The organism is Enterobacter cloacae complex sp. IR5402 (assembly GCF_049238125.1).
GTDB classification, from domain to species: Bacteria; Pseudomonadota; Gammaproteobacteria; order Enterobacterales; family Enterobacteriaceae; genus Enterobacter; species Enterobacter hormaechei_C.
Genome location: NZ_JBMKHO010000001.1, coordinates 571,897 through 629,567, shown reverse-complemented (window position 1 = coordinate 629,567; position 57,671 = coordinate 571,897). Strand labels below are relative to the sequence as shown.

Below are 57,671 nucleotides of genomic sequence, written 5' to 3'. Positions count from 1 at the left end.
GTTACGCAGACCGATATCGAAGTCGATTACGACGGTTTTCTTTCCCTTCTGGGCCAAACCAGTAGCGATGGCCGCGCTGGAGGTGGTCTTGCCAACGCCTCCTTTACCCGAAGTCACAACAATAATGCGTGCCATAGAAATTCCTTGTTAAAAGGGATCAATTTAACGGTTGAACGGTCAAAGCGTTATCTGCCAGTTGCAGACGGGCCGCTTTGCCATAAAATTCGGCTGGGATTTTATCGCTCAGCCAATATTCACCTGCGATAGACACCAGTTCTGCCGTCAGGTGAGTACAAAAAATTTGTGCTTCTCGATCGCCGCTGGCGCCCGCAAGCGCACGTCCACGCATCATACCGTAAACGTGAATATTGCCATCTGCAATCAGTTCAGCGCCCGCACTGACGTGGCTTGTAACAATCAGATCACAGTTTGGCGCATAAATGCGCTGACCGGAACGAACCGGCAGATCAATCAATCGCGTTTTTGTGACTGGGGCTACATTTTGCGCCGGAGGCGGGGGAGCGGGAACGGTTGCAGGCGTTGCACGTGGGGCTTTTTCTTTGCCCTCGTTTAACAAGGGCAAACCCGCGCGTTCAATTTCGGCTTTTAACTCTGCGTCTTTGCAGCCGCTAATGCCCACGATGCGCAACCCCGTGGAGGCGACGGCCTGCTGGAGCCGCTTCCAGTTAACCGGCCCCTCAAGGTCGCTTACATTGACGACGACAGGAGCATGCTTAAGAAAAGCGGGAGCCTGCGCGATTTTGTCTTCTAACGCCTGACGAATAACCTCGGGTTTTGCATCATGCAAATGAACCACTGATAAGGTGAAGCTACTGCCTTTAAGCTCGATGGGCGTATTTGACATCCTGGCCTTACTCAATTTGCTATTAACCGCAACACATCGCCGCGATATTCCGAAGAGTATCAGGCATGTTATAGTCAGGAGTATATTGAGGCAAGCAACCACCCGTTAATTCAGAGTAAAAACATGTTTTGTGTGATCTACAGAAGTACCAGCCGCGACCAGACCTACCTTTATGTCGAAAAGAAAGACGATTTTTCCCGCGTGCCTGAAGAATTAATGAAAAGCTTTGGCCGACCGCAGCTGGCGATGCTGCTGCCGCTGGACGGCCGTAAGAAGCTGGTGAACGCCGATCTGGAGAAAGTCAAAAAGGCGTTAACCGAGCAGGGCTATTATTTACAGCTTCCGCCGCCACCGGAGAATTTATTAAAACAGCATCTTGAGGTGAGCGGAAAGAAATAAGCCCGGGTCCTTCCGGGAACAACTCATCAACCGATTAGGGGTCGACCATGTATCAACATCATAACTGGCAAGGTGCATTACTGGATTATCCCGTCAGCAAAGTGGTCTGCGTGGGCAGCAACTATGCAAAACATATTCAGGAGATGGGCAGCGCCGTGCCGGAAGAGCCGGTTCTGTTTATTAAGCCAGAAACCGCACTGTGCGATATTCGCCAGCCGCTGGTTCTGCCGCAGGGACTGGGCTCGGTGCATCATGAAGTGGAGCTGGCGGTGCTGATCGGCGCGACGCTGCGCCAGGCGACCGAAGAGCATGTAGAGAAAGCGATTGCGGGTTACGGTGTCGCGCTTGACCTGACGCTGCGTGATGTTCAGGGCAAAATGAAGAAAGCGGGGCAGCCGTGGGAAAAAGCGAAGGGTTTTGATAATTCATGCCCGATTTCCGGTTTCATTCCGGTGAGTGAATTTACCGACGATCCGCAGAACACGCCGCTCAGCCTGAAGGTCAACGGCGAGATCCGCCAGCAGGGAACGACCGCTGACATGATCCATAAGATCGTTCCGCTGATTGCCTACATGAGCCGCTTCTTCACCCTGAAACCTGGCGACGTGATCCTCACCGGCACTCCGGAAGGTGTGGGGCCGCTGCTTAGCGGCGACGAACTGGATGTCAGTTTTAACGGCCTGTCGCTGAAAACCCGCGTGCTGTAAAAGCACCTTGCCGCCTGAAAAGGGCGGCAAAACTTGCATCAACGTGCCAGACTCGTTATAAGGTGCGCTCTATTTTGACGTGTGGACATCCCGATGAACGACATTCCTTTCTGGCAAAGCAAAACTCTCGACGACATGACCGACGCGGAGTGGGAATCGTTGTGTGACGGCTGCGGGCAGTGCTGCCTGCATAAGCTGATGGATGAAGATTCGGACGAGATCTATTTCACCAACGTAGCCTGCAAGCAGTTAAACATCAAAACCTGCCAGTGCCGCAACTATGAGCGCCGTTTCGAATATGAGCCGGACTGCATCAAGTTAACCCGTGAAAATTTACCGACCTTTGAGTGGCTGCCGCATACCTGCGCGTATCGCCTGCTGGCGGAAGGGAAAGATCTGCCCACATGGCATCCGCTGTTGACGGGGTCGAAAGCGGCGATGCACGGTGAACGTATTTCCGTGCGCCACATAGCGGTGAAAGAGTCCGAGGTGCGGGACTGGGAAGACCACATTATGAATCACCCTAATCGGTGACAATAAAAAACCCGCCGAGGCGGGTTTTTTATTGTTCACAATTGTGTCGAGTGGCGCTGCGCTTACCCGACCTGCAAAACTGACGTTGCCGTTCTGCTTTTACCTTCCAAAAAGATCGCGTTTCTTTGGTTTGAACGGCTGGGCAATCAGCACCAGCAGCGCCACCACAAAGTAGGCGACAAAAATGCCCACCAGCCACTGCGGCATCTCCAGCGTCAGGAATTCCCACTGGCGTACAGAGCAGTCACCGGAGGCCACAAACACCTGCGGCAGCCATTTATCCAGCGGCAGCCAGCTCGGGAAGCGGGCGGCAAAATCGCAGGTCATAAACGGCGACGGGTGAAGCTGCATTTGGGTGTGCTCCCAGGCAAGCGCAATGCCTTTCCCGGCGCTGTACAGCCAGATGGCAATTGCCGCATAGCGTAACGGTGATTTGGGTGCAATCGCAGCTACCAGACCCGCGCCCATAATGCCGAACAGCGCACAACGCTCATAAATACACAGTACGCAAGGTTTCAGCCCCATCACATGCTGAAACCACAGCGCGACCATTTCCAGCGCAAAGGCGGTCAGGGCCATCAACAACCACGCTCCGCGACCGCGTGAGCACTGGTTCAAAAATCGCAACATAATCATTTCCCTGGAACATGCTTAGACAGCGCAGTGTAAACGAATTTTAATGCGCCGCAAGTATACCTGCTTGCAATAACCATTGCGTACAGGGAACGAGAGTAATTTTGATGCACAGTAAACCAACCAGGGTAAGCACCAGCGTATACGGCAGCGCCATCCAGACCATTCTTCCATAAGAAAGTCGTATGAGTGGCGCCAGCGCCGAGGTCAGCAGGAAGAGGAATGCCGCCTGACCGTTCGGGGTTGCCACGGAGGGGAGGTTGGTTCCGGTGTTGATCGCCACCGCCAGCAGCTCGAACTGTTCACTGCTGACAATCCCTTGCTCCATCGCGGCTTTGGCCTCATTGATGTATACCGTCCCGACAAAGACGTTATCGGATATAGAGGACAACAGACCGTTAAACAAATAGAACAGCGTTAGCTGCGAATCTGGCGTGGCCTGAAGCACAAACGCGATGATCGGCGCGAACAGATGTTGGTCAATAATCACCGCCACGACGGCAAAAAACACCGCCAGCAGGGCGGTAAACGGCAGCGCTTCGGTAAAGGCTTTTCCGATAGCATGTTCGTCCGTAACGCCGCCCAGGCTGGTTGCAAGGATAATTACCGACAGGCCAATCAGCCCCACCTCGGCAAGGTGGAAGGCCAGCGCAGCGATAAGCCACACGCCGATTAAGCCCTGTGCAATCAGGCGCAGCGTCTCCTGGCGCGTGCGTTGTTTGCGGCTCTGCTCGTCAAACTTATGCAGCTCCTGGCGGACCTGATCGGGCAACGTCGCGCCATACCCAAAGAGGTTGAATTTTTCGACCAGCACACAGGTGGCTAACCCGCAGACCAGCACGGGTACGCTGACCGGCGCCATGCGCAGGAAAAATTCGCCAAAATGCCACTCAGCTGCTTTGGCGATAATCAGGTTTTGCGGCTCCCCGACCATGGTCATCACGCCGCCCAGCGCCGTCCCCACGCCTGCATGCATCATCAGGCTGCGCAGAAATGCGCGGAACTGTTCCAGCACATCGCGGTTGTGCGCCTCAACGTGGCTGTCGTCCTGCAAGTTATCGCCAGGACGAGACGAGGCCACCCGGTGGTAAATCCCGTAAAAGCCGACGGCGACGCTGATCACTACCGCCACGACCGTCAGCGCATCCAGGAAGGCAGAGAGGAAGGCTGCGGCGAGGCAAAACGCCAGCGAGAGCAGCGTTTTCGACGGAATGCTCAGCAGCAAACGGGTGAAGATAAACAGCAGAAGCTGCTTCATAAAGTAGATCCCCGCCACCATGAAGATCAGCAGCAGCAGGACTTCAAGATTCGACGCTATCTCGTTTTTAACATGCTCCGCGCTGGTCATTCCAATGACCACGGCTTCCAGCGCCAGCAGCCCGCCGGGCAACAGCGGATAGCACTTCAGCGCCATCGCCAGGGTAAAGATAAACTCGGCGACCAACATCCACCCGGCAACGAAGGGATCCAGCAAAAAGATAACGGGATTAACGACCAGGAATACCAGTAAAGTGAGTTTGTACCAGTCAGGTGACTGACCTAAAAAGTTGCGCCACAGCGCGCGCCCAAATGAAATTTCCACGACAGACGTCCTTTCCCCGTCAAATAAGACAAGACATCAGTATACGCAAAAATGGCGGCAGAGCGGGGGATTAAGCCATTTGTAAATTTCATAAAAATGAAACGGCGATCCCTCTTTTCTGTCTCTGCTGCGCTATCTGCCTCTGCACGCCTCTGGTATGATGAGTGTAATTTGCTAAAGCTGTGTAATGGAAATCTCACTATGGTCATTAAGGCGCAGAGCCCGGCGGGTTTCGCGGAAGAGTACATCATTGAAAGCATCTGGAATAATCGTTTCCCTGCGGGATCAATTCTACCTGCTGAACGCGAACTCTCTGAACTGATTGGCGTCACCCGTACCACGCTGCGAGAAGTGCTCCAGCGTCTGGCGCGCGATGGCTGGTTGACGATACAGCATGGCAAACCCACTAAAGTGAATAACTTCTGGGAAACGTCCGGGCTGAACATTCTGGAAACGCTGGCGCGTCTCGATCACGAAAGCGTACCGCAGCTGATTGATAATCTGCTTTCCGTGCGCACCAACATCGCCACCATTTTCATCCGCACCGCGTTTCGCCAGCACCCTGAAGATGCGCTGAAGGTACTTGCTACCGCCAATGAGGTGGAAGACCACGCGGATGCCTTTGCGACCCTGGATTACAACGTGTTCCGTGGTCTGGCGTTTGCTTCCGGCAATCCGGTTTACGGTCTGATCCTGAATGGAATGAAAGGGTTATATACGCGCATTGGTCGTCACTACTTTGCTAACCCTGAAGCCCGCAGTCTGGCGCTCGGCTTCTATCATAAACTGAGCAAACTCTGCACCGAAGGGCTGCACGATCAGGTCTATGAAACCGTGCGTCGTTACGGCCACGACTCCGGTGAAATCTGGCACCGGATGCAGAAAACGCTGCCGGGTGATTTAGCGATTCAGGGCCGGTAAAAGAAAAAACCTCTCGATTGAGAGGTTTTTTTTCGCCGGGTGGCGGCTTCGCCTGACCGGGCCTACAGGTCCCGTAGGCCCGGTAAGCGTAGCGCAACCGGGCAAAAAATCCCACTACAGCGTATTCAACCGCGCCGGACACCGCTCCAGCAGCTCCACGCTGCCATCTTCGTTCTGCTGCTCCAGCAAGACGTCAAATCCCCACAGGCGATGCACATGCTTCAGCACTTCCTTACGCCCCTTATCCAGCGGTGCGCGGTTGTGCGGAATATAGCGCAACGTCAGAGAGCGATCGCCGCGCAGATCCACGTTCCACACCTGAATGTTCGGTTCAAGATTACTCAGGTTGTACTGGGACGACAGGCGCGAGCGGATCTCGCGATAGCCCTCTTCGTTGTGGATCGCGGAGATCTCCAGGAAGTTGTTGCGGTCATCATCCAGTACGGTGAAGAAGCGGAAATCACGCATGATCTTCGGCGACATGAACTGGCTGATAAAGCTCTCATCCTTAAAATCACGCATCGCGAAGTGCAGCGTTTCCAGCCAGTCGGAACCGGCAATATCCGGGAACCAGTATTTGTCCTCTTCGGTGGGCGACTGACAAATACGCTTGATATCCTGGAACATGGCAAAGCCGAGCGCGTACGGGTTAATGCCGCTGTACCACGGGCTGTTATATGCCGGCTGGAACACCACGTTGGTGTGGCTGTGCAGAAACTCCATCATAAACCGCTCGGTAACTTTCCCTTCGTCGTACAGGTGGTTCAGAATGGTGTAGTGCCAGAAGGTCGCCCAGCCTTCGTTCATCACCTGGGTTTGCTTCTGCGGATAGAAATACTGGCTCACCTTGCGCACGATGCGCAGGATCTCACGCTGCCAGGGCTCCAGCAGTGGGGCGTTTTTCTCCATAAAGTAGAGCAGGTTTTCCTGCGGCTCGGAAGGGTAGCGACGCGCCTCGGCGACGGTTTTCTCCTCTTCACGTTTTGGCAGGGTGCGCCACAGCATATTCACCTGGCTTTGCAGATACTCCTCGCGGCTTTTCTGCCGGGCTTTCTCCTCCTGCAAGGAGATCTTCTGCGGACGCTTATAGCGGTCAACGCCGTAGTTCATCAGCGCGTGGCAGGAGTCCAGCAGTTTCTCAACCTCGTCCACGCCGTAGCGCTCTTCGCAGTCGGTAATGTAGTTACGGGCGAAGATGAGGTAATCAACGATTGAGCTGGCGTCCGTCCAGCTGCGGAACAGATAGTTATTTTTGAAGAACGAGTTATGTCCATAGCAGGCGTGCGCCATCACCAGCGCCTGCATGGTAATGGTGTTCTCCTCCATCAGATAGGCAATACATGGGTTAGAGTTAATGACGATTTCATACGCCAATCCCTGCTGCCCGTGCTTATACAGCCGCTCTGTCTCAATGAATTTTTTACCAAACGACCAGTGCGGATAGTTAATCGGCATCCCGACGCTGGAGTAAGCGTCCATCATCTGTTCCGAGGTGATGACTTCAATCTGATGGGGGTAGGTATCCAGACGATAGAGTTTGGCCACCCGGTCGATCTCCGCCAGGTAGACATCCAGCAACTCGAAGGTCCAGTCGGGTCCATCGCTCAGACGGGTGCTGTCCCTGGACATGGAATCTAGTGTAGCCATTAGCGCGCCCTCGTTGTTGGTCGCTCTCTCTGACTGGAGAGCCTCCTTTCAAGCATAGATCACCCCATTCAAATACGCGGGGCGCAGAAATTTTTTCTTTGCGATTTCACGTTTTCGATACGGCAAAAAAAGCGGTGCTCACAGAATTTTCTACTGGTTAAAAATAACGCGCAGCAGGAGATCCCAAATAAGCGCTATCCCCTGATACAGCGGGATATGTGAGTTGAGTCACCATAAAAAAGTCATATGTTGAATAATATTTTCAACTAGGTTATCAATCTGTAATTAGATGATTGTTCTTTTGCTCATAATGGAGTGGCTATGCGTGTTGTCATACTGGGAAGTGGTGTCGTTGGCGTAACCAGCGCCTGGTATTTAAGTCAGGCGGGACATGAGGTTACCGTTATCGATCGCGAATCCGGTCCGGCGCTGGAAACCAGTGCGGCGAATGCGGGGCAAATCTCCCCGGGCTACGCTGCGCCGTGGGCGGCCCCGGGCGTTCCGCTGAAGGCGATCAAATGGATGTTTCAGCGACATGCGCCGCTGGCGATCAGCCTCGACGGCACGCAGTTCCAGCTTAAGTGGATGTGGCAGATGCTGCGCAACTGCGACACCCGCCACTATATGGAAAACAAAGGGCGCATGGTGCGTCTGGCGGAATACAGCCGCGACTGCCTGAAGGCGCTGCGTGCCTCAACGGGCATTGAATATGAAGGACGCCAGGGCGGCACGCTTCAGCTGTTCCGTACCGCGCAACAGTACGAAAACGCGACCCGCGATATCGCCGTGCTTGAAGATGCGGGCGTACCGTATCAGCTGCTGGAAGCCAGCCAGCTGGCGCAGGTGGAGCCAGCGCTTGCCGAGGTCGCGCACAAGCTGACGGGCGGTCTGCGTTTACCGAACGATGAAACCGGCGACTGCCAGCTTTTCACCCAGCGTCTGGCGCGCATGTGTGAGCAGGCCGGGGTGAAATTCCGCTTCAATACTTCTGTCGACAAACTGCTGTCGGAAGGGGAGAAGATTTACGGCGTGAAGTGTGGGGAAGAGGTAATCAAAGCCGATGCCTACGTGATGGCGTTTGGCTCCTACTCAACCGCGATGCTGAAAGGGATCCTGGATATCCCGGTCTATCCGCTGAAAGGCTACTCCCTGACCATTCCTGTGAAAGAGGACAGCGGTGCGCCGGTCTCGACCATTCTTGATGAAACCTACAAAATCGCCATCACCCGCTTCGATAACCGGATCCGCGTCGGCGGCATGGCGGAAATCGTGGGCTTTAATACTGAGCTGCTTAAACCGCGTCGTGAAACGCTGGAGATGGTCGTGGGCGATCTCTTCCCGCGCGGCGGCTTCATTGAGCAGGCGACGTTCTGGACCGGCCTGCGCCCAATGACCCCGGACGGCACGCCGATTGTGGGCCGTACGCCATACAAAAATCTGTGGACCAACACCGGCCACGGTACGCTTGGCTGGACCATGGCCTGCGGTTCGGGCCAGCTGCTGAGCGACCTGATCTCCGGGCGGACGCCGGCAATTCCGTTTGACGATTTGAGCGCCGCACGCTATCAATCAGGGTTTACCCCATCGCGTCCACAACACCTGCACGGCGCGCATAATTAAGGAGTCGCAATGTCCCGTCCTATTCTGGCCCAGCTGGATTTGCAGGCGCTGAAGGATAACCTGCAAATTGTTCGCCGTGCTGCGCCGGGTTCTCGTGTCTGGTCGGTGGTGAAAGCCAACGCCTACGGTCATGGTATCGACCGTATCTGGAGTGCGCTCGGCGCCACCGATGGTTTTGCCCTGCTGAATCTGGAAGAGGCCATCCTGCTGCGCGAGCGCGGCTGGAAAGGACCGATCCTGCTGCTGGAAGGATTCTTCCATGCGCAGGATCTGCCTCTGCTGGATAAGTACCGCCTGACGACCAGCGTTCATAGTAACTGGCAGATCAAGGCGATTCAGGACGCGAAGCTGCATGCCCCGCTGGATATCTATCTCAAAGTGAACAGCGGGATGAACCGTCTGGGCTTTCAGCCTGAACGGGTGCACACGGTCTGGCAGCAGCTTCGTGCGCTGAAAAACGTCGGTGAGATGACGCTGATGGCGCATTTCGCCGATGCGGAAAAGCCGGACGGAATTGCCGATGCCATGGTCCGCATTGAGCAGGCGGCAGAAGGGCTGGACTGTCCACGTTCGCTGTCGAACTCAGCGGCAACGCTCTGGCATCCAGAAGCGCACTACAACTGGGTGCGTCCGGGGATCGTTCTGTACGGCGCGTCACCCTCAGGTCAGTGGCAGGATATCGCCAACAGCGGCCTGAAGCCGGTGATGACGTTACGAAGCGAGATTATCGGCGTGCAGACGTTAAAAGCGGGCGATACGGTGGGCTATGGCAGCCGTTATCGGGCAGCGGGCAAACAGCGTATCGGTATCGTGGCGGGGGGCTATGCAGATGGTTATCCGCGCATCGCCCCGAGCGGCACGCCGGTGTGGGTCGATGGCGTGCGCACCGGCACGGTAGGCACCGTCTCAATGGACATGCTGGCCATTGATTTAACGCCGTGTCCCCAGGCGGGGATCGGGTCACCGGTTGAGCTGTGGGGCACCGAAGTTAAAATTGATGATGTGGCCGCTGCGGCGGGCACCGTTGGGTATGAGCTGATGTGCGCGCTGGCACCCAGAGTGCCTGTTGTGACGGTGTAACTTGTGTATGTGCCGGGTGGCGGCTTCGCCTTACCCGGCCTACAAAAGCCCGAAAGTAGGTCGGGTAAGCGTTATCGCCACCCGGCAAAAAAGCAGCTACTCCGCCTCTTCCTCCATCGGCCTTACGCCGACTTTGCGCACCGCATTATCTTCTTTCTCGGCTACCGTCCAGATCATCCCGGCAAACTCCACCTGGTCACCGACGACCGGCGCAGCCCCTAATAATTGCTGAATAATTTCACCCAGTGTTTGCTGGTTATCGCGATTCTCCAGTCCACCTTCCAGGCCATAAATCAGCGCCACATCCGCAAAGCGGGCGCTGGCTTCGAGGATAAAATCGCCGAAGAAACGCTGATCCAGCGCCACCGGGGGCGACTGGCTGAACAGCTTGCCGAGGGCAGGCAGGTCGCGCTCGCGGCCAATCACGCAGAGAATATCGTTCTCACGCAGCCGCGTGCTGCCGGTCGGGTGAAGCAGGGCGTTATCCCGGAACAGGGCGGCAATGCGCGTTTCAGCGGGCATATGCAGATCGCGCAGGGACGCGCCCACGCACCACTTATCGGAGCTTAGCTGGTAGACAAACTGTTCCCAGGGATTCTCAGGGTGAATATCTAGCCCCACGCGGGAGACCGGCCAGCCAATGGGCGGTACCACCACTTTGGCTTTTTTCGCCGCCCAGCCCAGCGACGTCCCCTGGAACAGCAGCGACACCAGCACCACGAAGAAGGCGACGTTAAAGAACAGGCGGGCGTTGTCCAGCCCGGCCATCATCGGGAACACTGCCAGAATAATCGGCACCGCGCCGCGCAGACCCACCCAACTGATAAATATCCGCTCACGCAGGTTAAACCCGCGGAACGGTAGCAGCCCGGCAAACACCGACAGCGGACGGGCGAAGAAGATCATCCAGGCCGACAAAAGCAGCGCCGGTACGGCGATAGGCAGCAGGTCCGACGGCGTCACCAGCAGGCCCAGCACCAGGAACATGGCAATCTGCGCCAGCCAGGCCAGACCGTCGAAGTTCTGCAAAATGGCGTGACGGTTGCGAATCGGTCGGTTGCCCAACAGGAAACCGCAAAGGTAAACCGCCAGAATACCGCTGCCGTCCAGCGCGGTGGTGACGGCAAAGATCAGAATCCCGCCGCTCAGGGCCAGCAGCGGGTAAAGGCCGGAAGGCAGCGTAATACGGTTGATCGTCTGCTGTAACAGGTAACCGCCGCCGAGACCAATGATAATCCCCAGGCCAAACTGCTGGAGGATGTGCCAGGCGAACATCCAGCTCAGGCCGGTTTCGTGCTGCTGGATCATCTCAATCAGAGTGATGGTCAGGAACACCGCCATCGGATCGTTACTGCCGGATTCAATCTCCAGCGTGGAGCCAACGCGTTCGTTCAGCCCCTTGCCGCCGAGCAGCGAGAAAACCGCTGCCGCATCGGTCGAGCCGACAATCGCGCCAATCAGCAGGCCTTCCATAATATCGAGGTTAAACAGCCAGGCCGCCATCATACCGGTCAGGCCAGAGGTGATCAGCACCCCGACGGTCGCCAGAGACAGCGCCGGGCCTAAGGCCACGCGGAACGAACTTGCCTGGGTGCGCATACCGCCGTCCAGCAGGATGACCGCCAGCGCGAGGTTACTCACCATATAGGCGAAAGGGTAATTATCGAAGGGGATACCGCCGATTCCGTCGACTCCCGCCAGCATGCCGATAGCCAGGAAAATGACAAGAATAGGTATGCCAAGGCGCGATGAAAATGAACTTAATAAAATGCTGAAGGTTACCAGGATGGAACCCAGAATGAAAAGACTGATTATCGCTGTGGCACCCAATGTCGTCTTACTCCCACCTCAATGTGAACGCTGTTATTAAAACCCTAACATATTAACAACGGTAACAGCGTTTTATTGAGGGGGAATAACGGCTTTTTTATGCCTTTAAGACCGGATGACCGCTGATTGTTAACCGACTGCCTGAATTATCGTGTACAAGGTGCGCCCGGGCACCCAGCGGCAGCGTAACGGTTTGCTGCTCATGGCCGAAATCCAGGCCGGCGATCACCGGGATATCCAGGCGGGAACGAATGAAATCAATCATCGTTTCCAGGGAATAGCCTGCATCGTAATCGTTGGGGGCTGAACCGCTAAAACTGCCCAGCACAATGGCCGACTGCCGATCCAGGATCCCGGCGTGATACAGCTGCAACAGCATACGTTCGACACGGAACGGGTGTTCATTGATATCTTCCAGCACCAGTATGCCATCCGTGATCTGCGGCAGCCACGGCGTACCAATTAGCGACACCAGCATCGCGAGGTTGCCGCCCCACAGCTGTCCTTCACATTCCCAGTGCGGTCCATTGCCTTGCCACTCGATGGTGAACGTCGGGTTTTGCAGGGCGCGCCAGAAATGGTCCTGCGTAAACGCATCCAGCTCCGGCGCGCCAAAGTTACCGGCCAGCATCGGGCCGCTAAAGGTAATGACGTTATGCAACGCCAGCAGGCCGAGCTGGATCGCCGTGAAATCGCTGTGTCCGCAGATTAACAGCGGATCCTGCTGCTGGCGCGCGGCCAGCCCGGCCCAGTCGATGCTCTCCAGCAGCCGGCTTGCGCCATAGCCGCCGCGCACGGCCAGCACAATGGTGTTTTCACCTTCCAGCGTCGCCAGGCTGTTGATATCGCTCAGTCTCTGCGCCTCCGTACCGGCAAAACGCTGCATGCGGCGGGGGATAATTGTCTGATTTTCTACCTGATGGCCCATTTCCAGCAGGCGTTGAACGCCCCGCTGTGCCGCCTCCTGATTGATGCAGTAGCCTGACGGTGCGATGAGATGAAACTGAGGCATGGCAATTCCTTGCTGAATGAGAATCTAATTGTCTATATCATGCCGCTTATACGCCGCCTGCTTCAAGGGGCGACGTACCGCGATGACCGGCTATAAGGATAGATGACGTGAAATTGAGATGGTTTGCTTTTTTGATTGTGCTGCTCGCTGGCTGTAGTTCAAAACATGATTATCAAAATCCCCCCTGGAACCCTGAAGTGCCGGTAAAGCGGGCCATGCAGTGGATGCCGATCAGCGAACAAGCCGGAAAGGCCTGGGGCGTGAGCCCGCGTCTGATCACGGCGATCATTGCCGTGGAGTCCGGCGGCAACCCGACGCTGGTGAGTAAATCGAATGCGGTGGGGCTGATGCAGTTAAAAGCCTCGACGGCGGGAAGAGAGGTCTATCGCTACATGGGCTGGAAGGGACAGCCATCCACCAGCGAGCTGAAAAACCCGGAGCGTAATATCTCTATGGGAACCGCTTACCTGAGCATTCTCGAGCATGGCATTCTGAAGGGGATTGACGATCCGGAAGTGATGCAATATGCACTGGTGGTGTCGTACGTTAACGGAGCCGGCGCGCTGCTCCGAACCTTCTCATCCGATCGCAAAGAGGCGATAGAAGAGATTAACGATATGGATAAAGATGAATTCTTCGAGCACGTTGTGAAGAATCATCCGTCAGCACAGGCTCCACGTTATATCTGGAAAGTCCAGAAAGCGATGGACGCTATGTAACGCCTTTGTCGGGCGGCAGCACGCTGCCCGACGCCTTTCAGCGCACTTTATTCGCGCGTTCCCGCGCTTCACGCTCCAGTGAAAAAATGATGCGCTGTAGTTCGCGCTCGGCGCCTGGCCCGACATTCAGAAAGCGAAAGCTCAGTCGCGGCGTGGTAATGGTTTCGTTTTTGCCGTCCACCACCTTGCGCTCGCTGATGGCAATCAGTTGGGCGTCAAACCAGAAGCGTCCCCATCCGCCCATATCCAGCTCGATCTGACTAAAACGCATACCTTCCACCAGCCCTTCCGGCTTCGGCGTATCCATTAACGCGCCCATGCCGCCCAGCGACAGGTCGAAGAGACGAAAGCGGATCTCTTTTTTGTCCGGCATTTTTGCCTTACAGAAATAGGCCGGGTGAAGCGGAGCGCTGATGCGAAAAAACTCCCGGCGTTGCACGAACCAGAGGTTAGCGGGCAGGGGAGCGATAAACGCAGGCAAACCCTGGTACGCGATCGTGGTCAGACGAGGCAGCACAAACTCGACTTTCGCCCCCTGCGTTTCGGCCATCACCGAGAGATTCTCTGCCTGTAGCGCGGCACGGTTTTCATCGCTCTGGCTACCCAGATCGACGATCAGGTGCTCTGCCGTCACGTCCAGGATCTTGCTGATAAACTGGCTGGTTGACCAGTTGATGCGCAGCGGCACCTCGCCTTTTTTCAGGTCGCGTAACACCCCTAATACAGCCAGCGGATTTTGTATCAGGAACTGCTCACTGTAGCTACTCACGCCAGATGGCTCCTCGATAGATGACAGACTGTCTCTGGGTTATCGGCACGCGGGCATGAAACTTAATACAAACGATCTGTTTTTCTCCGCCGATATTGATTTGCTAATGGAAATGATAATAATTGCCGTTCCCAATACCATCTAATAACAAGACGACACTATGAGCACTTCACGTTTTGCGTTATGCGCGTTGGCAGGCGCCGTCACGCTGGCATTGCAAACACAGGCTTTCGCAGAAGAATCCACCATCGTGGTGACAGGCACAGAGCAGGGCAGCGCGCTTCCTGCCTGGACCAACAGCGCCACGAAATCAGCCGTCGCGGAAAGTAAAACACCGCAGGTGATCAACACCATTGCCGCTAAAGAGATTGAGCAGCGGCACGCCAGTTCGGTAAACGAGATCCTGCGCTATGCGCCGGGCGTTTCCACGGAGGTGCGCGGGAGCACCTCTTACATGAGCGAGTACAAAATCCGCGGGTTCAACGTCGATCAGGAGTTCTACAACGGCCTGCAACTTCCCTATAACGTCACCGGGAACACCAAAGCGCGAATCGATCCGCTGCTGATTGAGAGCGTCGATATCCTGAAGGGGCCGTCATCCGTGCTGTATGGCGGCGGCTCACCGGGCGGGCTGGTCAATATTCAGAGTAAAAAGCCGCAGAAAGAGGCGAAAACGGAACTGGGCTTTAATACCGGAAACCGCAATCTGAAAGAGGGATACCTGGACTCCACGGGGCAGATCGCGAACAGCGACTGGAACTATCGCCTGCTGGGCAAAGCGACGGAAAGTGACGAACAGGCGCACACCACGCGCTATGAAAACTATCTGGTGGCCCCCTCCGTGACCTGGCAGCCTGATGACAAAACGCGCCTGACCATTGACGCGCTGGCGCAAAATACGCCGAGCCTGACGCCGTCTGATCCGATGCCGCTAAGCTATCTGCGGTCTAAATACGCCGATCGTCGTGACTATGCCGGGGATGAGTGGAGCGGCTTTAAGCAGCGCCAGTGGATGCTGGGATACAGCTTTGAGCATGAGTTTGACAGTGGCTGGGGCTTTAACCAGAAAGCGCGCTACTTTGACGTGGACACCCACCAGCGCAGCGCCTATTCCACCGGGACGGGCAGCGAGGTCTACCAGCTTAACCGCTTCGCCTATACCACGGATGAAGATTTGCAGAGCTTCAATATTGATAACCAGGTCACCCGAACCGTCGCGCTGGGGGACTGGAAACATCATCTGCTGGCGGGCTTTGACTACCAGAAGCTGAACTCTCACTTCCATTATCGTTACGCCTCATCCACCCCGGGTATCGATATGCGTCATCCGGATCACTCGCAGATCGATAACGATGCGCTGGGGCTTGAAACCGCGCAGAAAAACCGACTCAGCTATCAGCAGAATGGCTATTACCTCCAGGATCAGATTGCGTTTGGCGGGCTGAACGTGCTGGCCAGCCTGCGCTATGACGACTACCGTTCCGTCACCACTAACTATCTGCAAAACGGTGACAAAGCCTGGGTATCGCAGGATCGCCTCACCAAACGACTGGGCGCGCTTTATGCCTTCGACAATGGACTCTCGCCGTTTATCAGCTATTCAGAAGGGTTTGCCCCAGTATCGCCGCAGGGCACGCTGACCGCGAAAGACGTTAAGCCCACCACCAGCAAGCAGGTGGAGGGTGGGGTGAAATACCTGCTGGCGGAATACGCAACCACCTTCACCGCCTCGGTGTTTAACATTCGTCAGAAAAATGTGGTGACCAGCGATCCGGGCTTCCTCAACTATCGCCAGACCGGGGAAGTGGAATCGAAAGGCGCGGAGCTTTCCGCTATGAGTCGTCCAACGGATAACCTGACGCTGATTGCCAACTATGCCTACACCCACGCCATCAATACCGAAGATGACAAGTACCAGGGCAAACGACCGACGCAGGTCCCTGAGAACGCCTTTAATCTGTGGGGCGATTACACCTTCGACAGCACGCCGCTGAGAGGGGTAACGCTGGGGGGAGGCGCACGCTACACCGGGCCGATGGAGATCTCGCCAGCCAACGACGCAGGCAAGCTGGGCGGTACGACGCAGTACGATCTGGCGGCATCTTACCGCATGGGCGAATTGGCGCCATCGCTGGAGGGGCTGACGCTGAAAGCGAGCGCGCAGAACGTCACCAACAAAGAGACGCTCACCTGCTATGACGCGACCAACTGCTGGATAGGCCGCGACCGCACCTTCCAGGTCGGGGCGAGTTACAGCTTCTGAAAAAAGCCCGGTGGCGCTAGCGGGTCACTTTATTGCACGGAACCTGACCCTCGCCCCTTTGGGGAGAGGGTCAGGGTGAGGGGCGCTACTGCGCCGCCTGTTTCGCAGGTGCAACATCATCGTTTGCCGCAGGCTGATTCTCCGGTACGGTGTCGCATGGCTTCTCTTTCGGGCAGACCATGTCCAGCATCCTGAGCGTCACGCCGTTACTCCAGCCGAAACCGTCCTGCAACGGATACTCACCGCCGCCACCGCCGGTACCGGTCGAAGAGACATCGTACTTCTCAACCAGTTTCTTCTCGCGATCGTAGGTATGCTGAACGTTTTTCAGGAAACGCCAGGTCACGTCCATCGCCACTTTCTGCTGACCATAGTTCTGCAACCCTTCCACCGCTACCCACTGCAACGGCGCCCAGCCGTTCGGCGCATCCCACTGCTGCCCGCTGTTGATGGTGGTGGTAGAAATACCGCCCGGTTTCAGCAGGCGCGACGATGCGGCTGCGGCCACTTTATCGGCGCGATCCTGTGATGCGGCCTTCACATACAGCGGGAAGAGGGCCGCGGCAGTCAGCTGATTACGCACCTTCCTGGTTTTCAGATCGTAATCCGCATACCAGCCCTCTTTATCGTTCCACAGGTGGCTCTCTATGGCTTTCTGACGCGCGGAGGCCAGCGCGTCATATTTACTTGCGCTGGCGGTATCCCCGTCTTCCTGGCTGGCACGGGCCAGCAGTTTTTCCATCTTAAACATCAGCGCATTCAGATCCACCGGCACGATGCTGGTGGTGCGGATGGTATCCAGCTTCTGAGGATCGTCCATCCAGCGGGAGCTGAAATCCCAGCCCGAGGCCGCGGCAGAGCGCAGATCGCGATAGATCTCGGTGGCCGGACGGTTAGGGTTATTTTTGGCGGTGGTGACGTCATCCAGCCACGACTCAGGGCGCGGCGTGTCCCGATCGTCCCAGTAGCGGTTGAGGATCGCGCCGTCATCCAGCTTCACCACGCGTTTGTTCGCCTGACCAGGCTGGAGCCCATCAGCCCCCTCCATCCAGTAGGCATACTCTTTTTCCATCTGCGGACGGTATTTCTTTAACGCGTCGCTGTCATGCGTGGCCAGCAATTCCACCATCAGCGAGAAGAACGGCGGCTGAGAGCGGCTCAGGTAGTAGGTGCGGTTACCGTTAGGGATATGGCCCCAGGTATCAAGCTCGTAAGCGAAGTTGTCCACCATGTCGCCGATCTTATCCCAGTGGCCGCTCTCGGCCAGCCCCAGCATGGTGAAATAGCTGTCCCAGTAATAGACTTCGCGGAAGCGTCCTCCCGGCACGACATAGGGTTTTGGCAGAGGCAGGAGGGAGTCCCATTTGTTCGCTTTGTCGGTGGTGCGGGTCAGAACAGGCCACAGATCGTCTATGTGTTCGCGCAGGCTCTGGCCCTCAGGGGGAACATATTTCTCACCCTCCTTCGGCAGGATAAAGTTCATCTCCACGAAGTGGCGCAGGTCAAAACCGGACTGGGTATGCTGCATCCGGTAATCCGCCAGGATCATTAGCGGGTCGCTTTTGGGAACGGCATCCGCGAAGGTTTTCTGATCCGGGAACAGTTTGGCGCTCTGTACGTCATTAAAGAGGGGGCCAAGAAGAATATCAGGTGAGCTTTGCTGGCTCGTTGGCTGGTCTTCAGCATAACCAAATGCGGTAACACCGAGTAGTGCGCCTGCCAACGCAAGGGGTAAAAAAGCGGGGCGTCGTGCGCGAGGTCTTATCATCGGTTCGTCTCCTGTCTTCACTGAGCAGCGTGACCGCTGTTGTCAATTACCTGAAAACCTTAGACGAATATCGTTAACTTCGCGTGTTGAATATCCCATTTTTCACATAACCAGATAATTCGGGTGCGCTTTCACAACACCGGGGGTGGATTACTTAATTTTTAACCACATCACAGAAAGGCCGGGTAAGCTTCAAGCCACCCGGCTTAAGCCCTACAACCCTTTTTTATCCATAAGCACCGCCAGATCCACCAGACGGTTCGAGAAGCCCCATTCGTTGTCATACCACGACAGGATCTTCACCATATTCCCGCCGATCACCAGCGTTGAAAGCCCGTCGATGATGGATGAGCGCGGGTCGCCCTGATAATCACGGGAGACCAGCGGTTCATCGCTGTAGCCCAGGATGCCTTTCAGCGGCCCGCTGACGGCGGCCTGACGGAACGCGTCATTCACCTCTTCGGCGGTCACGTTGCGGCTCAGCGTCACCGTCAGATCGACAATCGACACCACCGGAACCGGTACGCGCAGGGAATATCCGGTGAGTTTACCGTCAAGTTCGGGGATCACTTTCCCGAGCGCTTTTGCCGCGCCGCTGGAATAAGGCACAATCGATAATGCTGCCGCGCGCGCGCCGCGCAGATCTTTTTCCGGCTGGTCATGCAGCGCCTGGCTGTTGGTGTAGGCATGCGTGGTGTTCATCAGCCCGTGTTCAATGCCAAACTGCTGGTGCAGCACCTGCGCCGCTGGCGCCAGACCATTAGTGGTGCAACTCCCGTTGCTGACCACAAAATGCTGGGCCGGATCGTACAGCGTGTGGTTCACGCCCATTACCACCGTCAGATCATCATTTTTAGCCGGGGCGGAAATAATGACGCGTTTTGCGCCGCCGCTCGTGATATGCACCGCTGCTTTTTCACGTTCGGTGAAGAAGCCGGTGGCTTCGATTACCACCTCAACGCCCGCGTCTTTCCACGCAATGTTTGCCGGGTCGCGTTCACTGAATACGGTGATGCGTTGCCCGTCAACCTGTAGCGCGCCGTCCGCCGCTTCAACGGGCACCGGCAGCGTGCCGAGCAGAGAGTCATATTTCAGCAGATGGGCGAGGGTTCTACTGTCCGTCAGATCGTTAATGGCCACAATCTGGAGATCCGGGTTGCCCAGCGCCGCGCGAAGAACATTACGTCCGATACGGCCGAAACCGTTAATACCGACCTTAACCATGATGCACTCCTTATCTGTGTTGTCTGGAGTGACTTTAGGCGTCAGGTCGGATGGCGTAAATGACAAAAAAGGATCAGATTACGCCATTCTGCGGCAGTGGAAGCGCTGGCGATATTCGCCCGGCGTGAGATGAAGCTGCTTTTCAAAAACGCGGCGCAGGTTGATGCTGGTCCCAAACCCGCTTTTTTCGGCAATGACCTCAAGCGGATACGAGGTCTGCTCCAGAAGCTGTCGTGCGGCGGCCAGGCGCGCTTCGGTGACATAACGGGCCGGAGGTACACCGACGTCACGCGTGAACACGCGGGTGAAATTGCGCGGACTCATGGCGACCCGTTCGGCCAGCCTTTCGACGCACAAATCTGCGGTGAGGTTTTGCAGGATCCAGCTTTGCAGTTCGCTAACCGGTCCGGTCGCGCCGGACTGCTCCAGTTTATAGCGGCTGAACTGTAGCTGGCCGCCAGGCCGACGCAGGTACATCACCATATCCTGCGCCACGTTGCGGGCGAGGGTGAAGCCGTAATCATCCTCCACCAGCGCCAGCGTCAGATCAAACCCGGAACTGACGCCGCCGGACGTCCAGACGGGTCCATCCTGAATATAGAGCGGGCCGCCCTCAACGTTGACCGCAGGATAGCGGGTTTTCAGGGTTTCCAGCAGCCGCCAGTGGGTCGTCGCCCGGCGCCCATCGAGCAGTCCGGCCTGTGCCAGCAGCAGGGCCCCGCCGCAGACAGAGGCGACGCGGCGCGCATGCGGCGCGGCCAGGTGCAGCCAGTCCACCACCGCGGTGCTTTCCTGTTCATTCATGCCACGACCGGTAATGATGATCGTATCCAGCGGCTCGCGCGGATCCAGCTCCGGCAGGCGATAGTCCGCCAGCAGGTTTAAGCCGGACTGGCCGTGGATCACCAGGTGAGGCTGGGTGGTGGCGATAATGATGCAGTAGCGGGGCTGCGCCAGGCCGTCCGGGTGCAGCCGGTTGGCCTGCATCAGAATGTCGGCGATACCGGCAGCCTCAAACAACATGCCACCGTCAGGTACGATAATCAGGATCTTCTTCATGTCCTGAAAAGTACCTTTATCACAAAATAAGTCAAGCGGCAGACAAACACCGTCGCAGAGACAAATGAGGCGTGCCGGGTGAAAGCGTGGAACGGCAGATGTTGGAAAGAAGTAAAAGAAATATGTAGTAACGGTAAAACTTTTTGCGTTAGGTTTACTGTTACTGCCGCTGAAACCCCCAGTTTATGGGCTGCAATGAAGTGTTCTGAACAATAAGAGAACAAAAAGATGTAGCCATGCTTAATTATTAAGGCTCAAAAAATAACCTCGGAGGATAATTTCGAGTAGGTTATTTCGGATCGCAAAATTAAATCCCTGCCATTTTCTTCACCGTCATTTGTTAATGCGGGACGCACGCACCCAATAAAAGTTATCTTCCAGATGCAACAATGAAAATATCCCAGATATATCCCACAGCGCACAGAAAAAATGAAATTCTACTAATTATGGTAGTGGCGATAATAAGGGGTTACGTTAATGATAGTGGTTCTCTTTTGCCTTTTTAGCCATTAATTTTCATACAGTTACGCTAGAAATTCGTCTAAGAAAAAGACGATTTCAGCTAAGTGCGCATTTTTTATGAGATTAATCCTATAATGCATTGGGCGTATCATTAAACGCCATTAAGCAGGCAAGAAATATTGAATTGATGACAAGCTCATGTAAACTTGTCTACCGTTTGTCAAAATATGTCAGGAGCATGCTGGGCCCATTTCTGTTGGGTTCGTGCGGTAGCTATGCCTTAAAATAGTTACCTGCTGAAAATATCCCGACTATTTTAACAATAGCACCTAAGTCAAATTTTATCCCCCTCTCTTCATCCTCTAAATATCGCTACGGAAAAGCATATGAAACTGCGTGTATTGTTATCACTTCTGTTTGTTATGGCGGTGGCGGGCTGTAAGGCGCCGCAAAAACCAGCGATCACCGATGATACGATTGTGACCAGCCAGGTGAATGGCATCACGCTGACGCACCGTCACGCTGTTACCCCTCCGGCGGAGTTCACTCAAGTGAATGAACCGTATCGTGCCATGTACCCGGCATCCCTGATGAGCCGTCCTGACTACGGTGGAAAAGTGATCCGTACGCTTGAGACCGGCAAAACTTACGTCGTGCTGGGGCAGGTTGAACATTTCTGGATGGCGCTGGCCGATGAAGGGAGTGAACAGCTGATTGGTTATGTGCCGATGCGTGCCGTGATCAAGGCTGACCAGTACGAAGCCACCGTGCGTAAACAGGCACTGCGCCCGAAAGCGCGTAAGAAAACCACCTGTGTTGATGTCGATGGCAACAGCAAAGCCTGCAAAGACAGCGCGAACGGTACCTGGATCCTGAACTAAACGGGTTTCACGAGCATATTTTTATGAATAATAAAAATTTTCATCGGATGTGGTTCCCTTTTTTTGCGTTGATTTTCGCGCTGATCGGTGGTTGTACGTCGTCTTCACACAGCGACCCCTCCCGCTACAATCTTCAGTTTCAGGCTCATCCTCAAATCAATGATTCTGCGCCGCTTAAGCTCAGAGTGTTGCTGCTGAAATCCGATGCGGATTTCATGTCCAGTGACTTCTACTCCTTACAGAACAACGCGTCAGCCACGCTTGGCGCGAATCTGCTAAACAGCGATGTGTTCTTCCTGATGCCGGGCCAGCTTTCGAAAACCCTGAGCGGGCAAAGCTCACCGGAAGCGCGTTATATCGGCGTGATGGCGGAATACCAGGCGCTGGACGGCAAAAAATGGCGCGTCTCACTTCCTTTGCCTGTTCCCGGCGAAAACGCGATTTACCAGTTCTGGAAATGGTCCGCAGATGAACTCCAGGCCAGCGTCTTCCTTGACGTAAATGGTATCCGGGTCATCAGCCAGTAACGCCCTTCATAACAGGAAAGAGATCATCATGACGAAAGCAGAAAAGGTCGTCTGGACCGAGGGCATGTTCCTGCGTCCCCACCATTTTCAGCGGACAGAAAGTTACCTCCTCAACCACGTTCGTGAGTGGGGGGCCTTGCAGCGTTCGTATCTCTGGGGCTTTCTCGACCTTGAGCTGGATGAAGCGATGCTTCGCCAGGGCTGTATTGCCCTCAGCTACTGTAGCGGTTTGCTGCCTGACGGCACCTTTTTCCAGGTGCGCAGCGACCGCAACGGTCCGGCTCCGCTAAAAATCCCCGATAATCTCACCAATGAAAAGGTGGTGCTTGCGCTGCCGGTTCGTCGCGGTGGCCGTGAAGAGGTGATTTTCAGCGAGGAGCAGTCTTCTCTGGCGCGTTTTATTACCTTTGAACAAGAGGTGGAAGACGACAACGCGATGTCGGTCGGGGAGGCGACGGTTCAGTTTGGCCGCCTGCGTCTGACCCTGATGCTGGAGAAAGATCTGACGGCAGAATGGACCGCCATCGGCGTGGCGTACGTCGCTGAAAAGCGTAACGACAACCACGTGCGGCTGGATAACAGCTACATCCCGCCAATGCTGAACGCCAATAACAGCCCGCAGCTGTACGGCATGATCAATGACCTGCACGGCTTGCTGGTGCAGCGTAGCCAGCAGATCGGCGGCCGCCTGCGTCAGCCGGGGCGTTTCAATACGTCTGAGATGGTTGAGTTCACGCTTCTCTCGCTGATCAACCGCCACCTTGGCGATGTCTCACATTTAAAAACGCTGCCGCTGCTTCATCCGGAAGCGCTCTGGCGCAGCTGGCTGCCGTTTGCCACGGAGCTCGCCACCTGGACGCCGCAGCGTACCGCAGAGAGCATACTGCCGGTATACGACCATGACGATCTCGCCGTTTGCTTCAGCAAACTGATGCTGATGCTGCGTCAGGGACTGTCGCTGGTGATGGAAGATCATGCCATCCAGCTGCCGCTGCACGAACGCTCCCACGGTCTGAACATCGCCACCGTGCCGGAGACCAGCATGGTCCGCGAATTTGGCTTCGTGCTGGCGGTAAAAGCCAATGTCCCCGGCGAACACCTGCAAACCCATTTTCCTGCCCAGATGAAGGTTGCGCCAGTCTCGAAAATCCGCGATCTGGTTCAGCTTCAGCTGCCGGGCATCATGCTTCGGGCAATGCCCGTCGCGCCGCCGCAGATCCCGTGGCATGCAGGCTACAGCTATTTCGAACTCGAGAGGGGCAGCGAACTGTGGCACGAGATGGACAAGTCCGGGGCATTCGCGCTGCATCTCGCAGGGGAATTCCCGGGTCTCGATATGGAGTTCTGGGCCATCCGTAGCCCGACAGAATAATAAAGCGAGCGCTTAATATGCAGGAACGACAGGATACCGGCAGTGATGCCGTGTTTACCGGAGCCAGTGGGAACAATCAGCTGGTGGCGGCCGCCAATCCGCTGCTCAATGCGATTCCGCAAATCCGTCATTCGGTTTCCCACGACGATCAGGTCGGGCTGCGCCAGCGCCTGATTGACGAAATTCGCCGTTTCGAGGTGCGATGCCAGCAGGCGGGCTTACCGTATGAAGTGATTGTCGGCGCGCGCTACTGCCTCTGCACGGCGCTGGACGAAGCCGCCGCGCTGACTCCCTGGGGAAGCAGCGGCGTCTGGTCAAGCAATGGTCTGCTGGTGACGTTTCATAACGAAACCTGGGGCGGCGAGAAGTTTTTCCAGCTGCTGGCGCGTCTGTCGCAGAATCCGCGCGAACACATTCTGCTGCTGGAGATGATCAACTACTGTCTGCTGCTCGGCTTTGAAGGCCGCTACCGCGTGCTGGACAATGGCCGGACCCAGCTTGAAACCATCAAACAGCGCCTGTGGCAGATGATCCGTGGCGTGCGCGGCAGCTACCCGCCGCCGCTCTCGCCGCACCCGGAAGATCGCCCCGTTCTGCGCAAGCTCTGGCGGCCGATGATCCCACTCTGGGCGTGCGTGGCGCTGGTCGGCTTTATCGCCTGCCTGTTCTATATCGTGCTGAACTGGCGTCTGGGTGATAACACCAGCCCGGTACTGGCGAAAATTTACCAGTCCCAACTGCCGGAAACCACGATCCAGCAGCCTGCGCGTCAGCTGCCGGCAGTGCTGAACCTGCGCGGCTTCCTGAAACCGGAAATTGATGCCGGTCTGGTGGCCGTTAAGGATGAGGCGGATCGCAGCGTGGTGATCCTGAAAGGGGACGGACTCTTTGCCTCGGCCTCAACGGTGGTGCGCGATCGCTATGAGCCGGTCATCGACCGCATCGCCCAGGCGATGAATAACGTCAGCGGCAAAATTCTGGTGGTTGGGTACAGCGACAACGTGCCGATCCGCAGCGCACGCTTCGCCTCCAACTATGAACTCTCGCTTGAGCGCGCCCGTTCGGTGCAAAAACAGCTCCAGGGTAGCCTCTCGCAGCCTGAGCGCGTCAAAGCCGAAGGGCGGGGCGAGATCAACCCGGTAGCGCCTAACACCACGCCTGAAAATCGCGCCCGTAACCGCCGCGTGGAGATTACGCTGCTGGTGTCGCCTGACAATACCCAGGCCGAGCTGAACGGATTGCCGCAAGGAAACTAAGGATGCTGACTACTCTACTTTCTATACTGACCAATCGCATTCTGTGGAGCTTCCTGGGCGTAACGGCGCTCGCGGCGGTCATCTGGATGATTGGCCCGCTGTTGTCCATCGTAGATACCCGCCCGCTTGAATCAGAGCAGAACCGCGTCATCAGCATTGCGGTGGTCTACCTGATTTGGGCCCAGAGCCACATTCTGCCGCGGATGTATAACGCCTGGCTGAACCGTAAGCTGATGGACAAGCTCAACGAAAATACCACCAGCCCGGAGGCGGCCGATCCGCAGAAACGTCTGAACAGCGAGGAGCAGATCCTTGCCGGGCGTTTCGATGAAGCCGCCCAGATGCTGAAAAAAGCCCACTTCAGCAAAGCGGGACATGGCGCACAGTGGACGCAGCGCTTCAGCACGCAATACCTCTATCAGCTGCCGTGGTACGTCATTATTGGCGCGCCAGGTTCCGGTAAAACCACCGCGCTGGCCAACTCCGGGCTGCAATTCCCGCTGGCGGATCGCTTCGGTAAAACCGCGCTGCGCGGCATTGGCGGCACGCGCAACTGTGACTGGTGGTTTACCAACGAGGCGGTTCTGCTGGATACCGCGGGGCGCTATACCACTCAGGAGAGTGAGCAGGTTCAGGACGCCGGGGAGTGGCTGGAATTTATCAACCTGCTGCGTAAATACCGCCGTCGCCAGCCCATCAACGGCGTGATTATTACTATCAGTATTTCCGACCTGCTTTCGCAGTCCGCTGAGGCCTCCCGACAGCAGGCGGTCAACCTGCGCCAGCGTCTCTCCGAGCTGCATGAACAGCTGGGTATTCGCTTCCCGGTTTATGTGATGGTGACCAAAGCGGACCTGCTTAAAGGCTTCCGCGCCTGGTTTGCGGATTACGACAAAGCCCAGCGCGACCAGATCTGGGGCTTTACGCTGCCGTGGGAGCAGACCAAACACGCCGATTACGATCTTATGGGCAACTTCCAGCAGGAATTTTCCCTGCTGCAACAGCGTCTGGATGCGGGCCTTCCGGAAACCATGCTCAAAGAGCATGACGCCAAAACCCGTGCGGAAGCCTATCTCTTCCCGCAGGAGTTCGCCGCGCTGCGTCCGCTGCTGGCAGACTACCTGAGCACGGTCTTTGCCCGCTCAAACTTCGAAACCGAATTTTCGCCGCGCGGCATCTACTTCGCCAGCGGCACCCAGGAAGGGATGCCGTTTGACCGCGTGATGGGCGAGCTGAACCGCGCGCTCTCCTTACCTGAAGGGGAGGAAAGCACGCGCTGGGATTCGGTGAGCAAAGAGGCGCCGATCCCGGGCGCGAAGGGTCAAAGCTTCTTCATTAAGAACCTGCTGCAAAACGTGATTTTCCAGGAAGCGGGCATCGCCGGGGAAAACCGCTGGTGGGAGCTTCGCAACCGCGCCGTGATGTGGTCCGGCTACGCGGCGCTGCTGGCTCTGCTGGTGATCCTGGGTGGCCTGTGGCTGACCAGCTACGCTAAAAATAAAGCCTATCTGGAAGAAGTGGACGCAAAAGTGCCGATGGTGGAGCAGCAGAGCAAGGCGCTGCAAAACCAGCCCCAGCGCGATCTGTTTGCGCTTCTGCCGCTGCTTAACAGCCTGGTGGATCTGCCGAAAAGCGATGCCTTCGACGTTAACGACCCGCCGGTTTCCCGCCGCATGGGGCTTTATCGCGGGGATGACGTCAGCGATGCCTCGCAGTCTCTGTATCAGAAGGCGCTGGATCAGATGCTGCTGCCTGCCGTGGCGATGCACATTACCACCTGGCTGCGCAACGACAACGGCAGCGACGTGGAATACAGCTATGAGGCGCTGAAAGCCTATCAGATGCTCTACCAGCCGAAGCACTATGACGGCAAATTCCTGCACTCGTGGGTGATGCTCAACCTGCAACGCAACCTGCCGCAGAACGTGACGCAGGCGCAGCTTCAGGAGCTGGAATGGCACCTGACCCAGCTGCTGGAGCCAAAAATTCAGGCTTCACCGTATGCGCAGGATGAGGATCTGGTGGCCCGTGAAAGGGCGCTCATCAACCAGCAGCCGCTCTCCACCCGCGTATATGGCCGCCTGAAACGTCTGCTGGAGCATGATGAGAACCTGAAGCCGGTTTCGCTTTCAGATCTCGGCGGCCCGCAGAGCGAGCTGGTGTTTTCCCGTAAGAGCGGCAAGCCGGTGAGTGAGGGCGTGCCGGGGCTCTATACGCCGGACGGCTACTGGAAGAGCTTCAACGACCAGATCGACAGCGTGACCACCGCCCTGCACGAAGATGATGCCTGGGTGCTGGGAGCAACCGCTGCCCAGGAAGATAAACAGCAGATCGATAACGCCGTGCGCCAGCTCTACATGCGCGACTTTATCGTCAACTGGGATCGCTTTCTCGCGGACATACAGCTCAACAACAGCGCCGATCTTTCCCAGCGCATCAACACCGCGCGCCTGCTTTCAGGCACCAACTCGCCGCTGCGCCGTCTGGTACTTAACCTGAGCAAGGTGCTGACCCTGTCGCGCACTGCGCCTGCCCCGGAAGATGCGCAGAAAGCGGAAGACCAAAGCAACCGCGCCACCCGTACGCTGGAAGCGCTGTTCAGCAACGGTGACAATGCCCCGACGCAGGGCGCGGTTGTGACGCAGGCGCCTGAGCAACTGGTGACCGACCACTATGCGCCGATGATTGAGCTGGCGCAGCCGCTGGAGAAGGGCGGTAAGACCATCGTCTTTGATGATTTTCTCAAGCAGGTTGACGAGCTTTATCGCTACCTGACAGCCGTTCAGGATGCAGCAAACAGCGGTATGCCCGCGCCGGGCGGCGATGCCATCAGCCGCCTGCAAGCCAGCGCGGGCCGTCTGCCGGGCGGGCTGCAAACCATGTTCAGTAATATGGCCGTGGGCGCAAGCAGCGATACCCAACGTCGCGATCTGGAGAACGTGCGTAAGCGCATCAACGTGGAAGTGGGCGGGTTCTGCCGTCAGGCGATTGCCGGGCGTTACCCGCTGGTGCGCAGCGCCAGCACCGAGGTGACGCCGGACGATCTCGCCCGCATGTTCGCGCCGGGCACCGGACTGATGGACACCTTTTTCCGCGACAACCTGACCAACAAGGTGGACACCACCCAGGCGAACTGGCGCTTTATGCCGGGCATCGACGGTAAAACGCTGCCGGGCAGTGAAGGGCTGCTGCGTCCGTTCCAGCAGGCGCAGTCTGTCCGCGATGCCTTCTTTGCCAACGGCGCGACCACGCCATCCTTTAAGGTCACGGTGCGCACCGTGCGGATGGACAACACCATTCTGAACCTGACGCTGGACGTGGACGGCCAGCTGCTGCGCTACAGCCACGGTCCGCAGGCGGTGCAGATCATGAACTGGCCGGGGCCGGGCGGGACGAACCAGGTGCGTATGCAGCTCGGTCTGGCCAATGGCAGCACCGCAACGCTGGTAACTAACGGTTCCTGGGCGCTCAACCGCTTTTTCGACAAGGCGCGCACCAGCCCTGGCGCGGGTAGCCTGAGCCGTCAGGCGACCTTCAACGTCGACGGACATCAGGTCACGCTGGAGTTTGCCCCGAACAGCATCCGCAACCCGTTCCAGCTTCCCCGTTTCTCATGCCCATAACCGCAAGGACAGCCGTATGACGAATACCCCTGCGATGAACCGTTATAGCTGGTATGGCAAATTACCCAGCGCCGGAGATTTTTTGCAGCGTCGCTTTCCGGATACCCTGCAACGCCAGTGGTCGCACTGGTTCCAGGTCGGCCTGCTGGCCTGGCAACAGGAAGAGCAGCGCAGCGGCGAGCGCCCATTTTCAAAAGCCCCGGTGTGGAACTTTGTCGTCCCGCCGATGCTCGGTAGCCAGATGATTCAGATGGGCTGCCTGCTGCCGGGCCGTGACAGCGTAGGCCGCCACTATCCGGTATGCCTGCAACTGAGCTTCACCCCCGCCGAGTGGTCATCCCGCCTGCTCGGGCAGGCTGAGAGCTGGTACCAGCAGCTTGGCCGTCTGGGGCTGCACGCGGTGCGTAACAGCTATTCTGCCTCCCAGCTGGATGAAATGCTGATGACCATCCCGGCGCCCCAGCCGGTTGAGCCGCAAAAGCGCTCCGACATTCTCGACGTGATTGGCTATGACGACGATGGTCAGAGCACGCTGGGCTGGCCGCAGGCGGCGGAGTGTTTTGATCCGCTGCGCCAGACCAGCTACTGGTGGACAAACCGCTGCGACGGCTATCCGCTGTACACCCACGTCCACAGCGGAAACTTTACCGGGCAGCTCTTTACGCTGCTGTTCGATCCGGCAGGCGGCGCCCGTCCGGGCCGCCACGGTCTTTACCCGCCTATGTTTGAATAAGCAGGGATCTTATGAATATCGATGAATTTCTCGCGCCGATAAGCCCCGATAACCCCTGCGGTGAAAACCTGGAGTACGACGCTGATTTCCAGGCCATGGGGCAGGCCAGTCAGGGCAAAGCCGAGCAGCAGTTTGGCGACACCATCATTCCGGCAGAGCCTGCCGACTGGAACACGGTGGAAAAACTCGCCACCAGCCTACTGGGACGCACCAAAGATCTTCGCGTCATGCTGGCGTTAACCCATGCCTGGACACGTCGTCGCGGGCTGGCAGGTTACGCCGACGGGCTACTGCTGGTGCAGGAAGCCCTGTCCCGTTACTGGGAGCAGCTTTACCCGCTGCTGGAAGAGTATGGCGAAACCGATCCGTTCTACCGCATCAACGCCCTCGCCGGGCTGAGTGATAAATCTGACCTGACGGTCGCGGTGCGTAACGCCTCACTGCTCCGCTCAAACGGCGATGAGATTTCGCTCCGTGACGCCCAGGCGCTGCTTGACGGCAGTAAAACCGAGTGTCCGGATTATCCGGGCGGGCGTCCACGACTGATCGATGAGCTGGCCCGGGGCGATCAGCCCGGCACCGAAGCGGTAATCGTGATCAACGAACGCCTGCTGGCCATCCGCGAACTGCTTACCGGCTATCTCGGGGAAAGTGGCGTACCGGAGATGGAACAGCTGCTGAAAACCGTCGGGCTGGTCGCCAGCGCGTGTCAGGTGACCGACATCAGTAAGCTGCTGCCGAACCGTGACGCGCAGGCTGAACAGCACGCTGAGCCGCAGCCTGCGGCAGCGCAGCCCGTTCAGCCGGTCACCGACTGGCGCAGCGTGCAGGTGACCAGCCGCGCCGACGCGCAGCTAATGCTGGAAAAAGCGAAACAGTACTTTGCGCAGTACGAACCCAGCCATCCCGCACCGCTGATGATTGAACGGGTGCAGCGGCTGTCTGAACTCAACTTTATGGACATTATTCGCGACCTGGCGCCAGACGGCGTTAACCAACTGGAAAACATCTTTGGACGCCGCGAATGACGCGTCCTGGCATTATGACGACAGGCATGGAGTCTGCCGTTTCACCTTCACCGCGCATCTTTGATGGAGAACATCATGGCAATGAGTAACAGTGGACAGAAATTCATCGCACGCAACCGTGCTCCCCGCGTGCAGATCGAATACGACGTAGAGATCTACGGTGCAGAACGCAAAATTCAGCTGCCGTTTGTGATGGGCGTTATGGCCGATCTGGTTGGCAAGCCGGTGGAAAACCTGCCAGCCGTCGATGAGCGTAAGTTCCTGGAAATCGACATCGACAACTTCGACGAACGCATGAAGGCGCTGAAGCCGCGCGTGGCGTTCCAGGTGGATAACACCCTGACCGGCGAAGGTAAGCTCAACGTCGATCTGACCTTTGACAGCATGGACGACTTCCTGCCGGACGCGGTGGCCCGTAAAGTAGAGCCGCTGAACAAGCTGCTGGAAGCCCGTACCCAGCTCTCCAACCTGCTGACCTACATGGACGGCAAAAACGGCGCGGAAGAGCTGATTGCAAAAATCCTTCAGGATCCGACGCTGCTCAAATCCCTGAGCCAGATGCCAAAAAATGACGAAAGTGCGAAAGGTAGCGAGGAATAATCGATGAGCAACCAGACTCAACAACACGATCAGCAGGCGGGCCAGGCGTTCAGCCAGGACGAGTTCAGCGCGCTGCTGAATAAAGAGTTCCGTCCTAAAACCGATCAGGCGCGCTCTGCCGTAGAAAGCGCGGTTAAAACCCTGGCGCAGCAGGCGCTGGAAAACACCGTGACCTTCTCAAACGATACCTACCGCACCATTCAGAACCTGATTGCCGGTATTGACGAGCAGCTTTCGCAGCAGGTGAACCAGATCATTCACCACGAGGAGTTCCAGAAGCTGGAAAGCGCCTGGCGCGGCCTGAGCTACCTGGTGAACAATACCGAAACCGACGAGATGCTGAAGATCCGCTTTATGAGCATCTCCAAGCAGGAGCTGGGCCGCACCCTGAAGCGCTACAAGGGCGTGGGCTGGGACCAGAGCCCGATCTTCAAAAAAATCTACGAGCAGGAGTACGGCCAGTTCGGTGGCGAGCCGTTTGGCTGCATCGTAGGCGACTACTACTTCGACCACAGCCCGCAGGACGTTGAGCTGCTGGGCGAGATGGCGCGCATTGGCTCCGCGGCCCACTGTCCGTTCATCACCGGTACCGCACCGGGCGTGATGCAGATGGAGTCCTGGCAGGAACTGGCTAACCCGCGCGATCTGACCAAAATCTTCCAGAACACCGAATACGCCGCCTGGCGTTCACTGCGTGAATCGGAAGATGCCCGCTATCTGGGCCTGGTGATGCCGCGCTTCCTGTCGCGCCTGCCGTACGGCATTCGCACCAACCCGGTCGACAGCTTTGATTTTGAAGAGCAGACCGACGGCGCGAACCACAACAGCTACTCCTGGGCGAACGCGGCCTATGCGATGGCGGCCAACATCAACCGCTCCTTTAAAGAGTACGGCTGGTGCACCTCGATTCGCGGCGTCGAATCCGGCGGGGCGGTGGAAAACCTGCCGTGCCACACCTTCCCGAGCGATGACGGCGGCGTGGACATGAAGTGCCCGACCGAGATCGCCATCAGCGATCGCCGTGAAGCGGAACTGGCGAAAAACGGCTTTATGCCGCTGGTTCACCGCAAAAACTCCGACTTCGCCGCCTTCATCGGCGCGCAGTCCCTGCAAAAACCGGCCGAGTACCACGACCCGGATGCCACCGCTAACGCGCGCCTGGCCTCCCGTCTGCCTTACCTGTTCGCCTGCTGTCGTTTTGCTCACTACCTGAAGTGCATCGTGCGCGACAAAATCGGCTCCTTCCGCGAGCGCGAAGAGATGGAACGCTGGCTGAACGACTGGGTGATGAACTACGTCGACGGTGACCCGGCGAACTCCTCCCAGGAAACCAAGTCCCGTAAACCGCTGGCGGCGGCGGAAGTGCAGGTGCAGGAAATCGAAGACAACCCGGGCTACTACGCCGCGAAGTTCTTCCTGCGTCCGCACTACCAGCTGGAAGGTCTGACCGTTTCCCTGCGTCTGGTATCTAAACTGCCGTCGCTGAAGACGAAGGACGCGTAAGAGCGTCAGACTGCTGACTACGTGCGTTTTGTGAGTTTCGCCCGGCGGCGCTACGCTTGCACGGGCCTACAATCAAACGTGCAATCAATTGATATCGTTGCTCAATGTAGGCCGGGTAAGCACAGCGCCACCCGGCAAGAAAGACGGCTAAATTGCTAATGCTGTCCTTAACTGGTTCCACAATAAAGCACAGTAATAAAGACTTCACATTCATTCCGTTATTTCGGGGGAATGTAAGACTGTCAAATGACACGGGTCGTTTGATATGAGGCAGAGGTAAAATATGGACGGTTTTATTCAGCCCCATGCTTTCCTGTTTGCCATATAAGGGCTTTTTCGAAAGCAATATTGTTCATCCACGAAGAGTAGATATTATGGCTATTGATATGTTTCTGAAGGTCGAGGGTGTTACGGGCGAATCTAAAGATTCTAACCACACCGGCTGGACTGATATTACCTCCTTCTCCTGGGGCGCGTCCCAGCCAGGTAATATGAGCGTTGGCGGTGGCGGCGGTGCCGGTAAAGTTAACTTTAACGACCTGCACGTTAACGCTCTGATCGACAAATCCACTACAGCAATCCTGAAACACTGCGCAAGCGGTAAACACCTGACCAAAGTTGAACTGTCCGTCTGCAAAGCGGGTGGTCAGCAGGTTGAATACACCCGCATCACCCTGGAAGACGTTCTCGTGACTTCCGTTCAGTACACGGGTGCAGACAACGGCGATACCGTTGGCGTGACCTATGCATTCCAGGCTGCGAAAGTGAAACAGCAGTACTGGGAGCAGACCACTGCCGGTGGTAAAGGTGCTGAAAGCAGCGCTGGCTGGAACATCAAAGAAAACAAAGAAGCGTAACAGGAGTGGGCCCGAAAGGGCTCACTTTATCCTGTACTTTCTAAAAGGGAAAATATTTATGCGTCCTGCTTTTGGTGCCGCCTGGAACAGATTTAGAGAAGTTAATGTCAATGTCGAAACGGTGGGCAAATTATTGGGTGGAAAAGTCCAGCACAATATTGAAGCCGGAATTTTCCAAAATGCATGCCCCATTCGTATGAGCTACGTTTTAAATTATTGTGGCGTTCCAATTCCCTCCAACAGCAGATATGCGACGGTTACGGGGAGTGATAAAAAACGTTACATGTATCGCGTAAAGGATATGATTGCTTTTCTGCCAACTGTACTGGGTAATGCAGATATGACGGTGACGTCTCCAACACCAAGCCAATTTGCAGGTAAACAAGGTATTATTATCTTTAGCGGTCACGGCTGGAGCGATGCCACTGGACATGTCACGCTCTGGAATGGGAATATTTGCTCCGATGATTGCCATTTCTTGGGTTCTCCCGGTAATGGTTCGTTTATTCCTGGCAGCGCTACGCTCTGGAGCCTGAAATGAGACGTTTACTCGCTTTCGTACTCGCGTTAAATACCTCATATACCATCGCCCATACTCTCCCGGACGTTAACACCTTTTCTCAACAACAGATTTTTGAAAACTGGGTGCAGAATCGCTGTATCGGCAAGATTGCGGACAGTGCGACGCTGAAAAATGATGCAAAGGCAAGCGCCGCAGCATGGCTGGAAGTCAGTAACCTGCCTGCCGAGAATTTCGAAAAAGCCGACGAGGTTATTAACTCCTTACTGACACAAAAGCTAGGTGGTACGGCACCGGCAAACTATGAGGTATTAAAGTGCAGCTTAATATCCCATAGCGATGCGATTCGCCAACTCAATGTCCAAAAATAAACTTTCTGCAAAAGCTACACATTAAAAATACAAGGAGTTTACATGGCAAGTCCGTCAAACGTTGCTCCAGGTTACTGTGTCGTTCAGCAACCCGGCACTCTGGATTTTCAGGCAAGACAGCTATTTGGCACTGCGCGCAATGAAAAATCCGAGTATTTTATGCAATTGAATAAAGACACTGCGTGGCTCAAACCCGGACAAATATTAATTGTTGCTGACCCGCTTGGCGATAATCAAACTCAACAGATCAATAGCTTAGCCATTGCAAAAAAGAAGGTGACCAACGCGCTTGCGACTTTGGATGGAGCCACCGCTGAGTTTTTGAAAAATAATTATGATAATATAAAAGCCATAACAGGCTGGGGCGATACAATCGTCGGGGGCGTGAGCGGTACAGGTGAGTCATATTTTAAGCAAATTGAAAATATTTTAATTAAAATTGAAGCCACCTATCAAAATCAGTACAGGACACAAGGTGCGCTTTTTGGCCAACAATTTTATGCTGAGCGCAATGCGCTTTTCGCGCAATTGAAACCCTTGTTAAATAAAATAACTAAAAAACAGCTTAAGTTTAAAGATTATGCGGATCTTAAGAGAGCATTAGGACTGTCCACGAAATCAATAGTCCATGAATGGAGTACAGTTGGTATTGGTGCAATCCCTGGCTACTCAACATATATTGACAGAGCAGCCAGAATATCCTCTTACCTGAAAGCAGGTGGATGGGTTGCTTTAGGTTTTTCTTTTATGAATACGTCTAACGAAGTTTATCATGCCTGCACTACTGGAAGAGAACATGAGTGCAGCAGAGTTGCAGTGACAGAATATAGCAAATTTGGAGGCGGTGTCGCTGGTGCTGCATTAGGCTCCTCCCTTGCGGCTCCTGTTTGTCTTGCATTAGGTGTGCCCACAGCGGGGACAGGTACACTCATCTGTGGTTTAGTGGTTGGTGCAGTCGGGGCAGCGGGCGGAACACAAATCGGTGGGTTTGCAGGAGAACAGCTAAACAATTTAATTTTTAGCGGAGAATAAAGTGATTTTTAATAATATTTACTCTGCTGTTATTATCTGTCTCTTTATTGCTTTTATAGGCATAGTTATTTCATTTTATATAGACTATCGGAAAAATTATCGCCAGGTTAATCAAATATATGCGATATTAACAAATCAACAGTTGCTCAAAAAAGAAGATTATCAAACCTGGCAAAATCTTGGGTTCTGGGGATTTGGTTTCCTCACCACAATTTTATCACGGGTCTTACAGGGTAAGCGTGTGAGATTAACTGAGTGTCGTTGGCTTGAGCCACAGTCGTGCAATAAAATTTTTTCTGATTTTGATTTGTCATGGGTTAAGTCGTATAGAAGAAAAATATTTATTGCCACTGTTATATTTTTACTGCTGTTAATTCTTTCGAGCATTAATAGTGTCTAATTTTATGTTGAAAATTTTAACGATGCCTTTCTGAATTAACCCCCAAACCCCGCCGTTTTCACCCCCGAGAGCGGCAGCGTTTGAGCGCTAATCATACCAGCAGGAATACGCCATGCGATTCACGATTATTTCTACGAAACCCGGTCATCAGCCGCCGCAAAGCAGCTGTGATTTTTATGCCCCGGGCGGCACCATTGGGCGCGGTACGGATAACAATCTGGTGCTGCCGGACAATGACCGCACTATCTCGCGTTTGCAGGCCATCGTTCACGTCGACGCCAGTGGCGAATGCCGCGTCACGAACCGCGGCAGCGTTACCCGCGTGGTACTGAATGATATCCCGCTGGAGCGTGGGCGTCAGGTTGAGCTTCAGGACGGGGATATTCTCGGTATTGATGATTATCGCATTGAAGTCAGCGAACTCATTCATGACACCCAGCCCGTAAGCCGCATGGCGGCCAGCATGCAGCAGGCGCGCCCAGCGGCGACACCTGCTCCGGCGCCACAACCGAAACCGGCCAGCGCCGCGCCTCGCGGAAAAGCTGAACCTACGGCCGTGCCGTCGGAAATCTGGGACAGCCTGATGCAGGAGTTTTCCATCTCCGACAGCATCTCCAGCAACCGGGCAAAACCACAGCCCGCGGCATCCCACGATCCGTTCTCTCAGCCTGCGGCCCCGGAGCGGAATGCCGAAGATCCGCTGGCAATGTTTAACGATGCCGAACCGTCGTTTGAACGTAAAAACGTTGACCCGGACACGCTGTTCAGCGATGAAGCGTTGTTTAAAAAAGAGAGCATCTTTGACGATGTCACTCCTTCAACGCTGGTACAGCCGGACGAAAGCAAACCTGCCCAGCCAAAGGAAGAGGCGTCGGACGAACTTGATCCGTTAGCCCTGTTTGGCGGGTCGGCGAGCGCACCTGCCGCGCGTCACGATGACCCCCTCGGCCTGATGGGTGGCGCGCCGTTAACCCATCCGGATGAAATCGTGGCCGATAAGCCGGAGCCAAAGCCTGAACCGCAAGCCGCACAGGAAGAGGATGCGCTGGCCAGCTCACCGCTGTTCGATCCGGAACCGACTGAACCACAGGATGCGCCGCGCGCGGAAGAAGAGCCCGCGCGTCCCGATTACGCTGGCTTCACCATGCCAACGCCGCAGGCCGTGGCGCGCAGCAACGCGCAGGCGCCTAAAGGCCGCCTGCGTATCGACCCGGTTAAAAACGCTGCTTCGCCTGCTGCCTCCGCGCAGACCGGCGAGCGGGGCGAGGTGCTTCAGGGCGAACTGCTGGAGGCGCTGCTGGAGGGCATGGGCCTGAGCGAAATGCAGCCGGTGCCGCAGTTTGACCGGGAAAATATGCGTCAGCTGGGGCAGATCCTGGGCATGTTCTCGCAGGGGACCGTGGCGCTGCTCTCCTCGCGCTCCATCCTCAAGCGTGGGGTGAAAGCCGATATGACCATGGTGCTCGACGATGCGAACAACCCGTTCAAACTGTTGCCGACCGGGAAAACGGTGCTGATCCAGATGTTCGGCACGCCGATGCCGGGCTTTATGCCGCCGACCAAATCGGTGCGTGATGCGCTAATCGATCTCCAGGCGCACCAGCTGGGGATGATCTCCGGTATCCGCGCCATTATCGCCGCCATGCTGCAATCCTTTAATCCGGAACAGCTGGAAGAGCAGGCGAAGCAGAACGGGATGACGTCACGCCTGGCGCTGCCGGGCAGCCGTAAAGCCGCGCTGTGGGATTATTTCGTTCGCAGCTATGGCGAGACGGCGGGCGAGATCGAGGACGACTTCCATACCCTGTTTGGCGAAGCCTTCCTCCATGCCTATGACATGGAGGTCAATCAGTACAAAGACTCACAAAGCGGATCGGAAGAAAAATGAATATCGCAACGGCTTCTCTCTCCCGCCAGGGGACGCGCGCCAGCAACCAGGATCAGACGGGAGAAACCATCGGGGAACGTTCAGCCTGCTTTGTCGTCTGTGACGGCATCGCGGGCCTGCCGGGCGGCGAGGTGGCCGCTGAGCTGGCCCGCAACAGCATTATTTCCCGCTTTGACGGCGACAAGCACCTTAATGCGCAGCATATTCGTGACTACGTCCAAACGGCGAACCGTACCATCCTCAGCGAACAGCAGGCGGTGCAGGACTATCGCCGGATGGGCACCACGCTGGTCAGCCTGTTTATCGACAGGGATTACCGTCTGGCTTACTGGGCGCACGCCGGAGACAGCCGCCTGTACCTGTTTCGCCGCGGCTGGCTGTGGCATGTCACCACCGATCACAGCCTCGTCCAGCAGATGAAAGATGCCGGGCATCAGACCGACGATCTCAACAGCAACCTGCTGTATCTGGCGCTGGGTATTGAGAATGGCGGACCGGAAGCGAGCTACAGCGATGTCGTGCAGGTCGAGGACGGTGATGCCTTCCTGCTCTGCACCGACGGTTTCTGGCACGGCGTTAGCGAAGAGCAGATGAAGCAGTCGCTGCACATGGTCAATACGCCACAGGAGTGGCTGACCTTAATGAACCAAATCATTCAAAAGAATGCCGAACAGGAGGGCAATGCTCAGGATAACTATACCGCCGTGGCGGTGTGGATGGGCAACCCTCAGGACACCACTTTGCTGCATACGCTCTCTGACGCAGCACAATTTCTTCCCTGCGGAACTGATTAGACACACAAGGATTGATATGAAACTTTGGCTATCGGGTTTGGCTCTTCTGACGGTGGCGACCACCGCACAGGCTGAAAACTTCCGCATCGTGCAGTCTCCTGCGCAGAAGCTGGATATCTGGATCGACAACATTAAAGACAATACGCCGCAAAGCTGGTGTAAGGCGGACGTTGCGCTGCGTATCGTGGCGAACGGCAAGAAAGAGGTTTCGGTTCTGGAAAACTTCGTGCCGCGCCTTGGCTCGCTGCTGGAGCACCAGTGCAGCAAGCTGAATACCCTGAACTGGACGCTTAACGATCCGGAAGGCACGACGCTTGCCCGGGGCACAGCGGCTAAAGCACAGGACTGGGCGCTGGTGGTGAAACAGCAGGAAACGACGGCGGCAACGACCACCACCTCAGGCGCGCTGCTGCCGCCTGACCAGAATCCGGAGACGCACACCGTGGCGGCAGATCGTACGCCATGGCAGGAGTTCACCCTTCAGGACGGTTGCCACCTGCGCACCTTCTGGGAGGGCGGTTCCTCCGCGCCGGCGCTGTTTATTCCGGATTCCGACACCACCCGCTGCGGCAACGGTAGCTGGCTCAGCGGCCACACCGTGGTGACGCAAAATCGTAACGGGGCGCAGAAAGCGATTCCGGTCACCTACATTCACGGCTTCCCGGTGATGGGACTGAACAACGCGGTCGATCCTGAAAAGGCGCTGATCACCTCCGTCAACAAAGAGCGCATGGTCTTCAGCACCCCGAACAGCGACCAGAGCTGGATGATCCTGCCGTACGACAGCACTCTGAACGGCTGGAAGAGCAACGGCACGGTGGCGGTGGAAATCACCCGTGAGATCGCCAGCGACGACGCCAGACTCCAGGCGCGTATCGCAGAGGTGAAGAAGATCTGGAGCGCATGGGTTGCACCGGGCGCGGAGCTGAACGTTGTTCTGATTGACACGCTGCGTCCGCAACTGCGCGATCCGGCAGTGGGCGCCTGGCGCGCGGCGAATTAAGGAGGGGCTATGAATACGCTTTATCAACGTCTGGCGGGTGAGTCGATTAGCGACGCGCTGCTTCGCCTGGAAGCCGAAATCAAAGCTCGTCCGGCGGATGCCGATCTGCGCGCCGCGTTTGTGCAGTTTCTGATCCTCAGCGGCAACTGGGCGCGCGCCCTGACCCAGCTGAAGAGCTGGCTGGCGCTGAAGCCGCAGGCAAAACCAACCGTAACGCTGCTGGAGCAGGCCATTCAGGGTGAACAGCAGCGGGCGCGCGTGTTCGCGGGAGAGGCGCGACCGGCAATGCCCGAGGCGCAGTGGCCGTGGCTGTCGACGTTAGCCCAGGCGCTGACCGAACGCGCCGGGCAAGCGCAAACGCTGCGCCTGGAGGCACTCGAACAGGCCCCGGCAAGCCGCGGGCAGGTCACGCTGGAGAATGAAGAGAGCCACACCTTTGAATGGCTGATGGACGGCGATGCCCGTCTGGGGCCGGTGTGTGAAACCCTGGTCAATGGCCGCTATTTCTGGGTGCCGTTCTGCGCCATCGATGCGATCCGTTTTCAGGCTCCGGCCAGCGTGACCGATCTGGTGTGGCGTCATGCGCTGGTCCGCCTCACGGACGGCACCGAGCAGGTGTGTCAGATCCCGGCGCGTTATCCGTTTGCTGACGGGGCGCCAGACAGCGTTAAGCTGGGGCGCACCACCGAATGGCTCCCGCTCGACGACGACGGTGTCCTGTATGAAGGCATGGGGCAGAAAGCCTGGCTGAGCGAGCAAAGCGAAAGCCCGCTGCTTACCCTGAGCCTGGTGACATTTACCTCGGATGGTGCGGATGAGTAATACCGCTGGCGAAGGCGATCTGCTGCGCAGCGGCTGGCAGGCCCGCAGCAGGCAGGAGAAAGTGGGGGTGCGGGACAAAATGCAGCCCTCACTGCTGGATCGCCTGACGGATAACGATCCGGAAAAAAAACGCGAGTCCGCCAACAGCAATCTGATTACCCACGCCGCGCTGCGTCGTAACGTCCTGCGGGATTTACAGTGGTTGTTTAATACCATCAACCACGATGCCTCCAGCGATCTGAGCGGGCTGACGCAGGTGAGCCGTTCCGTCGTTAACTTCGGCGTCGCGCCGCTGGCGGGGAAAAGAATGTCTGATATCGAATGGCACGACATTCAGCGCAAGCTCACCGAAGCGATTATTAACTTTGAACCGCGGATCCTGCCGCAGGGGCTTCAGGTTCGCTGCGTGTCCGATACCTCCTCGTTAGATCTGCACAACGTTCTGTCTATCGAAATCAAAGGCCGCCTGTGGTGCGTGCCGTATCCGCTGGAGTTTCTCTTTCGCACCGACGTCGATCTGGAAAACGGCCATTTTGAACTGAAAGATGCGGGGTAATGATGGAAAGCAAACTGCTCGAATATTACAACCGTGAACTGGCCTATCTGCGCGAGATGGGCGCGGAGTTTGCCGAACGCTACCCGAAAGTGGCGGGGCGGCTCGGCATGCGCGGCATCGAAGTGGCGGACCCGTACATTGAGCGCCTGATGGAAGGTTTCGCTTTCCTGACCTCCCGCGTGCAGATGAAAATGGACGCCGAATTCCCGCGCTTTTCACAGCGTATGCTGGAGATGATTGCGCCAAATTATCTGGCGCCTACGCCGTCGATGGCGATCGCTGAAATTCAGCCCGACAGCAGCCGGGGCGACCTGAGCAAAGGCTTTATTGTGCCGCGCGGCACCATGATGGACAGCCTGGCGCTGAAAAAAACCGGCGTTACGTGCAGCTATACCACGGCGCATGAGGTCAACCTGCTGCCGTTAAAAATTGAGCGGATCGAGCTGGGCGGCGTTCCCGCCGATCTGCCGCTGGCCCAGCTCGGCCTGAGTCAGCGGGGGATCAGCAGCGCCTTACGGGTCCGCATTGCCTGCGATGGCCCGCAGCATCTCGGGCACCTGGATTTTGACCGCCTGGAGTTCTTCTTAAGCGGCCCGGACATCGAGGCGCTGAAGCTGCTGGAGCTGGTGATGGAGCACCACGCGGGCATCGTCTGCCAGACGGTCAGCAAGCAGCCCCAGCGCCAGCTGCTGTCGTCTGACGCCCTGCGTCAGGAAGGCTTTGATGCGGACCAGGCCCTGCTCCCGGACGATCTGCGTAACTTTGACGGCTATCGCCTGTTGCAGGAGTACTTCGCGTTCCCGGCGCGTTTTCGTTTCATCAGCCTGAGCGGGCTGGGCAAGTTGATCCAGCGCTGCGAAGACGAAAAAGCGTTTGATATCTTCATTCTGCTCGACAAGAGCGACGATCAGCTGGAGCGCGTGGTGGATGCCAGCCACCTGGCGCTGCACTGCACGCCGGTGATCAACCTGTTCCCGAAAGTGGCGGCCCGGCAGAAGCTGAGCGAAAGCCAGCATGAATACCACCTGGTGGTGGATAACATCCGCCCGCTGGATTATGAAATTTATGCCGTGAAAAAAATCTATGCCAGCGCGGATGGTCAGCGGGACGACCAGACGTTTCGTCCGTTCTGGAGTACCTGGAGCGGGGACGCGGGCAACTACGGCGCCTATTTTTCCCTGCGCCGTGAGCAGCGCGTTCTCTCCGAACACGCGCTGCGCTATGGCACCCGCACGGGCTATATCGGCTCGGAGGTCTTCGTCTCGCTGGTGGATGCGCAGCACGCGCCGTGGCAGGAAAACCTGCGCTATATCTCCGCCGAGGTGCTGTGCACCAGCCGTGACCTGCCGCTGATGCTCCAGCAGGAGCTTGGGCAGTTTATTATGGCCGACTCCATGCCGGTGAAGGCGTTAACCCTGCGTAAAGGCCCGACGCCGCCGCGTCCGGCACTGGCCGAAGGGTTCAGCACCTGGCGGCTCATCAGCCAGCTGCAAATGAACTACCTCAGCCTGATGGACAGCGAAAACGAAGAGGGCGCTGCCGCGCTGCGTCAGCTGTTAGGGCTATACGCCAACCTCGCCGAGACGCCGGTTGCCCGTCAGGTGGATGGCGTTCGTCACTGCGTGCTGGAGCCGGTGCACCGCCGCGTGCCGGAACCCGGCCCGGTGGTGTTCGCCCGCGGGATCGGCATCACCCTGACGGTGGACGAACGCGCCTTTTCCGGCGCCAGCCCGTGGCTTTTCGGCAGCGTGCTGGAGCGCCTTTTTGCCCGCCTGGTCTCCATCAACAGCTTTACGGAGTTCACGCTCAAGAGCCAGCAGCGCGGCGAAATCGGCTACTGGGCGCCTCGTATGGGTAAAAGGGCGCTGGTATGAGTGAAGTTGCCCCTGCAACGCTGCGCGTGCATCGCCTGACGCCGCTGCCCGATGCGTTCTGGCGCGGAGTGCGCGAGACGCCGTGGCGCTACGATCTGTTCCAGATGTTAAGACGCATTGATGCCCAGGGCGGCGAGCGTTACCCGCTGGGGCGCGCACCGCTGCCTAAATTTGAGCCGCTGCGTATTGGTCAGCAGCCTTCAATGGGCTTTGCGCCGTCAACGGTTGCTGAGGTCCGGCAGCGGGAAGAGAACGGACTGCATGAGGTTTCCATTCTGAGCTTCGGCCTGTTTGGTCCTAACGGCCCACTGCCGGTGCACATGACTGAGTATGCCCGCGAGCGTATTCATCATCATCAGGATCACAGCCTCAGCGCGTTTGCCGACCTCTTTCACCACCGCCTGACGCTGCTGTTCTACCGCGCCTGGGCGGACGCGCAGCCTGCCGTTTCACTGGATCGCGACGACAACAGGCGCTTCGAAGGGTATCTGGCATCGCTGATTGGCATGGGGCAGCCTGCCCAGATGTCGAAAGGCAGCCTGAGCGCGCATGCCCGCTTTACTCACGCCGGGCACCTGACCCGCCACGGGCGGGACCCGGAAGGGCTGGAGAAAATCCTGCGCAACTATTTCAACGTGCCGGTCAGGCTGGTGGCCAACGTCCCGCAGTGGATGCCGCTCTCAACGCGGGAGCAGGCACAGCTGGGTGAGGGGCGTCGCCTGCCGCGCATGGGAGAGTCCGCTTTTCTCGGCATTGCGGTACGCGACGTGCAGCATAAATTCCGGCTTGAGATTGGCCCGTTGAGCGCAGACGACTACAACCGTTTTCTGCCGGGCGAAGGATGGGTGACCGAGCTGCGCGACTGGGTGCGACAGTACGCCGGGGTGGAATTTGAATGGGAAACACGGGTGATCCTGCGCGCCGATGCGGTGCAGGGCGCCACGCTCGGCAGCGCCGGGCGATTAGGGTACAACACCTGGCTCGGCCTTCAGCCTCAGCCTGTTCCGCGTGGCGATCTGGTGTATCGCGCAGAGCGATAATCCTTCCTTATACCGAATCATTGTTAATGGAAACTAACATGTCAGAAATTAGCCGTGCCGTGCTTTTCGGCAAACTGGATACGCTGTTATTTACCTCTCTGGAAAGCGCGACTGCCTTCTGTAAGCTGCGCGGCAACCCGTACGTTGAGCTGGTGCACTGGCTGCATCAGCTGATGCAGCAGCAGGATGGCGATCTGCAACAGGTCATCCGTCACTTCGCCCTTGATGAACAGCAGCTGACGCGCGATATCGTGGCGGCGCTGGATGCCCTGCCGCGTGGCGCGAGTTCCGTGTCTGATCTTTCCGAGCATATCGACAGCGCCGTCGAGCGCGCCTGGGTCTACGGCTCGCTGAAGTTTGGCGTCAGCCGCATCCGCGGCGGCCATTTGCTGATCGGCATATTGAAAACGTGGAATCTGGCTAACGTGCTGAAAAGTATTTCGGCGCAGTTCACCCGTCTTAACGTTGAGGTGCTGGTCGAGCAGTTCGACGCCATTTGCGCCAGCAGCAAAGAGAGCCAGCAGGCCGCCGCCGCTGCGGACGCGCCTGCCGGGGCAGTACCGGCTGCGCAGGGCACGCTGGCGCAGTATGGTCAGGATCTGACGGCGCGCGCCCGGGAAGGCAAGATTGACCCGGTGGTGGGGCGCGATGAAGAGATCCGCCAGATGGTCGATATCCTGATGCGTCGTCGCCAGAACAACCCCCTGCTGACCGGGGAAGCCGGCGTCGGGAAAACCGCAGTGGTGGAAGGGCTGGCGCTGCGTATCGCCGACGGCGACGTGCCGGAGCCGCTGCAAAACGTTCAGCTGTGGCTGCTGGATATCGGCATGCTTCAGGCCGGAGCGGGCATGAAAGGGGAATTTGAGGCGCGCCTCCAGGCGCTGATTAACGAGGTGCAGTCCAGCGCCACGCCAATTATTCTGTTTATCGATGAGATCCACACCCTGATTGGCGCAGGCGGACAGCAGGGCACCGGCGATGCCGCTAACCTGCTCAAGCCAGCCCTGGCGCGCGGGCAACTGCGCACCATCGGCGCGACCACCTGGGCGGAATACAAAAAATACATTGAGAAAGATCCTGCGCTGACCCGCCGCTTCCAGACCGTACAGGTTCACGAGCCGGATGAAGCGAAAGCCGTACTGATGCTGCGTAGCACCGTGTCGCCGCTGGAAACCCATCATCAGGTTTTACTCCTCGACGAAGCGGTCAGCGCGGCGGTGAAACTGTCGCATCGCTATATCCCTGCGCGTCAGCTACCGGATAAAGCGGTGGCGCTGCTGGATACCGCCTGCGCGCGCGTGGCCGTCAGCCAGAGCGCGCCGCCTGCTCAGCTGGAAGACTGTCTGCGTCACCTTGCTGCGCTTGACGTGGAAATTGAGATCGCAGAACGCGAAGCGCGCGTGGCGGCCGGTGATGCCGAGCGCGTCACGGCATTACGCGCCGAACGCGACGCGTATGAGACAAAACGCGAAGCCCTGGCCGAGCGCTGGGAAGAAGAACGCAGCCTGGTGCAGGAGATTATCCGCCTGCGCGCCGCGCTGTTCGCGGCGGGCGAGGAAGATACCGCTGAGCTGCGCGGCAAGCTGGCGGAACAGCAGCAGGCGCTGAAAGCCTTACAGGGTGACGAGCCGCTGCTGTTTGCCGCGGTGGATGAAAACGTGGTTGCCGCGGTGGTCTCTGACTGGACCGGGATCCCGCTGGGCCGGATGGTGAAAAACGAGATCGACGCGGTTCTGAACCTTGCCGACACGCTGAACCAGCGTGTTATTGGCCAGCGTCACGGTCTGGATCTGATTGCCCGCCGCGTGAAAACCTCGCGGGCGAAGCTTGATGATCCGAACAAGCCGGTGGGCGTCTTTATGCTGTGCGGTCCGTCCGGCGTCGGTAAAACCGAAACCGCGCTGGCGCTCGCCGAATCCCTGTACGGCGGCGAGCAGAACGTCATCACCATCAACATGAGCGAGTTCCAGGAAGCGCACACCGTCTCCACCTTAAAAGGTGCGCCTCCGGGGTACGTAGGGTATGGTGAAGGCGGGGTATTAACCGAGGCCGTCCGCCGCCGTCCATACAGCGTCGTGCTGCTGGACGAAATTGAAAAAGCGCACCCGGACGTGCACGAGATCTTCTTCCAGGTCTTCGACAAGGGCTGGATGGAGGACGGCGAAGGGCGTCACATTGATTTCCGTAACACCATTATTATTCTGACCTCTAACGTCGGCACCGACCTGATCGCAGCCATGTGCGCCGACCCGGAACTGATGCCGGAGCCTGACGCGTTAAGCGGCGCCCTGCGCCAGCCGCTGCTGGAGGTGTTCCCGCCTGCACTGCTGGGCCGCCTGCTGGTGGTGCCGTATTACCCGCTGAGCGACGAGATGCTGGGGCAGATTGTGCGTCTTCAGCTCAGGCGCATTCAGCGTCGTCTGGAAGAGAATCACAACATTATTTCTGAATTTGACGACAGCGTGGTCGAACAGATTGTTCAGCGCTGTACCGAGGTTGAGTCGGGCGGGCGTATGGTGGATGCGATTCTGACCAATACGTTGCTGCCTCAGATGAGCCAGATTTTACTTACCGCCAGCCGCAGCGACCAGCAGTACCGACGTCTGCATGTCACCTGCGAGCAGGGCGAGTTCCACTGTCAGTTTGCCGCGTAATAATCATCAAGAGAACTGTAAAAGATGACGGATAATGATAACAATCGGACTGTCCCAAACGCGCTCCCGGTCGGGTACCGTTTCAATGAGTTTGAGATAAAAGAGGTGATTGGCGGCGGCGGATTCGGCATCGTCTATCGCGCCTGGGATCACCAGCTCGAACGCACTATCGCTATCAAAGAATTTATGCCTTCCTCCCTCGCCGTGCGCGGCGAGGATATGACGCTGGTGCTGCGCAGCGAGCGCTTCGGCAAAGCGTTTTCTGCCGGTCTGAACAGCTTCATCCAGGAAGCCCGCCTGCTGGCGCGCTTTAACCACCCGAACCTGCTGCACGTACTGCGTTTCTGGGTGCAAAACGACACGGCCTATATGGGGACGCTGTTTTACAGCGGTACCACGCTGTCGCGTCTGCGCGAAGAGAAACCGGAGCTGATTAACGAGGCGTGGATCCGCCGCATGCTGCCAATGCTCTTCGGCGCCATCAAAACGATCCACGACGAGGGTTATCTACACCGCGACATCTCGCTGGATAACATTCAGATTCAGGATAACGGCCTGCCGGTGCTGCTCGATTTCGGATCGGCGCGCCGCACCATCGGTAATCTCTCGGATGAGACGGAAACCATGCTGCGTCCGGGCTTCGCGCCTATCGAGCAGTATACCGACGACAATGAAAGCGAGCAGGGGCCGTGGACGGATATCTACGCGCTCGGCGCCGTATTGCGCACCCTTATCGTCGGCTCACCGCCACCGGTCAGCGTGGTGCGTTCGATTCAGGACACCTGCAAACCACTGGTGGAGCTGATGCCGCAGGGCTATTCCATTCCGCTGCTTCAGGCCATCGACAAGGCGCTGGCGCTGCATATGGAAGACCGTCCGCAATCCATTGAGGAGTTTGCGGCGCTGATCGAGATGCCCGTCGCCGGTATTGACGAGGTGTTGACCGCGAAGAAGACCGGCACGATGCTGGTGCCGGTGGAAAAGGAGGCATCTGCTTCCGCGCTGGACTGGCGACGTTACAAGCTTCCGGGGCTGGTGGCCGCGGGCGTGCTGGTTGGGGTGGTTGCCGGTGCGATGCTGTTCGGCGGCGGCAGTCAGGAAACGCCAGAGCAGACGGCGCAAACCCCTGCCGTGAGCCCTCCGGCTGAGACCTCATCCCAATCGGAAACCAGACCGGCAACGGCAGACGTGAGCGAGCCGGTAGCGCCACCTGCTACGGCGCAGCAGAGTGCGCCGCCTGTCGACGCCAGCCCGGTCGCGCTGGTCTACATCCGCATGCTTGATGGCGAGACGCTGAAGGTGAACGGCGAGTCTAAAGCGCTGCGTCCGGGGAATAACGGTTACGCATCGCTGAAATTGCCTGCGGGCGAGACCCGCATTGAACTGGAAGGCAATGGAAGAACGCGTACCCAGACGCTGGATATTGCGAAGCCAGGCACCTGGCTGGTGAATCCGTAAGCCTGCGGGTAACAGGACGGAGCGAATGTATAACATCAAGTTTGTCTATCTGTTCCACGAGAACGTCTCGCCAGCGCTGTTTGCGAAAATAATCCGCCCGTCCGTTGCCGGACAGTGGATTATGTCGGTTCCCGACCATTCGCTGCGCTCACTCTTCACGCGCTACGATCTGCTGCGCACGATCACCGGTGCGAATCCTTATCAGTCCGGGCGCGATACCCGTACGCTGGTCGCGCAGGATTTAGAGATGGGCAGAGTGGTTGCCATTGACGAAAGTTTTCGTGACTGGTCATCAGTAACGGAAATTTTTTATATCAACGCCAAAGGGCAACTCCAGGCTGCCTCGCTGGTCGGCCTGGGCTGGTATCCGGTGAGTACAATTGTTGACCGCTACGAAACTATGGTGAGAACGTACGGATCTCGCCCTGCGCCAACGGTACTGCCAAAACAGGTGGTGAAATCTAAAACGGCACAGGTGCCGGATGAACCTACTCCGGGCAAGGACGGTAAAACCTATGCCGGGCAGCTACAGAAGATGACCAAAGCAGAACGCTGGCAGGCGCGTAAAGATCTGATCGCGAAGGGGAGCAATAGCCTTTATCCGGATGCCCAGATCGCCGCGAAACGTCTGGCGGCGAATAATATCGCGGTGGAAAAAGCGAAGCTTGCGGAAAATATTTATAAGACCGTGAACCCGCTGGAAACCACACCGGGCGTGCCGGAGGGATGGACGGATATCAGTAATGACGATGCGCTGTTAGGAAAGTTCGGGCTGAACAAATCCATGCTCTTTGACGATGATACGTCCCCCAATTTTCTGGCGCGCGTCTATCAACCGAAGCCGGAAGTGTTTGGTGCAGATATGAACCCCACGCTGGTATTCAGGGGATCGCGCGAGCCTGGCTTCGCCTCTCTGTCTGAGAATGTCTCCTCTCTACTGACCAAAGGGGAACTGGCGCCGGTGGTAAACGGGGCTGACTGGTCGAATAACTTCTCACAGGGCATGGGTATGGCTTCAGATTATTATAAAAAGGCCGTGAGTATCGGTAAGGAGCTGGCAAGGTCAGGCCAGAATATTGATATTGCCGGTCATTCCCTTGGCGGTGGTCTCGCCTCTGCAACCTCTATGGGCAGCGGGAAAGCGGGGTGGACGTTTAACGCCGCCGGCCTCAATGCCGGAACCGTAGAAAAATACGGCGGTAAGATATTAGGCAGTACGGATAATATCCAGGCGTATCGGGTTGAAGGTGAACTGCTGACGAAGATTCAGGAAGTTAACCCCTGGGAAGATCTGAAAACGATGAAAGGGCATGTCCCTTCGTGGATCCTCAAAGAGGAAATCTCTGCGCTGAGCCCTAATGCTGCCGGAATACCCCATGACCTTCCCGGTGGAACCGGAAGTGCGCTGGACCGCCACGGGATTAATCAGGCGATTGATTGCATAGAGCAACAGAAGGATGAGGATATTTCGATAATCGGGAGTCGATTGTGAAAAAAGGGTTGATGGCTTTTGTCGCGTTATGTTTTTTATTCATGATTCAGGGGTGTAAGCAGGATATGGACCTTAATCCACAGGACTACTTCAGCGGTCAGCAGCTTGAACTGGCGAAAGCGATTGAAGAAGGCGATGTCGACGCGGTGAAGACGCTTGCACCAGACAGCGATCTTAATAAACCGGGAAAGCAGGATATGACCCTGCTTTTTTGGGCCATCGGCAACGCGATTAATGATAAAAAGACATCGCCCCATTTAAAGGTGATTACGTTGCTTGTTAAGGCTGGCGCAGATCCGCTCCAGCCTCGACCGCAGGGAAAAAGCAGTCCTGCCGAATTTGCCCTAAAGGGAGACAGTGCGGACTGGATCGACGCGATGCTGGACGGTGGCCTCTCACCCAACGTGAAAGATAAGGTTTTCCACGAACCCATCATCTTCCAGTCGCTAAAAGCGAAAAATACAGAGACGCTGGAAGCCATGCTCGATCGCGGTGCTGACGTCAACTCAACCAACTCACTGGGTAAAACGCTGGTGTTTGATGCGCTGGATAACCAGGCTTACGATCATGTCTTGTTGCTGCTCGATCGTGGAGCGGATCCGTCAATTAAGGCCAAAAATGGCTGGTCGATGAGCAATGCGCTCGCGGACGCGCTTAATGGACTCGAGCGAGGCAGTGAGCAATACGAGAAATTAAACGAAATAAAAGAGAAGCTCATCCAGAAGGGGGGCGAATGGCCACCCGCGCCGGTTAAGTGATTGCTCAACTGTCATGAACGCCAGAGATAAGGTTTTCGTTTTCTGGGGATGCATGGATGCCCTGGCCGTTGTCTTATATTGTGCCCAGTCCATGCGGCATGATAAGATCCCTTTTATTTCCGATATACACGCCTTCAGTACGGTTGTGAACACGCTGTCTGCTGGTGGGTATAGCGCTCTGGTTATTCTTTTCTTTATTCTCGATTTTTTGTTGTTGCTCTCTTTTATTGCCTCAGCATGGTGCTTCTTCGCCCGGAATTTATACGCGAGCAGACTGGCACTCTACCAGGAAATACTGCGTCTGGTTGGGTTTCGCTACTCAGTTTCCCTTTTTCCCCTGGTGTTAAGTTTCACGGGCGTGATGAATGTCTGGCTAAATGGATTTTTATTCATTTTGTCAGAGTTTCTGAAAATCTATTTCCTGTGGATTTATAAATATGAAGGGGAAAGGCCCCCGGTTAAAGAGTAAGACGGCCAATAACCAGAACATTCACGTTTAAAAAGCCTTGCGTTAAAAATATTCTCAGCATAAACCATTACGGAATAAAGATTATGCTCAACCGAATTACCGTTCAGCTCCCGGTTGAGGGGCTGCTTTTCTGGAAACTCTCCGGCCGCGAGGCGATGTCCGAGTCGTTCGCGCTGACGCTGACTCTGCTCGGCACGGATGCGCGCATTGACCGCAGCAGGCTGCTCGGTCAGCCGGTCACAGTGACCATCCCCACGCAGAGCCTGCTTACTCCCCGCTATATAAACGGCAAGGTGACGCGCGTGGCGGTGAGCGCCGTTGAGCTGACGGGCACCCGCTACGCGGTGTACCAGCTGACGGTGGAGCCGGACCTGTGGCCGATGAAGCGCGACCGCAACCTGCGTATCTTCCAGGGCCAGACGGTACCGCAGATTGTCAAAACCCTGCTGGGTGAGCATCAGGTTAACCTCGAAGACAAACTCACCGGCAGCTACCGGGTGTGGGACTACTGCGTGCAGTATCAGGAATCGAGCCTGGACTTCATCAGCCGCCTGATGGAGCTGGAGGGGATTGCGTACTACTTCAGCCACGAGGCGGACAAGCATACCCTGGTACTGACCGACGCCGCCACCCAGCACCAGCCGTTCAGCGGCTATGAGGTCATTCCTTACCATCAGACGCCGTCCGGCGGCAGTACGGACGAAGAGGGTATCAGCCAGTGGGCGCTGGAGGACAGCGTGACGCCGGGGATTTACAGCCTCGATGACTATGACTTCCGCAAGCCGAACGCGTGGCTGTTCCAGGCCCAGCAGAACCCGGCGTCACCGAAACCGGGCAGCATCGACGTGTACGACTGGCCGGGGCGCTTTGTGGAGACGGGCCATGCGGAATTCTACGCCCGCATTCGTCAGGAGCGCTGGCAGGTGGAGCATCAGCAGATTCAGGCGACGGCCACGGCGGCGGGCATTGCGCCGGGCCACATCTTTACCCTCACCAACGCGCCGTTCTTCAGCGATAACGGGGAGTATCTGGTCACGGCGGCGGGCTACCATTTCGAGGAGAACCGCTACGCGAGCGGTGAGGGGGAGACCATTCACCGCACCGATTTCAGCGTCATTCCGGCATCGGTGTCCTACCGTCCGGCGCAGAGCACGGCGTGGCCGCGCACCTACGGCCCGCAGACGGCGAAAGTGGTGGGGCCGCAGGGGGAGAGTATCTGGACGGACAAATATGGCCGCGTGAAGGTGAAGTTCCACTGGGACCGCCTGGCGAAGGGCGATGACACCAGCTCCTGCTGGGTGCGCGTGTCGAGCGCCTGGGCGGGCCAGGGCTACGGCGGGGTGCAAATCCCGCGCGTGGGCGATGAGGTGGTGGTGGACTTTATCAACGGCGACCCGGACCGTCCGATCATTACTGGTCGCGTGTACAACGACGCGAGCATGCCGCCGTGGGCGCTGCCGGCTGCTGCGACGCAGATGGGTTTTATGAGCCGCAGTAAGGATGGCCACAAAGATAATGCCAATGCCCTACGATTCGAGGATAAGGCTGGGCAAGAGCAGATCTGGATTCATGCTGAAAAAAACATGGACACCGAGATCGAGAACTGCGAGACACATGACGTAGGGGTAGACCGTAAAAAAATTATCGGCCGGGATGAGCACGTAACGGTTAAGCGTAACCGGGACGTGAACGTGGGGGCGAATTCAACCAGCAACACGGGTAATCAGCACAAATTCAATGTAGGTAAAAACCAAACCGTATTGACTATGGATAAAGAGGGAAATGCTCTGCTGGAAGCGACAACCTCGATTAAGTTAAAGGTGAATGATAACTACATTCTTATCACGCCATCGACAATTGAAATTATCGTTTCCGAAGGGACACTCAAGGCTGAGAGTATTACTGTGGCATCCTTCAAAGGGACGGAGTTGACGAAGTTAGGCGGCGGAATAAATGCCGAGATGAAAGCTAATGATACTCTTCATCTCAATGGTACAAACCTGACAGATATTAAAGGCGCTGTTGTTAAAATTAACAGCTAATATGTAGAAGGATTTTTGAACATGGGACAGCCTGCCGCCAGAGCGACCATAGATGTCAGCGCACATTCGGGGCCAATTCAGTCGGGAAGCCCGGACGTCATCATCGGTGGTTTTCCCGCCGCTCGAAAGGGTGATACGTTATCCTGCTCGACGCACGGCAGCGGTATTATTGTGGGGGGCTCCGGTACTGTCTTCGTTAACGGTATGCCACTTGCACGTCAAGGAGACAAGACGAAGTGTGATGTTAGCGGCTCACCGGCACCTGCCATACCGAAAGCAGCAGCACCTCAATATTGGGGGGGCACGCTGGCGAAAAATGCCGGCGAAGATGGGATGATGCACGGCGAACATTTTGATGCTCGTGTTCTGGGTGCGTACGCCAGCCTCGAAGATAAAAACCTCAACGGTGATTTTGATACCGCTTCAGCTGGTTTTGCGTTGGCGGATATTACAATTGGGAATATGAAAAGTAAGGATCTGCTACGGGCAGAAATGCGTAATAAACTCGCCGTCGCCAATGCGACGGGGTCTCTGTATGGTGGCGGCAACGATATTTATGGCTTGAATGCGAATGCCGCTGCGACAGGTGAGCAATACGGTGGTTCGGTTGCTGCGGGTAAAGAAGGAACGTTGTATGGTGGAGTATCAGGGGATATAACTATTGGTACAGCAGAAGCTAAAGCCGTATTAGAAGTTTATACCGGCAATGATGGGAAGTATGGTTTGACTGCTGACGCCGGTGCGGAAGCGAAAGGAGTGAAAGGCGAAGTTTCGGGTAACCTTGATATTCTGGGCATCGTTTCCGGAGAAGCAAAAATCGACGGTAGCTTTGGGTCTGCTGGTCTCGCGGGAGGTGGAAGCGCTTTCTGGGACACTAAAGATTATTCCGTTAACGTCAGGGTGACTGGTGGGGCTGCAGGGCTTGTAGGGCTTAAGGGTGATGCAAGTCTGAAAGTGGCATTTAAGCCTATACTGGATTTCTTTGACTATTTGTATGGCGAAGAGGATGAGCCAGCCGTCACCTCTGTTCCGACAGAAAGCGGGGATGGGACAATTATTACCGGGTGTGTTACTGTTTTGATAGGCGATTAAGGGATGTGAGAGGACAATGAAATAATGAAATGGGCTGGCTTAACGATTTTTATTTTAATCACTTTGATCTATATCTGGAATGGAAAAGATCTGTATACAAAAGAAGAATGGCGTGGCTTTGGAATAAAATTCATTTCAGTACTGATTGGTGCATTTGTATTGGTCATTGTTTTGGTTGGCTTTTCTAAGTTCATCCCGTTGCTTACCAGAGAAACTGCACGATCACTATCAGTAATAATACCAGCTTCCTTTATGGCAGTGCTTCTGTCGAAGTTTTTTGTCGTGATGTTGAATAATATTTTCGATATTATTATGCGATTCCACAAGCGCTATAACACTGCAGCAAACTATACAAAATTATTATCACTATCTGGTAAGTATGGGGCAAAATTACGCCTGGTAGTAAAGTGTCTAGCCTCGTTAGGCTGTATCTTAATGTTCTATGGTATCTGGTTTGGCAGCACTGTCTGAGTTGAAGAGGTTTTATGAACACTGGTAATAATTATGCTTTTCCCATCGTCTCAACCGCAAGCAATGAAGAGATTAAGGCGAACTACTGGAAATGCCTGTATACCTCTGCTGATAAAAAAATGCTTCAGTACTGGGTGATTTTGCCAAATCGTGTTAAGCCAGCTGAACTGACCCCGCAGCACCTTCCTGAGGTCGGCTTGACTAACTTGGGTCGCTATGCCACCGATGATGCGCAACCCTATATGGAAGTTTGGGCCGCTTATGAACGCTGTCAGTGGGAGATGAATCCCTCTGATTGGCTGTTTAATAAACTGGAACTGATGGGCGAGAAAGTGTTGAATCAGCGCTTAATTGCGCATCCTTCCGGTAGTGGCCTTTTTGCAGATGTGCTAACTCTCAAAACGCACTCGTCCGGCGACGAGGTCATTTCACGTTATACCGTACAGAAAGATTACAATCCGCAAGAAGGAGGCGGAAATTATTTCCTGATTAAAGCGGCCTGTGCCGCTCGCGACTACCCTGCGCTGGCGAATGATATTTACTTTACTGTAGTGAACTGGGATTTACTGCATCGTAGTAACTTGGTTCTGGCTGAACTGCTTAAGACCGTGAACCTCAGTGCTAAAAACAGCAGTGGATTTAAAGTACCGGAATCCTGGCAGGTGAATCCCCTTACAGAAACGCGCCTGGTGGTCGAGCACTCGTTTGATGGCATTAACTACGGTGTCATTAATCTTTGCTTTTTTTCGCAGGAGATGTTGTTTACCGCGCAGGATGTTTTTAGCGTTTCGATTAAACGGTTTCACGATCGAGAACCTGCCGTTACGCTTAAGACTGAAGCACTTGCTACTATTCCAAATGAGTTTAATCCATCCCTCGGAAAAACACTGTGGACATGCCGGGGGGAAATGTTCAGCGCAGAGGAAGAAATGCGCGCTGTTTACCAGTGCTATATTTTTAGCGTGGGCAAAGTCTGGTGCTATGCAGAACTGATTGGCAGACACCGTAACTATCATGATTACCACTTCGAGGCGAATAAACGCTGCCTCGAAATCATCCTGTCAACATTCCATATAGAAAATGTCTAATCTTTGACTCGATATTCAGGACAAATTCATGCGTACGCGTAGCTTTTCTTTTTTTAGATGATCGGTGACTTTGTCGGTTTCCCTGCCCTGTCAATATCATCTCCACCATAAACCGTCACTATCAGGAATCGAGCCTGGACTTCATCAGCCGTCTGATGGCGCTGGAGGCATTGCTATGCCGATATCCGTCAGGAGCGCAGGCAAGTAAGTCGGGCATCAGAAAATTCACACCACCACGGCGGCAGTGGTTACGCCAGAGCACGCTTTCAAAGATTCTTTCAAGTGAAAAGGATATATTTAAGTTGGATCATGAATAAAGAAAATTATACCGCGCTGGATTATATCAATGATGCTATTGATGAAATTAATAGTCGATTAGAGCAATATCCTCCATTTCTTTATATGTTATGGAGAAGAATCAGTAAGATTATATTAAATCTATTCTTATTGGTGTTGAAAAATATAAAAGTAAATTACACACATTGAATCTCGGAGTGCGTGCGTCCAAAGAGTTTGATACTACTGATGACGAAATTTCTCAGCATTGTCCAATGCTAGGTATATAGCTTCGCAAATGGGACAAGGATTTAAGATTATTCTTCCTCATGAGCAAGGCGTAGAATACTTAAAAAGGCAAAAAAGATATCGCAAGTGATGCGCAGTCTTTGATTACAATCTCCCTTCTTCAAATTAATCAAAGATTTTTTGGTATGAGAAAAGATGAATAATGGTCTGTCATATGACCCCCCCTGTTGCTCTATTTAAAGGGTGTGTGATGCAAGATCTTCACAGTAAAGACTCAGTAATCAATCATTATGCCGATCGTTATCAATGTTATATGCCAATTGATGTCCGTAATGGATTAAGAAGCAATAGTATAGATGCGTCGAATTCATCTCTCCCATGGGATGTAACATTACCTTTAGTCACGACTGAAGATGTTTCACGTGATAAAGCGCTTGGGGCGTTTGTGGGATTGGCTGTTGGGGACGCCGTCGGCACCACTCTTGAGTTTAAGAAAAGAGACAGTGAACATGTAGCAGATATGATTGGTGGGGGACCTTTTCAATTAAAACCTGGTGAATGGACAGATGATACGTCCATGGCATTATGTCTGGCAGAGACTTATCTTTCAGAAAACAGAATGCACACCGATGTGCTTAGAAAATATCTCCTGAAATGGTATCTTGACGGAGAGAATAGCAGTAATGGTCGGTGCTTCGATATCGGCAATACGACGCGGTTCGCGCTTGAACAGTATATGCGTGTCGGACCTTCCTGGTATGGTAATACAGAGAAACACACTGCTGGTAATGCTGGGGTTATTCGTCAAGCACCGGTATCTATCTTTCGTCGAAAATCACTGCGTGCGATTTACTTCGAATCACAGGCTCAGAGTCGAGCAACGCATGGCGCGGTAGAATCAATTAACGCATGCCAATTTCTCGGATTGGTATTGCACTATTTAATCAACGGTTATCAAAAAGAAGAAGCTTTTTCGCCTCATGTTTTCCCACTGTGCGCGCGTGTAATGATCATAAACGCGGGTGAGTATAAGCAAAAAACTCGCGACCAGATTCGTTCAAGTGGTTATGTTATCGATACGCTTGAGGCTGCGATGTGGTCCGTATGGAATACGGATAATTTCCGTGATGCCATTCTGCTGGCAGCCAACCTTGCCGATGATGCTGACAGCGTTGCGGCGACGGCGGGACAAATAGCGGGGGCGTTGTATGGTTATTCCGCTATCCCGCAGGACTGGAAAGATAAACTCGTACAACACGAACGTATTGCCACAATGGCGGGTAAACTATTCGATAGAGCACCTGAGGATAATTTTTTATAGTTAGAATTACCAAGGGTAAGCGAGGGCATATGATGACTTGCGATCAGGTATGGAATTTTTAGTTAACTGAATCTACTGCAATGAATGAAATGACAATGTTTGGTTACGTTGATAGAGCATTAACTTTAGCACAGAAAAGATATGCAGACGTCAAGAATCGTGATCCCCAATCCCCGCTTTTGCAAATGTACGACTCTATTGTACAACAATTATTATTTCTACGGGATTTAATCGAAGGCAAGGAAAAGGATAGAGCGAAATTATGGGATATGACGTTCGGTATGTATGCAGGGAAGGAGTTTGATCATTCTGATGAGTTGTTTTTTGAAAGGTTGTCAGATGCCTGGTTTATTGTGGATCAAATCCGCCGAGGGTTAAAGGTTAGGCTGCCGCATGAGGTCGATACCAACTATAATAAAAAGAAACAAAACCTCATGAAGAAATTCCCTGATGAATTTTAGTATTTCATATGAATAATATTTTTTATTATGGGTGAAAGGTGATTGACTTACATGCTGATTTAAATG

At 55.7% G+C, this 57,671-nt stretch carries 52 protein-coding genes and 2 pseudogenes (2 of these 54 only partly in view); 43 read left to right on the top strand and 11 right to left on the bottom strand.

The features are described from left to right. Together minD and minC are read right to left on the bottom strand one after the other, a co-directional pair. Positions 1 to 135 carry the 5' portion of a septum site-determining protein MinD gene (minD, locus tag ACOTXL_RS03050; RefSeq protein WP_003859938.1) on the bottom strand. The gene continues 678 nt to the left of window position 1, outside the view, so only the first 135 of its 813 coding nucleotides appear in the window; the start codon lies at positions 133 to 135; its stop codon lies beyond the left edge, outside the window. 22 nt (positions 136 to 157) lie between these two features. Beyond that, a complete protein-coding gene (gene minC / locus ACOTXL_RS03045) occupies positions 158 to 865 on the bottom strand; it encodes a septum site-determining protein MinC (protein ID WP_017384318.1) in 708 nt (235 codons plus the stop codon). A 123-nt stretch (positions 866 to 988) separates the two neighbouring features. Between minC and ACOTXL_RS03040 the strand changes: the two genes are divergently transcribed. The 3 genes from ACOTXL_RS03040 (at position 989) to ACOTXL_RS03030 (ending at position 2,505) form a co-directional block, all read left to right on the top strand. Continuing rightward, on the top strand, positions 989 to 1,264 hold the full coding sequence (locus ACOTXL_RS03040; RefSeq protein WP_006810982.1) for a YcgL domain-containing protein: 276 nt from the start codon (positions 989 to 991) through the stop codon (positions 1,262 to 1,264). A gap of 47 nt (positions 1,265 to 1,311) precedes the next feature. After that, positions 1,312 to 1,971, top strand: coding sequence for a fumarylacetoacetate hydrolase family protein (locus tag ACOTXL_RS03035; protein ID WP_003859945.1), 660 nt, complete (start codon positions 1,312 to 1,314; stop codon positions 1,969 to 1,971). A 93-nt stretch (positions 1,972 to 2,064) separates the two neighbouring features. Then, entirely contained in the window at positions 2,065 to 2,505 is a 441-nt protein-coding gene (locus ACOTXL_RS03030) for a YcgN family cysteine cluster protein (protein ID WP_015570314.1), read from the top strand. A 99-nt stretch (positions 2,506 to 2,604) separates the two neighbouring features. Here ACOTXL_RS03030 and dsbB read toward each other — a convergent pair whose 3' ends face one another. Together dsbB and nhaB are read right to left on the bottom strand one after the other, a co-directional pair. Then, entirely contained in the window at positions 2,605 to 3,135 is a 531-nt protein-coding gene (dsbB, locus tag ACOTXL_RS03025) for a disulfide bond formation protein DsbB (RefSeq protein ID WP_045347069.1), read from the bottom strand. A 46-nt stretch (positions 3,136 to 3,181) separates the two neighbouring features. Next, entirely contained in the window at positions 3,182 to 4,720 is a 1,539-nt protein-coding gene (nhaB, locus tag ACOTXL_RS03020; protein WP_045350790.1) for a Na(+)/H(+) antiporter NhaB, read from the bottom strand. Between the two features lie 201 nt (positions 4,721 to 4,921). On the opposite strand from nhaB, the gene fadR reads away from it, so the two are divergent. Next, positions 4,922 to 5,641 carry a fatty acid metabolism transcriptional regulator FadR gene (gene fadR / locus ACOTXL_RS03015; RefSeq protein WP_003859951.1) on the top strand — a complete coding sequence of 240 codons (720 nt, stop codon included), beginning with the start codon at positions 4,922 to 4,924 and terminating at the stop codon, positions 5,639 to 5,641. A gap of 114 nt (positions 5,642 to 5,755) precedes the next feature. Here fadR and ACOTXL_RS03010 read toward each other — a convergent pair whose 3' ends face one another. After that, positions 5,756 to 7,288: a SpoVR family protein gene (locus ACOTXL_RS03010; protein ID WP_045350789.1), complete on the bottom strand. Its 1,533-nt coding sequence runs from the start codon at positions 7,286 to 7,288 to the stop codon at positions 5,756 to 5,758. A gap of 321 nt (positions 7,289 to 7,609) precedes the next feature. Here ACOTXL_RS03010 and ACOTXL_RS03005 point away from each other — a divergent pair, with 321 nt between their 5' ends. From ACOTXL_RS03005 to ACOTXL_RS02995, 3 genes and pseudogenes are all read left to right on the top strand, one after another. Then, a complete protein-coding gene (locus ACOTXL_RS03005) occupies positions 7,610 to 8,908 on the top strand; it encodes a D-amino acid dehydrogenase (protein ID WP_015570317.1) in 1,299 nt (432 codons plus the stop codon). Between the two features lie 9 nt (positions 8,909 to 8,917). After that, complete coding sequence (gene dadX, locus ACOTXL_RS03000) at positions 8,918 to 9,988, top strand: catabolic alanine racemase DadX (protein WP_045350788.1); 1,071 nt, start codon at positions 8,918 to 8,920, stop codon at positions 9,986 to 9,988. 105 nt (positions 9,989 to 10,093) lie between these two features. Beyond that, positions 10,094 to 10,198: pseudogene (locus ACOTXL_RS02995) on the top strand (hypothetical protein); the annotation flags it as partial. Here ACOTXL_RS02995 and ACOTXL_RS02990 read toward each other — a convergent pair. Together ACOTXL_RS02990 and ldcA are read right to left on the bottom strand one after the other, a co-directional pair. After that, positions 10,151 to 11,818 (bottom strand): annotated as a pseudogene (locus tag ACOTXL_RS02990) (potassium/proton antiporter); the annotation flags it as partial. The pseudogenes ACOTXL_RS02995 and ACOTXL_RS02990 sit on opposite strands and share 48 nt — an antisense overlap. A 97-nt stretch (positions 11,819 to 11,915) precedes the next feature. Beyond that, the gene (ldcA, locus tag ACOTXL_RS02985) at positions 11,916 to 12,830 is read right to left on the bottom strand and encodes a muramoyltetrapeptide carboxypeptidase (RefSeq protein WP_023324854.1); all 915 of its coding nucleotides are present in this window, start codon (positions 12,828 to 12,830) and stop codon (positions 11,916 to 11,918) included. Between the two features lie 107 nt (positions 12,831 to 12,937). On the opposite strand from ldcA, the gene emtA reads away from it, so the two are divergent. After that, positions 12,938 to 13,549, top strand: coding sequence for a membrane-bound lytic murein transglycosylase EmtA (gene emtA, locus ACOTXL_RS02980; RefSeq protein WP_017384310.1), 612 nt, complete (start codon positions 12,938 to 12,940; stop codon positions 13,547 to 13,549). A 37-nt stretch (positions 13,550 to 13,586) separates the two neighbouring features. On the opposite strand, the gene ycgR is transcribed toward emtA, so the two are convergent. Then, complete coding sequence (ycgR, locus tag ACOTXL_RS02975; protein ID WP_045350787.1) at positions 13,587 to 14,318, bottom strand: flagellar brake protein YcgR; 732 nt, start codon at positions 14,316 to 14,318, stop codon at positions 13,587 to 13,589. 160 nt (positions 14,319 to 14,478) lie between these two features. On the opposite strand from ycgR, the gene ACOTXL_RS02970 reads away from it, so the two are divergent. After that, a complete protein-coding gene (locus tag ACOTXL_RS02970) occupies positions 14,479 to 16,581 on the top strand; it encodes a TonB-dependent siderophore receptor (RefSeq protein ID WP_023324852.1) in 2,103 nt (700 codons plus the stop codon). An 85-nt stretch (positions 16,582 to 16,666) separates the two neighbouring features. On the opposite strand, the gene ACOTXL_RS02965 is transcribed toward ACOTXL_RS02970, so the two are convergent. The 3 genes from ACOTXL_RS02965 to ACOTXL_RS02955 all read right to left on the bottom strand — a co-directional run bounded on the left by ACOTXL_RS02965 (position 16,667) and on the right by ACOTXL_RS02955 (position 20,632). Further along, positions 16,667 to 18,349 (bottom strand): alpha,alpha-trehalase, encoded by a 1,683-nt coding sequence (locus ACOTXL_RS02965; protein WP_045332135.1) that lies wholly within the window; start codon positions 18,347 to 18,349, stop codon positions 16,667 to 16,669. A gap of 213 nt (positions 18,350 to 18,562) precedes the next feature. Then, the gene (gene gap, locus ACOTXL_RS02960; protein WP_023314315.1) at positions 18,563 to 19,573 is read right to left on the bottom strand and encodes a type I glyceraldehyde-3-phosphate dehydrogenase; all 1,011 of its coding nucleotides are present in this window, start codon (positions 19,571 to 19,573) and stop codon (positions 18,563 to 18,565) included. Between the two features lie 78 nt (positions 19,574 to 19,651). Continuing rightward, positions 19,652 to 20,632: a GlxA family transcriptional regulator gene (locus ACOTXL_RS02955; RefSeq protein WP_022651417.1), complete on the bottom strand. Its 981-nt coding sequence runs from the start codon at positions 20,630 to 20,632 to the stop codon at positions 19,652 to 19,654. Between the two features lie 848 nt (positions 20,633 to 21,480). Here ACOTXL_RS02955 and ACOTXL_RS02950 point away from each other — a divergent pair. The 34 genes from ACOTXL_RS02950 to tri1 (ACOTXL_RS02785) all read left to right on the top strand — a co-directional run. Further along, a complete protein-coding gene (locus tag ACOTXL_RS02950; protein ID WP_006810964.1) occupies positions 21,481 to 21,975 on the top strand; it encodes a hypothetical protein in 495 nt (164 codons plus the stop codon). Positions 21,976 to 21,998: 23 nt separating this feature from the next. After that, positions 21,999 to 22,502, top strand: a complete 504-nt coding sequence (gene tssJ, locus ACOTXL_RS02945) for a type VI secretion system lipoprotein TssJ (RefSeq protein ID WP_045350786.1) — start codon at positions 21,999 to 22,001, stop codon at positions 22,500 to 22,502. 28 nt (positions 22,503 to 22,530) lie between these two features. Beyond that, positions 22,531 to 23,874, top strand: coding sequence for a type VI secretion system baseplate subunit TssK (tssK, locus tag ACOTXL_RS02940; RefSeq protein WP_022651416.1), 1,344 nt, complete (start codon positions 22,531 to 22,533; stop codon positions 23,872 to 23,874). A 17-nt stretch (positions 23,875 to 23,891) separates the two neighbouring features. After that, positions 23,892 to 25,130, top strand: coding sequence for a DotU family type VI secretion system protein (locus ACOTXL_RS02935; RefSeq protein ID WP_003859963.1), 1,239 nt, complete (start codon positions 23,892 to 23,894; stop codon positions 25,128 to 25,130). A gap of 2 nt (positions 25,131 to 25,132) precedes the next feature. Next, complete coding sequence (gene tssM, locus ACOTXL_RS02930; RefSeq protein WP_045617715.1) at positions 25,133 to 28,753, top strand: type VI secretion system membrane subunit TssM; 3,621 nt, start codon at positions 25,133 to 25,135, stop codon at positions 28,751 to 28,753. A 16-nt stretch (positions 28,754 to 28,769) separates the two neighbouring features. Next, positions 28,770 to 29,486, top strand: coding sequence for a type VI secretion system-associated protein TagF (tagF, locus tag ACOTXL_RS02925; protein ID WP_015570330.1), 717 nt, complete (start codon positions 28,770 to 28,772; stop codon positions 29,484 to 29,486). Positions 29,487 to 29,497: 11 nt separating this feature from the next. Beyond that, a complete protein-coding gene (gene tssA, locus ACOTXL_RS02920; protein ID WP_003859964.1) occupies positions 29,498 to 30,514 on the top strand; it encodes a type VI secretion system protein TssA in 1,017 nt (338 codons plus the stop codon). A gap of 75 nt (positions 30,515 to 30,589) precedes the next feature. After that, a complete protein-coding gene (tssB, locus tag ACOTXL_RS02915; protein WP_022648413.1) occupies positions 30,590 to 31,114 on the top strand; it encodes a type VI secretion system contractile sheath small subunit in 525 nt (174 codons plus the stop codon). Positions 31,115 to 31,117: 3 nt separating this feature from the next. Beyond that, positions 31,118 to 32,617 (top strand): type VI secretion system contractile sheath large subunit, encoded by a 1,500-nt coding sequence (gene tssC, locus ACOTXL_RS02910; protein WP_006810956.1) that lies wholly within the window; start codon positions 31,118 to 31,120, stop codon positions 32,615 to 32,617. A 374-nt stretch (positions 32,618 to 32,991) separates the two neighbouring features. Then, a complete protein-coding gene (locus tag ACOTXL_RS02905) occupies positions 32,992 to 33,474 on the top strand; it encodes an Hcp family type VI secretion system effector (protein ID WP_014884229.1) in 483 nt (160 codons plus the stop codon). Positions 33,475 to 33,532: 58 nt separating this feature from the next. Next, positions 33,533 to 34,015: a type VI secretion system amidase effector protein Tae4 gene (locus tag ACOTXL_RS02900; RefSeq protein WP_006810953.1), complete on the top strand. Its 483-nt coding sequence runs from the start codon at positions 33,533 to 33,535 to the stop codon at positions 34,013 to 34,015. Beyond that, positions 34,012 to 34,365, top strand: coding sequence for a T6SS amidase immunity protein Tai4 family protein (locus ACOTXL_RS02895; protein WP_045350784.1), 354 nt, complete (start codon positions 34,012 to 34,014; stop codon positions 34,363 to 34,365). The genes ACOTXL_RS02900 and ACOTXL_RS02895 overlap by 4 nt, the downstream gene beginning before the upstream one ends. 42 nt (positions 34,366 to 34,407) lie before the next feature. Beyond that, positions 34,408 to 35,397 carry a hypothetical protein gene (locus ACOTXL_RS02890; protein WP_006810951.1) on the top strand — a complete coding sequence of 330 codons (990 nt, stop codon included), beginning with the start codon at positions 34,408 to 34,410 and terminating at the stop codon, positions 35,395 to 35,397. A gap of 1 nt (position 35,398) precedes the next feature. Continuing rightward, positions 35,399 to 35,797 carry a hypothetical protein gene (locus tag ACOTXL_RS02885; RefSeq protein WP_045332127.1) on the top strand — a complete coding sequence of 133 codons (399 nt, stop codon included), beginning with the start codon at positions 35,399 to 35,401 and terminating at the stop codon, positions 35,795 to 35,797. A gap of 112 nt (positions 35,798 to 35,909) precedes the next feature. Further along, entirely contained in the window at positions 35,910 to 37,685 is a 1,776-nt protein-coding gene (tagH, locus tag ACOTXL_RS02880; RefSeq protein WP_045350783.1) for a type VI secretion system-associated FHA domain protein TagH, read from the top strand. Continuing rightward, a complete protein-coding gene (locus ACOTXL_RS02875) occupies positions 37,682 to 38,479 on the top strand; it encodes a PP2C family protein-serine/threonine phosphatase (protein WP_003859969.1) in 798 nt (265 codons plus the stop codon). The genes tagH and ACOTXL_RS02875 overlap by 4 nt, the downstream gene beginning before the upstream one ends. A 16-nt stretch (positions 38,480 to 38,495) precedes the next feature. Beyond that, complete coding sequence (locus tag ACOTXL_RS02870; protein ID WP_023314307.1) at positions 38,496 to 39,482, top strand: hypothetical protein; 987 nt, start codon at positions 38,496 to 38,498, stop codon at positions 39,480 to 39,482. A 9-nt stretch (positions 39,483 to 39,491) separates the two neighbouring features. Next, positions 39,492 to 40,304: a type VI secretion system accessory protein TagJ gene (locus ACOTXL_RS02865; protein ID WP_045347056.1), complete on the top strand. Its 813-nt coding sequence runs from the start codon at positions 39,492 to 39,494 to the stop codon at positions 40,302 to 40,304. Further along, on the top strand, positions 40,297 to 40,860 hold the full coding sequence (tssE, locus tag ACOTXL_RS02860) for a type VI secretion system baseplate subunit TssE (RefSeq protein WP_045350781.1): 564 nt from the start codon (positions 40,297 to 40,299) through the stop codon (positions 40,858 to 40,860). Before ACOTXL_RS02865 ends, tssE begins: the two co-directional genes overlap by 8 nt. Before the next feature lie 2 nt (positions 40,861 to 40,862). Next, entirely contained in the window at positions 40,863 to 42,734 is a 1,872-nt protein-coding gene (gene tssF, locus ACOTXL_RS02855; RefSeq protein ID WP_032628408.1) for a type VI secretion system baseplate subunit TssF, read from the top strand. Further along, positions 42,731 to 43,774, top strand: coding sequence for a type VI secretion system baseplate subunit TssG (tssG, locus tag ACOTXL_RS02850; protein ID WP_045350780.1), 1,044 nt, complete (start codon positions 42,731 to 42,733; stop codon positions 43,772 to 43,774). Before tssF ends, tssG begins: the two co-directional genes overlap by 4 nt. Before the next feature lie 38 nt (positions 43,775 to 43,812). Further along, the gene (gene tssH, locus ACOTXL_RS02845) at positions 43,813 to 46,428 is read left to right on the top strand and encodes a type VI secretion system ATPase TssH (protein WP_045350778.1); all 2,616 of its coding nucleotides are present in this window, start codon (positions 43,813 to 43,815) and stop codon (positions 46,426 to 46,428) included. A 24-nt stretch (positions 46,429 to 46,452) separates the two neighbouring features. Next, positions 46,453 to 47,886: a serine/threonine protein kinase gene (locus tag ACOTXL_RS02840; protein ID WP_045617713.1), complete on the top strand. Its 1,434-nt coding sequence runs from the start codon at positions 46,453 to 46,455 to the stop codon at positions 47,884 to 47,886. Between the two features lie 25 nt (positions 47,887 to 47,911). Continuing rightward, entirely contained in the window at positions 47,912 to 49,378 is a 1,467-nt protein-coding gene (locus ACOTXL_RS02835; RefSeq protein ID WP_045350776.1) for a hypothetical protein, read from the top strand. A gap of 11 nt (positions 49,379 to 49,389) precedes the next feature. Continuing rightward, the gene (locus ACOTXL_RS02830) at positions 49,390 to 50,136 is read left to right on the top strand and encodes an ankyrin repeat domain-containing protein (protein WP_032661818.1); all 747 of its coding nucleotides are present in this window, start codon (positions 49,390 to 49,392) and stop codon (positions 50,134 to 50,136) included. A gap of 52 nt (positions 50,137 to 50,188) precedes the next feature. Beyond that, positions 50,189 to 50,605: a hypothetical protein gene (locus ACOTXL_RS02825; RefSeq protein ID WP_228041302.1), complete on the top strand. Its 417-nt coding sequence runs from the start codon at positions 50,189 to 50,191 to the stop codon at positions 50,603 to 50,605. Positions 50,606 to 50,688: 83 nt separating this feature from the next. Further along, the gene (locus ACOTXL_RS02820) at positions 50,689 to 52,647 is read left to right on the top strand and encodes a type VI secretion system Vgr family protein (protein WP_058998918.1); all 1,959 of its coding nucleotides are present in this window, start codon (positions 50,689 to 50,691) and stop codon (positions 52,645 to 52,647) included. 21 nt (positions 52,648 to 52,668) lie between these two features. After that, positions 52,669 to 53,739 (top strand): PAAR domain-containing protein, encoded by a 1,071-nt coding sequence (locus tag ACOTXL_RS02815; protein WP_032609462.1) that lies wholly within the window; start codon positions 52,669 to 52,671, stop codon positions 53,737 to 53,739. A 24-nt stretch (positions 53,740 to 53,763) separates the two neighbouring features. Continuing rightward, entirely contained in the window at positions 53,764 to 54,210 is a 447-nt protein-coding gene (locus tag ACOTXL_RS02810) for a hypothetical protein (RefSeq protein ID WP_023314298.1), read from the top strand. A 14-nt stretch (positions 54,211 to 54,224) separates the two neighbouring features. Then, a complete protein-coding gene (locus tag ACOTXL_RS02805; protein ID WP_023314297.1) occupies positions 54,225 to 55,298 on the top strand; it encodes a hypothetical protein in 1,074 nt (357 codons plus the stop codon). Between the two features lie 482 nt (positions 55,299 to 55,780). Next, positions 55,781 to 55,864, top strand: a complete 84-nt coding sequence (locus ACOTXL_RS02800; RefSeq protein ID WP_230687821.1) for a hypothetical protein — start codon at positions 55,781 to 55,783, stop codon at positions 55,862 to 55,864. Positions 55,865 to 56,073: 209 nt separating this feature from the next. Beyond that, positions 56,074 to 57,144 (top strand): ADP-ribosylarginine hydrolase Tri1, encoded by a 1,071-nt coding sequence (gene tri1, locus ACOTXL_RS02795; RefSeq protein WP_045337769.1) that lies wholly within the window; start codon positions 56,074 to 56,076, stop codon positions 57,142 to 57,144. Between the two features lie 80 nt (positions 57,145 to 57,224). Continuing rightward, positions 57,225 to 57,605 (top strand): immunity protein Tsi6 family protein, encoded by a 381-nt coding sequence (locus ACOTXL_RS02790; protein WP_022651396.1) that lies wholly within the window; start codon positions 57,225 to 57,227, stop codon positions 57,603 to 57,605. Between the two features lie 38 nt (positions 57,606 to 57,643). Then, a protein-coding gene (gene tri1, locus ACOTXL_RS02785) for an ADP-ribosylarginine hydrolase Tri1 (RefSeq protein ID WP_032634185.1) crosses the window boundary here: on the top strand, positions 57,644 to 57,671 show its 5' end (the start). Its footprint extends 1,073 nt past the window's final position; the window shows 28 of its 1,101 coding nt (coding positions 1-28); it begins with the start codon at positions 57,644 to 57,646; its stop codon lies off the right edge, out of view.

Excerpts from the sequence above, each read along its gene's own strand:
- minC (WP_017384318.1), bottom strand. The coding sequence starts at position 865 with ATGTCAAATACGCCCATCGAGCTTAAAGGCAGTAGCTTCACCTTATCA.
- ACOTXL_RS03040 (WP_006810982.1), top strand. The coding sequence starts at position 989 with ATGTTTTGTGTGATCTACAGAAGTACCAGCCGCGACCAGACCTACCTT.
- ACOTXL_RS03035 (WP_003859945.1), top strand. The coding sequence starts at position 1,312 with ATGTATCAACATCATAACTGGCAAGGTGCATTACTGGATTATCCCGTC.
- ACOTXL_RS03030 (WP_015570314.1), top strand. The coding sequence starts at position 2,065 with ATGAACGACATTCCTTTCTGGCAAAGCAAAACTCTCGACGACATGACC.
- dsbB (WP_045347069.1), bottom strand. The coding sequence starts at position 3,135 with ATGTTGCGATTTTTGAACCAGTGCTCACGCGGTCGCGGAGCGTGGTTG.
- fadR (WP_003859951.1), top strand. The coding sequence starts at position 4,922 with ATGGTCATTAAGGCGCAGAGCCCGGCGGGTTTCGCGGAAGAGTACATC.
- ACOTXL_RS03010 (WP_045350789.1), bottom strand. The coding sequence starts at position 7,288 with ATGGCTACACTAGATTCCATGTCCAGGGACAGCACCCGTCTGAGCGAT.
- ACOTXL_RS03005 (WP_015570317.1), top strand. The coding sequence starts at position 7,610 with ATGCGTGTTGTCATACTGGGAAGTGGTGTCGTTGGCGTAACCAGCGCC.
- dadX (WP_045350788.1), top strand. The coding sequence starts at position 8,918 with ATGTCCCGTCCTATTCTGGCCCAGCTGGATTTGCAGGCGCTGAAGGAT.
- ldcA (WP_023324854.1), bottom strand. The coding sequence starts at position 12,830 with ATGCCTCAGTTTCATCTCATCGCACCGTCAGGCTACTGCATCAATCAG.
- ACOTXL_RS02970 (WP_023324852.1), top strand. The coding sequence starts at position 14,479 with ATGAGCACTTCACGTTTTGCGTTATGCGCGTTGGCAGGCGCCGTCACG.
- ACOTXL_RS02965 (WP_045332135.1), bottom strand. The coding sequence starts at position 18,349 with ATGATAAGACCTCGCGCACGACGCCCCGCTTTTTTACCCCTTGCGTTG.
- gap (WP_023314315.1), bottom strand. The coding sequence starts at position 19,573 with ATGGTTAAGGTCGGTATTAACGGTTTCGGCCGTATCGGACGTAATGTT.
- ACOTXL_RS02955 (WP_022651417.1), bottom strand. The coding sequence starts at position 20,632 with ATGAAGAAGATCCTGATTATCGTACCTGACGGTGGCATGTTGTTTGAG.
- ACOTXL_RS02950 (WP_006810964.1), top strand. The coding sequence starts at position 21,481 with ATGAAACTGCGTGTATTGTTATCACTTCTGTTTGTTATGGCGGTGGCG.
- tssJ (WP_045350786.1), top strand. The coding sequence starts at position 21,999 with ATGAATAATAAAAATTTTCATCGGATGTGGTTCCCTTTTTTTGCGTTG.
- tssK (WP_022651416.1), top strand. The coding sequence starts at position 22,531 with ATGACGAAAGCAGAAAAGGTCGTCTGGACCGAGGGCATGTTCCTGCGT.
- ACOTXL_RS02935 (WP_003859963.1), top strand. The coding sequence starts at position 23,892 with ATGCAGGAACGACAGGATACCGGCAGTGATGCCGTGTTTACCGGAGCC.
- tssM (WP_045617715.1), top strand. The coding sequence starts at position 25,133 with ATGCTGACTACTCTACTTTCTATACTGACCAATCGCATTCTGTGGAGC.
- tagF (WP_015570330.1), top strand. The coding sequence starts at position 28,770 with ATGACGAATACCCCTGCGATGAACCGTTATAGCTGGTATGGCAAATTA.
- tssA (WP_003859964.1), top strand. The coding sequence starts at position 29,498 with ATGAATATCGATGAATTTCTCGCGCCGATAAGCCCCGATAACCCCTGC.
- tssB (WP_022648413.1), top strand. The coding sequence starts at position 30,590 with ATGGCAATGAGTAACAGTGGACAGAAATTCATCGCACGCAACCGTGCT.
- tssC (WP_006810956.1), top strand. The coding sequence starts at position 31,118 with ATGAGCAACCAGACTCAACAACACGATCAGCAGGCGGGCCAGGCGTTC.
- ACOTXL_RS02905 (WP_014884229.1), top strand. The coding sequence starts at position 32,992 with ATGGCTATTGATATGTTTCTGAAGGTCGAGGGTGTTACGGGCGAATCT.
- ACOTXL_RS02900 (WP_006810953.1), top strand. The coding sequence starts at position 33,533 with ATGCGTCCTGCTTTTGGTGCCGCCTGGAACAGATTTAGAGAAGTTAAT.
- ACOTXL_RS02895 (WP_045350784.1), top strand. The coding sequence starts at position 34,012 with ATGAGACGTTTACTCGCTTTCGTACTCGCGTTAAATACCTCATATACC.
- ACOTXL_RS02890 (WP_006810951.1), top strand. The coding sequence starts at position 34,408 with ATGGCAAGTCCGTCAAACGTTGCTCCAGGTTACTGTGTCGTTCAGCAA.
- tagH (WP_045350783.1), top strand. The coding sequence starts at position 35,910 with ATGCGATTCACGATTATTTCTACGAAACCCGGTCATCAGCCGCCGCAA.
- ACOTXL_RS02875 (WP_003859969.1), top strand. The coding sequence starts at position 37,682 with ATGAATATCGCAACGGCTTCTCTCTCCCGCCAGGGGACGCGCGCCAGC.
- ACOTXL_RS02870 (WP_023314307.1), top strand. The coding sequence starts at position 38,496 with ATGAAACTTTGGCTATCGGGTTTGGCTCTTCTGACGGTGGCGACCACC.
- ACOTXL_RS02865 (WP_045347056.1), top strand. The coding sequence starts at position 39,492 with ATGAATACGCTTTATCAACGTCTGGCGGGTGAGTCGATTAGCGACGCG.
- tssE (WP_045350781.1), top strand. The coding sequence starts at position 40,297 with ATGAGTAATACCGCTGGCGAAGGCGATCTGCTGCGCAGCGGCTGGCAG.
- tssF (WP_032628408.1), top strand. The coding sequence starts at position 40,863 with ATGGAAAGCAAACTGCTCGAATATTACAACCGTGAACTGGCCTATCTG.
- tssG (WP_045350780.1), top strand. The coding sequence starts at position 42,731 with ATGAGTGAAGTTGCCCCTGCAACGCTGCGCGTGCATCGCCTGACGCCG.
- tssH (WP_045350778.1), top strand. The coding sequence starts at position 43,813 with ATGTCAGAAATTAGCCGTGCCGTGCTTTTCGGCAAACTGGATACGCTG.
- ACOTXL_RS02840 (WP_045617713.1), top strand. The coding sequence starts at position 46,453 with ATGACGGATAATGATAACAATCGGACTGTCCCAAACGCGCTCCCGGTC.
- ACOTXL_RS02835 (WP_045350776.1), top strand. The coding sequence starts at position 47,912 with ATGTATAACATCAAGTTTGTCTATCTGTTCCACGAGAACGTCTCGCCA.
- ACOTXL_RS02830 (WP_032661818.1), top strand. The coding sequence starts at position 49,390 with ATGGCTTTTGTCGCGTTATGTTTTTTATTCATGATTCAGGGGTGTAAG.
- ACOTXL_RS02825 (WP_228041302.1), top strand. The coding sequence starts at position 50,189 with ATGGATGCCCTGGCCGTTGTCTTATATTGTGCCCAGTCCATGCGGCAT.
- ACOTXL_RS02820 (WP_058998918.1), top strand. The coding sequence starts at position 50,689 with ATGCTCAACCGAATTACCGTTCAGCTCCCGGTTGAGGGGCTGCTTTTC.
- ACOTXL_RS02815 (WP_032609462.1), top strand. The coding sequence starts at position 52,669 with ATGGGACAGCCTGCCGCCAGAGCGACCATAGATGTCAGCGCACATTCG.
- ACOTXL_RS02810 (WP_023314298.1), top strand. The coding sequence starts at position 53,764 with ATGAAATGGGCTGGCTTAACGATTTTTATTTTAATCACTTTGATCTAT.
- ACOTXL_RS02805 (WP_023314297.1), top strand. The coding sequence starts at position 54,225 with ATGAACACTGGTAATAATTATGCTTTTCCCATCGTCTCAACCGCAAGC.
- tri1 (WP_045337769.1), top strand. The coding sequence starts at position 56,074 with ATGCAAGATCTTCACAGTAAAGACTCAGTAATCAATCATTATGCCGAT.
- ACOTXL_RS02790 (WP_022651396.1), top strand. The coding sequence starts at position 57,225 with ATGAATGAAATGACAATGTTTGGTTACGTTGATAGAGCATTAACTTTA.